At 72.1% G+C, this 56,181-nt stretch carries 54 protein-coding genes (2 of these 54 only partly in view); 23 read left to right on the top strand and 31 right to left on the bottom strand.

Annotated elements, in window-relative coordinates:
- The 5 genes from Q2K16_RS25700 to Q2K16_RS25680 form a co-directional block, all read right to left on the bottom strand.
- Positions 1 to 531, bottom strand: the 5' portion of a protein-coding gene (locus Q2K16_RS25700) for a rhomboid family intramembrane serine protease (RefSeq protein WP_302740733.1). It extends 123 nt beyond the left edge of the window; only the first 531 of its 654 coding nucleotides appear in the window; the start codon lies at positions 529 to 531; its stop codon lies beyond the left edge, outside the window.
- 116 nt (positions 532 to 647) lie between these two features.
- The gene (locus tag Q2K16_RS25695) at positions 648 to 1,343 is read right to left on the bottom strand and encodes an aggregation-promoting factor C-terminal-like domain-containing protein (protein ID WP_302740732.1); all 696 of its coding nucleotides are present in this window, start codon (positions 1,341 to 1,343) and stop codon (positions 648 to 650) included.
- Positions 1,344 to 1,631: 288 nt separating this feature from the next.
- The gene (phoH2, locus tag Q2K16_RS25690) at positions 1,632 to 3,047 is read right to left on the bottom strand and encodes an RNA 5'-3' helicase PhoH2 (protein ID WP_302740731.1); all 1,416 of its coding nucleotides are present in this window, start codon (positions 3,045 to 3,047) and stop codon (positions 1,632 to 1,634) included.
- 315 nt (positions 3,048 to 3,362) lie between these two features.
- Positions 3,363 to 3,704, bottom strand: coding sequence for a hypothetical protein (locus Q2K16_RS25685; protein WP_302740730.1), 342 nt, complete (start codon positions 3,702 to 3,704; stop codon positions 3,363 to 3,365).
- Positions 3,705 to 3,735: 31 nt separating this feature from the next.
- The gene (locus Q2K16_RS25680; RefSeq protein ID WP_088643976.1) at positions 3,736 to 4,080 is read right to left on the bottom strand and encodes a hypothetical protein; all 345 of its coding nucleotides are present in this window, start codon (positions 4,078 to 4,080) and stop codon (positions 3,736 to 3,738) included.
- Positions 4,081 to 4,345: 265 nt separating this feature from the next.
- Here Q2K16_RS25680 and Q2K16_RS25675 point away from each other — a divergent pair, with 265 nt between their 5' ends.
- From Q2K16_RS25675 to otsB, 3 genes are all read left to right on the top strand, one after another.
- Positions 4,346 to 4,786 (top strand): XRE family transcriptional regulator, encoded by a 441-nt coding sequence (locus tag Q2K16_RS25675; protein ID WP_088643975.1) that lies wholly within the window; start codon positions 4,346 to 4,348, stop codon positions 4,784 to 4,786.
- Positions 4,787 to 4,948: 162 nt separating this feature from the next.
- Positions 4,949 to 5,302 (top strand): hypothetical protein, encoded by a 354-nt coding sequence (locus Q2K16_RS25670; RefSeq protein WP_302740729.1) that lies wholly within the window; start codon positions 4,949 to 4,951, stop codon positions 5,300 to 5,302.
- Positions 5,303 to 5,391: 89 nt separating this feature from the next.
- Complete coding sequence (otsB, locus tag Q2K16_RS25665) at positions 5,392 to 6,216, top strand: trehalose-phosphatase (protein WP_302740728.1); 825 nt, start codon at positions 5,392 to 5,394, stop codon at positions 6,214 to 6,216.
- A 30-nt stretch (positions 6,217 to 6,246) separates the two neighbouring features.
- Here otsB and Q2K16_RS25660 read toward each other — a convergent pair whose 3' ends face one another.
- The 3 genes from Q2K16_RS25660 to Q2K16_RS25650 all read right to left on the bottom strand — a co-directional run bounded on the left by Q2K16_RS25660 (position 6,247) and on the right by Q2K16_RS25650 (position 9,901).
- Complete coding sequence (locus tag Q2K16_RS25660) at positions 6,247 to 7,017, bottom strand: isoprenyl transferase (RefSeq protein WP_302740727.1); 771 nt, start codon at positions 7,015 to 7,017, stop codon at positions 6,247 to 6,249.
- A 150-nt stretch (positions 7,018 to 7,167) separates the two neighbouring features.
- Positions 7,168 to 8,019: a hypothetical protein gene (locus Q2K16_RS25655; protein ID WP_302740726.1), complete on the bottom strand. Its 852-nt coding sequence runs from the start codon at positions 8,017 to 8,019 to the stop codon at positions 7,168 to 7,170.
- 40 nt (positions 8,020 to 8,059) lie between these two features.
- Positions 8,060 to 9,901 carry a phosphoenolpyruvate carboxykinase (GTP) gene (locus Q2K16_RS25650; RefSeq protein ID WP_302740725.1) on the bottom strand — a complete coding sequence of 614 codons (1,842 nt, stop codon included), beginning with the start codon at positions 9,899 to 9,901 and terminating at the stop codon, positions 8,060 to 8,062.
- A gap of 369 nt (positions 9,902 to 10,270) precedes the next feature.
- On the opposite strand from Q2K16_RS25650, the gene Q2K16_RS25645 reads away from it, so the two are divergent.
- Entirely contained in the window at positions 10,271 to 10,807 is a 537-nt protein-coding gene (locus tag Q2K16_RS25645) for a GtrA family protein (protein ID WP_368052579.1), read from the top strand.
- Positions 10,808 to 10,869: 62 nt separating this feature from the next.
- Positions 10,870 to 11,595 carry a GtrA family protein gene (locus tag Q2K16_RS25640; protein ID WP_302740723.1) on the top strand — a complete coding sequence of 242 codons (726 nt, stop codon included), beginning with the start codon at positions 10,870 to 10,872 and terminating at the stop codon, positions 11,593 to 11,595.
- 34 nt (positions 11,596 to 11,629) lie between these two features.
- On the opposite strand, the gene Q2K16_RS25635 is transcribed toward Q2K16_RS25640, so the two are convergent.
- Together Q2K16_RS25635 and Q2K16_RS25630 are read right to left on the bottom strand one after the other, a co-directional pair.
- Positions 11,630 to 12,202 (bottom strand): PH domain-containing protein, encoded by a 573-nt coding sequence (locus Q2K16_RS25635; RefSeq protein WP_145917904.1) that lies wholly within the window; start codon positions 12,200 to 12,202, stop codon positions 11,630 to 11,632.
- 116 nt (positions 12,203 to 12,318) lie between these two features.
- A complete protein-coding gene (locus Q2K16_RS25630) occupies positions 12,319 to 13,194 on the bottom strand; it encodes a biotin--[acetyl-CoA-carboxylase] ligase (RefSeq protein ID WP_302740722.1) in 876 nt (291 codons plus the stop codon).
- A 110-nt stretch (positions 13,195 to 13,304) separates the two neighbouring features.
- Here Q2K16_RS25630 and Q2K16_RS25625 point away from each other — a divergent pair, with 110 nt between their 5' ends.
- Entirely contained in the window at positions 13,305 to 14,885 is a 1,581-nt protein-coding gene (locus Q2K16_RS25625) for an acyl-CoA carboxylase subunit beta (RefSeq protein WP_302740721.1), read from the top strand.
- Between the two features lie 85 nt (positions 14,886 to 14,970).
- On the opposite strand, the gene Q2K16_RS25620 is transcribed toward Q2K16_RS25625, so the two are convergent.
- From Q2K16_RS25620 to Q2K16_RS25610, 3 genes are all read right to left on the bottom strand, one after another.
- Positions 14,971 to 15,885, bottom strand: coding sequence for a hypothetical protein (locus tag Q2K16_RS25620; RefSeq protein WP_302740720.1), 915 nt, complete (start codon positions 15,883 to 15,885; stop codon positions 14,971 to 14,973).
- Positions 15,882 to 16,379 (bottom strand): SigE family RNA polymerase sigma factor, encoded by a 498-nt coding sequence (locus tag Q2K16_RS25615; protein ID WP_145917901.1) that lies wholly within the window; start codon positions 16,377 to 16,379, stop codon positions 15,882 to 15,884. The genes Q2K16_RS25620 and Q2K16_RS25615 overlap by 4 nt, the downstream gene beginning before the upstream one ends.
- A gap of 360 nt (positions 16,380 to 16,739) precedes the next feature.
- Complete coding sequence (locus tag Q2K16_RS25610) at positions 16,740 to 17,483, bottom strand: M50 family metallopeptidase (protein WP_302740719.1); 744 nt, start codon at positions 17,481 to 17,483, stop codon at positions 16,740 to 16,742.
- A 370-nt stretch (positions 17,484 to 17,853) separates the two neighbouring features.
- Between Q2K16_RS25610 and Q2K16_RS25605 the strand changes: the two genes are divergently transcribed.
- Positions 17,854 to 18,606: a GH25 family lysozyme gene (locus Q2K16_RS25605; protein WP_302740718.1), complete on the top strand. Its 753-nt coding sequence runs from the start codon at positions 17,854 to 17,856 to the stop codon at positions 18,604 to 18,606.
- 98 nt (positions 18,607 to 18,704) lie between these two features.
- Here Q2K16_RS25605 and Q2K16_RS25600 read toward each other — a convergent pair whose 3' ends face one another.
- Both Q2K16_RS25600 and Q2K16_RS25595 read right to left on the bottom strand, forming a co-directional pair.
- Positions 18,705 to 18,938 (bottom strand): hypothetical protein, encoded by a 234-nt coding sequence (locus tag Q2K16_RS25600; protein WP_302740717.1) that lies wholly within the window; start codon positions 18,936 to 18,938, stop codon positions 18,705 to 18,707.
- A gap of 92 nt (positions 18,939 to 19,030) precedes the next feature.
- On the bottom strand, positions 19,031 to 21,160 hold the full coding sequence (locus Q2K16_RS25595) for a serine/threonine-protein kinase (RefSeq protein WP_368052510.1): 2,130 nt from the start codon (positions 21,158 to 21,160) through the stop codon (positions 19,031 to 19,033).
- Positions 21,161 to 21,251: 91 nt separating this feature from the next.
- On the opposite strand from Q2K16_RS25595, the gene Q2K16_RS25590 reads away from it, so the two are divergent.
- Together Q2K16_RS25590 and Q2K16_RS25585 are read left to right on the top strand one after the other, a co-directional pair.
- Complete coding sequence (locus Q2K16_RS25590) at positions 21,252 to 21,464, top strand: acyl-CoA carboxylase epsilon subunit (protein WP_302740716.1); 213 nt, start codon at positions 21,252 to 21,254, stop codon at positions 21,462 to 21,464.
- 149 nt (positions 21,465 to 21,613) lie between these two features.
- Complete coding sequence (locus Q2K16_RS25585; protein WP_302740715.1) at positions 21,614 to 22,084, top strand: hypothetical protein; 471 nt, start codon at positions 21,614 to 21,616, stop codon at positions 22,082 to 22,084.
- A 182-nt stretch (positions 22,085 to 22,266) separates the two neighbouring features.
- Here Q2K16_RS25585 and Q2K16_RS33125 read toward each other — a convergent pair whose 3' ends face one another.
- Positions 22,267 to 22,683, bottom strand: coding sequence for a hypothetical protein (locus Q2K16_RS33125; protein ID WP_368052509.1), 417 nt, complete (start codon positions 22,681 to 22,683; stop codon positions 22,267 to 22,269).
- 758 nt (positions 22,684 to 23,441) lie between these two features.
- Between Q2K16_RS33125 and mycP the strand changes: the two genes are divergently transcribed.
- Genes mycP through Q2K16_RS25565 form a run of 3 tightly spaced genes read left to right on the top strand, consistent with a single transcriptional unit; the run spans position 23,442 to position 25,899 of the window.
- Positions 23,442 to 24,569 carry a type VII secretion-associated serine protease mycosin gene (gene mycP / locus Q2K16_RS25575; RefSeq protein ID WP_489671936.1) on the top strand — a complete coding sequence of 376 codons (1,128 nt, stop codon included), beginning with the start codon at positions 23,442 to 23,444 and terminating at the stop codon, positions 24,567 to 24,569.
- Between the two features lie 10 nt (positions 24,570 to 24,579).
- The gene (locus Q2K16_RS25570; protein WP_302740713.1) at positions 24,580 to 25,236 is read left to right on the top strand and encodes a Maf family protein; all 657 of its coding nucleotides are present in this window, start codon (positions 24,580 to 24,582) and stop codon (positions 25,234 to 25,236) included.
- Between the two features lie 9 nt (positions 25,237 to 25,245).
- The gene (locus Q2K16_RS25565; protein ID WP_145917890.1) at positions 25,246 to 25,899 is read left to right on the top strand and encodes an O-methyltransferase; all 654 of its coding nucleotides are present in this window, start codon (positions 25,246 to 25,248) and stop codon (positions 25,897 to 25,899) included.
- Positions 25,900 to 26,023: 124 nt separating this feature from the next.
- On the opposite strand, the gene Q2K16_RS25560 is transcribed toward Q2K16_RS25565, so the two are convergent.
- The 3 genes from Q2K16_RS25560 to Q2K16_RS25550 form a co-directional block, all read right to left on the bottom strand.
- Positions 26,024 to 26,779, bottom strand: a complete 756-nt coding sequence (locus Q2K16_RS25560; protein ID WP_145917889.1) for an ABC transporter permease — start codon at positions 26,777 to 26,779, stop codon at positions 26,024 to 26,026.
- A 17-nt stretch (positions 26,780 to 26,796) separates the two neighbouring features.
- Entirely contained in the window at positions 26,797 to 27,756 is a 960-nt protein-coding gene (locus Q2K16_RS25555) for an ATP-binding cassette domain-containing protein (protein ID WP_302740712.1), read from the bottom strand.
- A gap of 116 nt (positions 27,757 to 27,872) precedes the next feature.
- On the bottom strand, positions 27,873 to 28,535 hold the full coding sequence (locus Q2K16_RS25550) for a PadR family transcriptional regulator (RefSeq protein ID WP_302740711.1): 663 nt from the start codon (positions 28,533 to 28,535) through the stop codon (positions 27,873 to 27,875).
- A gap of 131 nt (positions 28,536 to 28,666) precedes the next feature.
- Here Q2K16_RS25550 and Q2K16_RS25545 point away from each other — a divergent pair, with 131 nt between their 5' ends.
- Both Q2K16_RS25545 and Q2K16_RS25540 read left to right on the top strand, forming a co-directional pair.
- Positions 28,667 to 30,418 carry an acetyl/propionyl/methylcrotonyl-CoA carboxylase subunit alpha gene (locus Q2K16_RS25545; RefSeq protein ID WP_302740710.1) on the top strand — a complete coding sequence of 584 codons (1,752 nt, stop codon included), beginning with the start codon at positions 28,667 to 28,669 and terminating at the stop codon, positions 30,416 to 30,418.
- Between the two features lie 77 nt (positions 30,419 to 30,495).
- On the top strand, positions 30,496 to 31,935 hold the full coding sequence (locus tag Q2K16_RS25540; protein WP_302740709.1) for a GuaB1 family IMP dehydrogenase-related protein: 1,440 nt from the start codon (positions 30,496 to 30,498) through the stop codon (positions 31,933 to 31,935).
- A 329-nt stretch (positions 31,936 to 32,264) separates the two neighbouring features.
- On the opposite strand, the gene Q2K16_RS25535 is transcribed toward Q2K16_RS25540, so the two are convergent.
- Positions 32,265 to 32,834: a TetR/AcrR family transcriptional regulator gene (locus Q2K16_RS25535; protein WP_302740708.1), complete on the bottom strand. Its 570-nt coding sequence runs from the start codon at positions 32,832 to 32,834 to the stop codon at positions 32,265 to 32,267.
- 84 nt (positions 32,835 to 32,918) lie between these two features.
- Here Q2K16_RS25535 and Q2K16_RS25530 point away from each other — a divergent pair, with 84 nt between their 5' ends.
- From Q2K16_RS25530 to Q2K16_RS25515, 4 genes are read left to right on the top strand one after another with little or no spacing between them, the layout of a single operon-like run.
- Positions 32,919 to 33,365, top strand: a complete 447-nt coding sequence (locus tag Q2K16_RS25530) for a DoxX family protein (protein ID WP_302740707.1) — start codon at positions 32,919 to 32,921, stop codon at positions 33,363 to 33,365.
- A 25-nt stretch (positions 33,366 to 33,390) separates the two neighbouring features.
- Positions 33,391 to 33,921, top strand: a complete 531-nt coding sequence (locus Q2K16_RS25525; protein WP_302740706.1) for a MarR family winged helix-turn-helix transcriptional regulator — start codon at positions 33,391 to 33,393, stop codon at positions 33,919 to 33,921.
- The gene (locus Q2K16_RS25520; protein ID WP_302740705.1) at positions 33,915 to 35,648 is read left to right on the top strand and encodes an ABC transporter ATP-binding protein; all 1,734 of its coding nucleotides are present in this window, start codon (positions 33,915 to 33,917) and stop codon (positions 35,646 to 35,648) included. The genes Q2K16_RS25525 and Q2K16_RS25520 overlap by 7 nt, the downstream gene beginning before the upstream one ends.
- On the top strand, positions 35,645 to 37,672 hold the full coding sequence (locus tag Q2K16_RS25515) for an ABC transporter ATP-binding protein (RefSeq protein ID WP_302740704.1): 2,028 nt from the start codon (positions 35,645 to 35,647) through the stop codon (positions 37,670 to 37,672). Before Q2K16_RS25520 ends, Q2K16_RS25515 begins: the two co-directional genes overlap by 4 nt.
- 51 nt (positions 37,673 to 37,723) lie before the next feature.
- On the opposite strand, the gene thrS is transcribed toward Q2K16_RS25515, so the two are convergent.
- The 3 genes from thrS to Q2K16_RS25500 form a co-directional block, all read right to left on the bottom strand.
- The gene (thrS, locus tag Q2K16_RS25510) at positions 37,724 to 38,938 is read right to left on the bottom strand and encodes a threonine--tRNA ligase (RefSeq protein WP_302740703.1); all 1,215 of its coding nucleotides are present in this window, start codon (positions 38,936 to 38,938) and stop codon (positions 37,724 to 37,726) included.
- A 269-nt stretch (positions 38,939 to 39,207) separates the two neighbouring features.
- Complete coding sequence (locus Q2K16_RS25505) at positions 39,208 to 39,675, bottom strand: hypothetical protein (RefSeq protein ID WP_302740702.1); 468 nt, start codon at positions 39,673 to 39,675, stop codon at positions 39,208 to 39,210.
- A 406-nt stretch (positions 39,676 to 40,081) separates the two neighbouring features.
- On the bottom strand, positions 40,082 to 41,485 hold the full coding sequence (locus tag Q2K16_RS25500) for an NAD(P)H-quinone dehydrogenase (protein ID WP_302740701.1): 1,404 nt from the start codon (positions 41,483 to 41,485) through the stop codon (positions 40,082 to 40,084).
- Positions 41,486 to 41,591: 106 nt separating this feature from the next.
- On the opposite strand from Q2K16_RS25500, the gene Q2K16_RS25495 reads away from it, so the two are divergent.
- A complete protein-coding gene (locus tag Q2K16_RS25495; RefSeq protein ID WP_067304651.1) occupies positions 41,592 to 42,047 on the top strand; it encodes a gamma-glutamylcyclotransferase in 456 nt (151 codons plus the stop codon).
- Between the two features lie 123 nt (positions 42,048 to 42,170).
- Here Q2K16_RS25495 and Q2K16_RS25490 read toward each other — a convergent pair whose 3' ends face one another.
- From Q2K16_RS25490 to Q2K16_RS25475, 4 genes are all read right to left on the bottom strand, one after another.
- The gene (locus tag Q2K16_RS25490) at positions 42,171 to 43,127 is read right to left on the bottom strand and encodes a GNAT family N-acetyltransferase (protein WP_302740700.1); all 957 of its coding nucleotides are present in this window, start codon (positions 43,125 to 43,127) and stop codon (positions 42,171 to 42,173) included.
- 132 nt (positions 43,128 to 43,259) lie between these two features.
- Positions 43,260 to 44,009 carry an SCO6745 family protein gene (locus Q2K16_RS25485; protein ID WP_302740699.1) on the bottom strand — a complete coding sequence of 250 codons (750 nt, stop codon included), beginning with the start codon at positions 44,007 to 44,009 and terminating at the stop codon, positions 43,260 to 43,262.
- A gap of 31 nt (positions 44,010 to 44,040) precedes the next feature.
- Positions 44,041 to 45,021: a hypothetical protein gene (locus Q2K16_RS25480; protein ID WP_302740698.1), complete on the bottom strand. Its 981-nt coding sequence runs from the start codon at positions 45,019 to 45,021 to the stop codon at positions 44,041 to 44,043.
- A 3-nt stretch (positions 45,022 to 45,024) separates the two neighbouring features.
- Complete coding sequence (locus Q2K16_RS25475) at positions 45,025 to 45,654, bottom strand: MBL fold metallo-hydrolase (RefSeq protein ID WP_302740697.1); 630 nt, start codon at positions 45,652 to 45,654, stop codon at positions 45,025 to 45,027.
- A gap of 121 nt (positions 45,655 to 45,775) precedes the next feature.
- Here Q2K16_RS25475 and Q2K16_RS25470 point away from each other — a divergent pair, with 121 nt between their 5' ends.
- Positions 45,776 to 46,792 carry a DUF4349 domain-containing protein gene (locus Q2K16_RS25470; RefSeq protein ID WP_302740696.1) on the top strand — a complete coding sequence of 339 codons (1,017 nt, stop codon included), beginning with the start codon at positions 45,776 to 45,778 and terminating at the stop codon, positions 46,790 to 46,792.
- Here the strand turns inward: Q2K16_RS25470 and Q2K16_RS25465 are convergent.
- Positions 46,749 to 48,011 carry an amidohydrolase gene (locus Q2K16_RS25465; protein WP_302740695.1) on the bottom strand — a complete coding sequence of 421 codons (1,263 nt, stop codon included), beginning with the start codon at positions 48,009 to 48,011 and terminating at the stop codon, positions 46,749 to 46,751. The genes Q2K16_RS25470 and Q2K16_RS25465 overlap by 44 nt on opposite strands.
- A gap of 673 nt (positions 48,012 to 48,684) precedes the next feature.
- Complete coding sequence (locus tag Q2K16_RS25460; protein ID WP_302740694.1) at positions 48,685 to 50,268, bottom strand: acyl-CoA mutase large subunit family protein; 1,584 nt, start codon at positions 50,266 to 50,268, stop codon at positions 48,685 to 48,687.
- 230 nt (positions 50,269 to 50,498) lie between these two features.
- On the opposite strand from Q2K16_RS25460, the gene Q2K16_RS25455 reads away from it, so the two are divergent.
- Together Q2K16_RS25455 and Q2K16_RS25450 are read left to right on the top strand one after the other, a co-directional pair.
- Positions 50,499 to 52,661 (top strand): serine/threonine-protein kinase, encoded by a 2,163-nt coding sequence (locus tag Q2K16_RS25455; protein WP_302740693.1) that lies wholly within the window; start codon positions 50,499 to 50,501, stop codon positions 52,659 to 52,661.
- 92 nt (positions 52,662 to 52,753) lie between these two features.
- On the top strand, positions 52,754 to 54,430 hold the full coding sequence (locus Q2K16_RS25450; RefSeq protein WP_302740692.1) for a phospho-sugar mutase: 1,677 nt from the start codon (positions 52,754 to 52,756) through the stop codon (positions 54,428 to 54,430).
- Positions 54,431 to 54,526: 96 nt separating this feature from the next.
- Here Q2K16_RS25450 and Q2K16_RS25445 read toward each other — a convergent pair whose 3' ends face one another.
- Positions 54,527 to 55,210 (bottom strand): GOLPH3/VPS74 family protein, encoded by a 684-nt coding sequence (locus tag Q2K16_RS25445; protein WP_204927441.1) that lies wholly within the window; start codon positions 55,208 to 55,210, stop codon positions 54,527 to 54,529.
- A 145-nt stretch (positions 55,211 to 55,355) separates the two neighbouring features.
- Positions 55,356 to 55,988: a uracil phosphoribosyltransferase gene (gene upp, locus Q2K16_RS25440; protein ID WP_088643926.1), complete on the bottom strand. Its 633-nt coding sequence runs from the start codon at positions 55,986 to 55,988 to the stop codon at positions 55,356 to 55,358.
- 150 nt (positions 55,989 to 56,138) lie between these two features.
- Between upp and deoC the strand changes: the two genes are divergently transcribed.
- Positions 56,139 to 56,181, top strand: the 5' portion of a protein-coding gene (gene deoC, locus Q2K16_RS25435) for a deoxyribose-phosphate aldolase (RefSeq protein ID WP_302740691.1). The gene runs 947 nt beyond the window's last position; only the first 43 of its 990 coding nucleotides appear in the window; its start codon is at positions 56,139 to 56,141; the stop codon falls past the right edge of the window.

Here is a 56,181-nt window from a genome sequence, read left to right as displayed (position 1 = left end):
CCGCTCGTCGGTGGGGAGGATGCCGAGCAGTTGCCAGCCGTAGAGCAGGCCGACCAGCAGCACCACCCCGAAGTTCCACCAGCTCCGCTCGACGACACCCCGGGTGAACAGCAGGCCCAGGTAGCCGAAGATGACCCCGCTCGCCCCGACGACCACCGAGTTGGGCGAGCCGGTGAACCAGACGCCGAGCCCGCTGACCAGGATGATGACCAGGGTGGACCAGAGGAACCGGCGGGCGCCGGCGGCCAGCACGAAGGTGCCGAGCAGGATCAGCGGGATGCTGTTGCTGTAGAGGTGGTCGAAGCCGTGGTGCAGGAACGGCGAGAAGAACACCCCGTCGAGCCCCTGGATGCGCTGCGGGATGATCCCGGCCGCCACGTCGAGCCCGAAGCCGAGCCCCTGGTCGAGGGCCTCGATGAGGAAGAGGAACGGCACCACCGCGCACATGGCGACGAAGGCCCGGCCGAGCGACGCGTAGAACGCCTCGGTGCCGAACCGGTCGGGGTCGCCGCCCGTCGGGTGCAGGGTCACCCCACCATGGCTATCAGCATTCTTCGCCAACCGCCACCCCGGGTCCCGCGCCACCGGGGGTACGACGACGGCGGGGCGGGTGGTCGCCCACCCGCCCCGCCCGTCCCGGTCGTCGCTCAGTACCAGCCGGAACTCTGGCTCTTGGCCCAGGCGCCGCACGGGTTGTCGTACCGGCCCTCGATGTAGCCGAGCCCCCACTTGATCTGGGTGGCCGGGTTGGTCCGCCAGTCGCTGGCGACCGAGCTCATCTTGCTGCCCGGCACCGCCTGCGGGATGCCGTACGCGCCGGACGAGGAGTTGCTGGCCTTGGGGTTCCAGCCGCTCTCCTTGGTCCAGAGCTTGTCCAGGCAGGGCATCTGGTCGATCTTGAAGCCCTCCTTGAGGAGCATCGCGCAGCCGGTCTTGCGGTGTCCGCTGTACGAGTTACACGAGGCGGGGATCGGGCCGGCGAAGGGCTTGATCTTCCCGTCCTCCTCCTTGGCCTTGGCCTCGGCCTCGCGCTCCTTCTTCCGCGACGCGGCGGCAGCCTCGGCGGCCTTGGCCCGCTGGGCGGCTTCCTTGGCCGCCGCGGCGGCCCGCAGCTTCGCCTGGTACTCGGCGGCCCGCTGCTTGGCGGACTCCCGCCGGTGGTCGGCCTGCCGGTCACGCTGGTAGTCGTACTCGGCCTGGTCGACCTGGAGGCCGACCTGTGCGGTCAGGCCCTGTTGCTGGGTTTCCCGGTCTTCGCCCAGATAGAAACCGCCGGCAACGCCCACGGAGAGCAGTGCGACGGCGGCCGTACGGGCACCGAACCGGCTCCACAGCCGACTCACGAAGTGTCCCTTCGTCGGGGGCAAGGACGCGGCGCGGACCGGCCGTCGACGGCGCGGTCGTGCCACGAGCGCCCCGACCTGAGCCGGTCGCCACCGACGCACCGGCAGGGGGGTGACTGCCCGCCCCTGGAAGGGGACGAACGGTCACCAACACCCCCACCGGGACGTGGGCGCTCGTGGGACACCATCGCGCACGGTGAGGCTGATGGGAAACCCACCGGCAAATTTGTGACCTGCGCCACAAAGTGAATGCGGACGATGGGGGGCGGACCCCGGCCCCCGCGACGGTCAGCCTGGGATGTCCTCCAGCAGATCCGTCACCATCGCCGCGATCGGGGACCGCTCGGACCGGTTCAACGTGACGTGTGCGAAGAGCGGGTGACCCTTCAACGCCTCGATCACCGCCGTCACCCCGTCGTGCCGCCCGACCCGCAGGTTGTCCCGCTGGGCGACGTCATGGGTGAGCACCACCCGCGAGCCCTGCCCGATCCGGGACAGCACGGTGAGCAACACGCCCCGCTCCAACGACTGGGCCTCGTCGACGATGACGAACGCGTCGTGCAGGCTCCGGCCCCGGATGTGGGTCAGCGGGAGGACCTCCAGGATGCCCCGCGACGTGACCTCCTCCAGCACGTTCTCGTGCACCACCGCCCCGAGGGTGTCGAACACGGCCTGCGCCCAGGGCGACATCTTCTCCGACTCGGACCCGGGCAGGTAGCCCAACTCCTGCCCGCCGACGGCGTAGAGCGGGCGGAAGACCACCACCTTCTTGTGCCGGCGGCGCTCCATCACCGCCTCCAGCCCGGCGCACAGCGCCAGCGCCGACTTGCCGGTGCCGGCCCGGCCGCCCAGCGACACGATCCCGATCGACTCGTCGAGGAGCAGGTCCAGCGCGATCCGCTGCTCGGCCGAGCGGCCGTGCACGCCGAACGCCTCCCGGTCGCCCCGCACCAGCCGGACGGTCTTGTCGGGCAGCACCCGCCCCAGCGCCGACCCCCTGGTGGAGTGCAGCACCAGGCCGGTGTGGCAGGACAGGCCGGCGGCGGCGTCCAGGTCGAGGCAGTCCCCGGCGTAGAGCCGGCCGATCTCGTCCTCGCCCAGCTCCAGCTCGGCCATCCCGGTCCAGGTCGGGTCGCTGGCCTGGCCGTGCCGGTACTCGTCGGCCCGCAGCCCCACCGAGGCGGCCTTGACCCGCAGCGGCATGTCCTTGCTGACCAGCGTCACCTCCCGCCCCTCGGCGGCCAGGTTCAGCGCCACCGACAGGATGCGCGCGTCGTTGGACTCGTTGCGGAACCCGGGGGGCAGGACGCCGTCGTCCGAGTGGTTCAGCTCCACGGTGAGCGTGCCGCCGGACTCGTTGGCGGGCACCGGATGATCCAGTCGACCGTGCCGGACCCGCAACTCGTCGAGCATGCGCAGGGACTGGCGGGCGAACCAGCCCAGCTCCGGGTGGTGTCGTTTGCCCTCCAGCTCCGAGATCACCACGAGCGGCAGGACCACCTCGTGCTCGGCGAAGCGGTGGAAGGCCGCCGGGTCGGACAGGAGCACCGACGTGTCCAGAACGAACACCTGGCCGGCTGGGCCGGGCTCCTCGGGGCCGGGCGGGGCGGCGGCCGCCGGACGGCGGCTCCGGGTGGCTCGGCGGGTCGTGGCAGTCGCGGCCGGGATCTGGTCGACACCGGCGGGCGTACGGCGAGTCGTCACAGGCCTGCTCCGACGGACGGGCATCCGCCATCCGCGTTCCGCCTCCTCCGGTGCCCGGTGACACGGGGTCGGATGCGGAACCCCGTGCGCGAGGTCGCAGATCCGGACGGCCGGCTGACCCGGGAAAACCCCGGGTCATGCCTAGACGCTAGCGGCGCCGGGCCGCCTCGGCTAGAGGGCGACGAGGATCTCCCCCGCACCGGGTGCGACCCGTCCGGCGGGCGGCGCGGACCGGCCGGGATGCCGCCCCCTGCGCGCATCCCGGCCGGTGGAGCCGCGTCACCTGTCGAGGCGGCCGGTGTCGGCTCCGCGGGTTCAGCCGGGCCGGCGGACCAGGGTGCCGGTCGGGTGCCGACCGGCGACCGGGCCGGGCGGGCTGGCGAACGAGGAGCCGGTGTACGTGGTGCCCTGACGGACCGCGGGGGTGGGACGCCACGCGGCATTGGCCGGCACGGCCGGGGCGGTGAGCGCCGAGGCGAGCACGGCCTGGGCGTCGCGCCGCCTGCGGTTCCAGGCGCCCCGGTCCCCGTCGAAGTAGCCCTGCCGGTAACCGAAGCGGTACCCGATCCGGTAGCTGAGCTGACCGTGCAAGCGGCCGGCGGCGTAGCTGGCCGCCCCGAGGACGAGGACGAGGGACAGGGCGAGCAGGGGGCTCATCGGGCGGCTCCGGTGGGCCGCGTCGGCCGGGTCACCGGTCCTCCGGCTCGGCCGGGCTCGGGTCGACGACCAGGAGCCGTTCCAGGTCCTCGGTGCTGACCTCCTCGACCAGTTCGACGCTGATCCGGCAGCCGTCCAGGACGACCTCGGCCATCGAGGAGCGGCGGATCTCGCCGCCGGCGTCGTAGACCCGGACGCTCATCTCCGGACAGCCGAGATGGGTCCGCCAGGCGTTCCACTCGTCGCGGTCGCCGACACTCAGTGACAGGTAGCGGCAACCCCGGGCGAGGTAGAGCCGCCAGGGCGCGCTCAGGCCGGCGGCGACCCCCTCCGCGATCAGGCCGAAGGCCTGGGCACGGGTCGCGAGTTCGGTCACCGGCTCCCCCTCGCACCGGGAGCGTGACGCATGTGAGCACTGATCGTCTCAAGCACGTGACACACCGTAGATTGTCCCATGAGCGTGACAGTATCAGCTTTTCGTCCGGTTCCCGGCCGCCTCGCTCGGCGGTATTATGCCCAGGTGAGACCGCTTCGTGCCGACTCCTGAGCGGGCCCGGCCAGCACGGTGAACACGTCTCATGTGCGTGACAAAGATCCGCCCCGGGCAGCCCGGACGGGCGCTGCGGTCGTACGGTTTCGGGGTGACCGAGACCGCCCCCGCCCGGAAGATCGCATTCGCCACCTTCGTTCGTCGGGCGCTCGACGACGCCCGGGCGATGCGCGCCTGGACCGGCACCGAGGTCTCCCGCCGCACCGGCGTCTCCCGCCAGACGATCAACAGGTGGGTCCGCGGCGACTGGGCCAGCGACCCGGAGGCCGAACGGGTGGTGGCGTTCTGTGAGGGGCTGGGCCTCAACCCGGCCGCCGCCTTCGCCGCCCTCGGCTGGGACCGCGCCGCCACCCCCCGGGGCGCCCCCGGCGCTCCGCCGATGGACCCGGACGTCGAGGCGCTGCTGCGCCGGCTGGTCGACCCCGCCGTGTCGGACGCGGAGAAGTTCCACATCCGGGAAACCATTCGTTACCTCGCATACCGCCCCACTCTCCCGCTCGATGTCCGAAAGGGCGGAGAGCAGGCCGGGTAGTTCCTCAGATGGCGAAAGAACGCCTGAGCAGACCCGATCGTTTCGCTCCGGGGCGGCAACGGGCACGCTAGCGTCCCTATTCGTACTGCTTGGGCTCGTCGTCGGCGGGGGGACGGGACAAGGCCGAACTCAGCCCTGCGGGACAGAAGGAGGGGTCTGTCCATGGCCCTGAAGTGGTGGGCAGTCGTGGTCGCGGCGGTCTCCCTGACCGCGTGCGTGACCGCGAACCTGGTGGCCGGCGTGGGCGGGAGCGGGCAGATCCCGCTGGTGTTCAACCTCTTCGCCCTGACCGTCTCGGGCACCGCCGTCGTCCTGGCGGTGGTCGCCGAACTGCACGACCGGCTCGACGACCGGGTCAGCGCGCTCACCGAGTTCCTGGTGGCGCGGCTCAACGAGATCGAGACCCGCACCGGCGACCGGAACACCGGTTTCGTCGAGGGTTACCTGCTCAACCAGGGCCGGGAAGCCACAGTGGTGCCGTTGGGACGGCGGGGGCGGGGAGCCGCCGAACGCTGAGGAGCACCTACGACCACGCACCCCGGCGGTGTCAAGAAGCCACTCCGAAGCCACGAATCAGCCACCGCCCCCGGGGTACGCTGTCGCGCGTGCCGCCGTTGAATCTGGGTAACCAGCAGCCACCGACCCCGCTGGATGCTGAGCACGCCTGGCGTACCACCGCCGAGCGGGCCGCCGACACCGTCCTCTTCTTCGACTTCGACGGCACCCTCGCGCCGGTCGACGACGACCCCACCGCGGTGCGCCCCGCGCCCAAGGTGCTCACCGCACTGGAGGCGCTGGCCCCGGTGGTGCAGCGGGTGGCGATCGTCTCCGCCCGTCCCGTCGACTTCCTCCGTGACCACCTCGGCGGCCTCGCCGGGATCGACCTCTACGGACTGTACGGTCTGGAGCACAGCCACTCCGGCGGCGAGACCGTCACCGAACCCGCCGCGCTGCCCTGGGTGCCCACCATGGCCGAACTGGCCGACCGGGCCCGCGCCGAGCTGCCCGCCGGCGCGCTGGTGGAGTTCAAGCGGCTGAGCGTGGCCCTGCACTGGCGTACCGCGCAGCAGCTCGGCCCGGCGGTCGAGCAGTGGGGGCGGACGCAGGCCGAGCGGCTCGGGCTGCGGGTGCAGGCCGGCCGGATGGTGCTGGAACTCAAGCCTCCCGTCGACCGGGACAAGGGTCTGGTCATCGGCGAGGTGGTCCGGGACGCCGGCGGCGCGTGGTATTTCGGCGACGACGTCTCCGACATCAAGGCGTTCGCGGCGCTGCGCGCCCGGTCGGCCGCCGACCCGGGGTTCCTCGGCATCTGCGTGGCGGTGGCCAACCCGGAGACCGGCCGGGAGGTCGCCGAGGCCGCCGACCTCACCATCGACTCCCCCGCCGCGCTGGGCGACTTCCTCACCCGGGCGGTGCACCACCTGACCTGAGCGCGGGCGTCGGCCGGACGCGTCGGCGGGTCAGGTGCCGTAGCGGCGTTGCCGGGTGCCGTAGGAGCGTAGGGCGCGCAGGAAGTCGACCCGCCTGAAATCGGGCCAGTTCAGCTCGCAGAAGTAGAATTCCGAGTGCGCCGACTGCCAGAGCATGAAACCGGACAGGCGCTGTTCGCCGCTGGTCCGGATGATCAGATCCGGGTCGGGCAGGCCCCTGGTGTAGAGGTGCTCGGAGATGTGGTCGACGTCCAGCGTGCCGGCCAGTTCCTCGATGGTGCCGCCCTTGGCCGCGTGCTCCACCAGCAGCGACCGTACCGCGTCGGTGATCTCGCGCCGGCCGCCGTAGCCGACGGCGATGTTGACCTGCGCGCCGCCGGTGCGTTCCCGGGTGCGCTCCTCGGCGGCCTTGAGCGCCTGGGCGTGCTGGGTGGGCAGCACGTCGAGCGCGCCGACCATCCGCAGCCGCCAGGGGTTGCCCTCCTCGGCCAGCTCGGTGCTGAGATCCTCGATGATCTGCAGCAGCGGGTCCAGCTCCTCCGCCGGCCGGGACAGGTTGTCGGTGGAGAGCAGCCAGAGTGTGACGTGGCCGACGCCGGCCGCGTCGCACCAGCGCAGCAGCTCCTTGATCCGCTCGGCGCCCATCCGGTGCCCGTCGTTCGGATCGACGAAGCCCATCTCCCGCGCCCACCGGCGGTTGCCGTCGCACATCACGCCGACGTGCCGGGGCACCGGTCGACCCGCGAGCCTGGCCGTCAGCCGGCGCTCGTAGACGGAGTAGAGAAGTTTCCGCAGAGTCATCACCTTGCAGCGTAGCGACCCACACCGAACATCAGCGCCTCGGTGGCGCACTCCGTGCGTGATCAAGAGAAATACGTCGCCGACGGGCCGTCCACTGACCGGAACCTCTTGATCACCGGTGCGGCGAGGGGCGAGGGGCGGGGCGAGGGGTCACCGGGGCGGCGGGGGTGGGGCGCGGTGCAGGGCGTAGAGGGCCAGGGTGGCCGCCGCCACCAGGGGTGCGCCGTCGCGGATCAGGCCGTCCAGGCCGAGCAGCCACCAGCACAGCGGCAGGTTCACCGCGAGCACGCCGAGGGTGATCGTCACCAGCAGGCGGCGGGCCCACCGCCTGCCGCGCAGCAGGAACGCCGTACAGAACAGCACCAGGTAGCTGACCACGATGCCGGCGGCGAACCAGGCCAGCACCACCGGTACGACGGCGAGCCGACCGTCCAGCACCGCGCCGCCGGCCACCAGCGCCGGCACCAGCATCAGCGGGCTGTACGTGAAGGCGGCCACCCGGCTGGTCAGCAGCCAGCCGGTGACCTCGGGGCGTTTCGGGGCGACCTCCCGCCAGCCGATCGTGCCGCCCTCGACGACCAGGCCCCGGCGGTGGCGCACCAGGTGCCCGGCGACCGCGTCGCAACGGTAGAGCAGCACGACCACGGCGACGCAGAGCGCCGTCAGCACGGCGAAGCCGACCAGTCCGGGCAGCGGCGGGACACCCTGCCGGGGCACCACCAGCCGGCCGACCGCGAACACGGTGGTCACGGCGAGGATCAACCCGAACGGCTTCGCGCCGGCCCGTCCCCGGTTCACCTGCCCGATCAGCACCAGGAAACCCAGCGACCGCAGCATCGCCCAGCCGGTGCGTACCGCCAGGCCGAACTCCTGCTCCGGGGCGTACCACCAGTTGAGCAGCTCGACCGCGACGGTGGCGGCGGCGGTCGAGGCGAGCAGGGTGGTCAGCGCCCGGACGGCGGACGGCCGCCGGACCGGTGGGGTCACGGCGGCCGTCCTCATGGTTTCCGGTCTTGCCCGCTACGGGCGGGCGGCACACCTGCTACCGGGGCTGCTCCGCGTCGAGCCGGGCGCGCAGCGCGTCCAGCTCCGACCAGAGGACGGCCGGCAGCTTGTCACCGAACTTCTCGAACCACTCGGTGACCAGCGGCAGCTCGTCGCGCCACTCCTGCGGGTCGACCTTCAGGGCGATCCGGACGTCCTCCGGGGTCATGTCGAGCCCCTCGACGTCCAGCGCGTCGGCGGTCGGGACCATGCCGATCGGGGTCTCGACCGCGTCGGCGGTGCCCTCGATCCGCTCGACGACCCACTTGAGCACCCGCGAGTTCTCGCCGAAGCCGGGCCAGAGGAAGTTGCCCTCGGCGTCCTTGCGGAACCAGTTCACGTAATAGATCTTGGGCAGCTTGGCGGCGTCGCCGTCGACGCCCTTGCCCATCTCGATCCAGTGGTTGAAGTAGTCACCGGCGTGGTAGCCGATGAACGGCAGCATCGCCATCGGGTCGCGACGCACCACGCCGACCGCGCCGGAGGCGGCGGCGGTGGTCTCCGAGGACAGCGTCGCCCCCAGGTACACCCCGTGCACCCAGTCGCGGGCCTCGGTGACCAGCGGGATGGTGTCCCGGCGGCGGCCACCGAACAGGATCGCGTCGATCGGCACGCCGTTCGGGTCGAAGTAGTCGTCGGCCAGGATCGGGCACTGGGTGATCGGGGTGCAGAACCGGCTGTTCGCGTGGGAGGAGAGGTTCTCGCTCTCCGGCGTCCAGTCGTTACCCTTCCAGTCGATCAGGTGGGCCGGCGGCTCACCCATGCCCTCCCACCAGATGTCGCCGTCGTCGGTCAGGGCGACGTTGGTGAAGATCGAGTTGCCCCGGTCCAGCGTCCGCATCGCGTTGGCGTTGGTCTTCCAGTCGGTGCCCGGGGCGACGCCGAACAGGCCGTACTCCGGGTTGACCGCGTAGAGGCGGCCGTCCGGGCCGAACCGCATCCAGGCGATGTCGTCGCCGATCGTCTCGACCTTCCAGCCGGGGATGGTCGGCTCCAGCATGGCCAGGTTGGTCTTGCCACAGGCGGACGGGAACGCGCCCGCCACGTGGTAGACCTTCCCCTCCGGGGAAGTGATCTTGAGGATCAGCATGTGCTCGGCGAGCCAGCCCTCGTCGCGCCCCATGACGCTGGCGATCCGCAGCGAGTAGCACTTCTTGCCGAGCAGCGAGTTGCCGCCGTACCCGGAGCCGAAGGACCAGATCTCCCGGGTCTCCGGGAAGTGCGAGATGTACTTCGTCTCGTTGCACGGCCAGGCGACGTCGGACTGGCCGGGGGCGAGCGGGGCGCCGATGGAGTGCAGCGCGTGCACGAAGTCGGCGTCGTCACCCATCGCGTCGAGCACGCTCGCGCCCATCCGGGTCATGATCCGCATCGAGGCGACCACGTACGGGCTGTCGGTGATCTCGACACCGAACATCGGGTTCTCGGCCTCGACCGGGCCCATGCAGAAGGGGATGACGTACATCGTCCGGCCGCGCATCGCGCCCCGGTAGAGCTCGGTCATCGTCCGCTTCATCTCGGCCGGCGCCATCCAGTTGTTGGTGGGGCCGGCGTCCGCCTCGTCCACGGAACAGATGAAGGTGCGCTCCTCGACCCGGGCGACGTCCGTGGGGTCGGTGCGGGAGTAGAAGGAGTTCGGCTTCTTCTCCGGGTTCAACCGGACGAGGGTGCCGTTGTCGACGAGTTCGTCGGTGAGACGCCGCCACTCCTCGTCGGACCCGTCCACCCAGACCACCCGGTCGGGGGTGGTGAGTTCCGCGATCTCCCGGACCCAGGCGAGCAGCCTGGGGTGGGTCGTGGGGGCCTGATCGATCCCCCGCACAGTAGCCGGAGCAACCATGACTCATCTCCTTGTGGTCGACGCTGACCGATTTATGGGATGCACGAGTCTCGGCGGACGCGGGCCGCGTCGCCTTCGTGGAAACCTGGGATTGGCCTCAGCGTAAACCGGGCGGACCCGCGAGTCAGTGGGACTGGTTGTGAAGAACTGCACAAGGTACGGCCCGGCTGCGGTAACACGAGCTGATACCCGCTTTCACGCGCACTTTCACGCAAATCCTTCGACGAACTGTCGGTGGGCGCGGGAACGGCCCACGGACAACGAAGGAACGGGCGGCGGCCCGGGCCGGCCCACCGCGCGGCGGCGGGTCGCCGGTGGTGCCCCGTCCGCGACGCCGGTTACCGGTACGCTCGCGAGGTGGCCGCGACGATGACCGGGGACCAGCCGGGTGCCCCGCAGACCCGCCCGGGTCTGGTCCGTTCGTTGCTGGACCGGTTCGGCCACCTCCTGCGCGAGTTGAGCAAGTTCGCCACCGTGGGCGGGGTGGCCTTCCTGGTCGACTTCGCGCTGTTCAACTACCTCACGCTGGGGCGTGGTGTCGAACCGGTGACCGCGCGGGTCGTCTCCACGGTGATCGCGGCGACCGTCGCGTTCGTGGGCAACCGGTTCTGGACCTGGCGGCACCGGGTCCGTTCCAACCCGGCCCGCGAGTACGCGCTGTTCTTCTTCTTCAACGCGGTCGGCCTGGGCATCGCGGTGGCCTGCCTGGCGGGCAGCCGCTACGGGCTGGGCAGCATCTGGCCCGGCGTGTTCCGTACCCCGCTGGCCGACAACATCGCCAGCTACGTGGTGGGCACCGCGCTCGGCACGCTGTTCCGGTTCTGGTCGTACCGACGGTTCGTCTTCGTCGAAGCGGGAACTCCCGCCGTCACGGAGGCGACCAGCGACCCGTCGTCCGGGTCGTGACCGGTCGTCCACCCCGTCCAGCCGGAGTTCCCGGCACCGTCCTCAGCCCTAAGGTGTTGCGCATGCGTCTTGTCCGTCTGCTGCCCGAGCGCTGGCAGAAGTTCATCCGCGAGGCGCTCAAATTCGGCATCGTCGGGGGCGTCAACACCGTCATCAATTACGCGGTGTTCAACGCCCTGGCACTCACCGTTTTCGTCGACGGTCAACTGAAGGCGACGGTCATCGCCACCATCGTGGCGACCATCACGTCGTATCTGATGAATCGTCACTGGACGTACCGGGACCGGCCGAAAGCGGCGCTTCAGCGCGAATACGCCCTGTTTTTCCTGTTCAACGGTGCCGGTCTGATCATCGAACTCGGTGTCCTCGCCGCCGCCAAGTACGGCCTGGGGTTCAACAGCCTGCTCGCGCTCAACGTGGCCAAGACAGGCGGTGTGCTGCTCGCCACCCTGTTCCGGTTCTGGTCCTACCGGACGTTCGTCTTCCAGCCCGTCCCCAAGCACGCCGAGGAGACCTGGCACTCCATCAAGCGGGACGAGTGGGACACCATGGCCGAGCTGGACCCGGTCGCCGAACTTGCCGAATCGGTGAGCGAGCTGGAAGAGGCCCAGAGCCAGGCCGAGGACCGCACGACCCCGGTGGCCGGGACCCCGGCCCCGACCGTCGAACCGGTGTTCAAGCAGGGCCGGGGCGGCACCCTCGGCCCGGCCGTCGCCGGCGGCGACCTGGACGCGGAGCTGGCCGCCGAGCTGCACGCCGGCACCACCCCCCGCACGCCGCGCCCCTGACCGGCCCGGGGCCGGCGGCCGGTTCACGCGACGATCAGCCGCTGGTGTCCCGCAACGGCTTGCCCTCCCGCATGTCGGCCAGGATGTCGCGCATCTCCCCGTCGCCCAGCGTGTGCTTGTCGTGCTGCGCCTCCACCAGTTCGTAGAGGGTGGTCTGCACCCGGTCGACCCGGGGCACGTCGACGAGCACCGACTGCCCCCGCTCGCCGGCCGACTCGATGGTGAGCGTGCCGCAACCCAGCAGCCGTTCGGTGAACCGCTGGGTCATCGAGTGGTCGTTGATCCGGGCCAGCGGCAGGTCCCGCCGGTGCCGGGAGAAGACACCCTCCTGGAGCAGCACCCGCTCGTTGGTGAACAGGTAGTGCGTGCTGCGCCAGACCAGGAACGGCCACAACCCCAGCCAGAGCACCGCGATCAGGAACAGACCGGCGACCACGGCGAGCACGAGCGCGCCACCGTCGCCGTCGGGCAGCAGGAGCCAGCCCGCCACCACCGCCGCGACACCGAGGACCAGCACCAGGATCGGCCGTAGCAGCGCCTTCCAGTGCGGGTGCAGGTGCAGGACGACGTGCTCGTCCTCGGTGAGCACGTCTTCGGGGAACGCCACGGGAACCTCCTCGGCGACAATCGGACGCGCTGACCGTAACCGGTCGGGGCGACCCACCGGATCAGCCGGGCGGGCGGCAGTGCACCCCGCGCACGAACCGACCGCGGGCCGCCCGGTCACCGCAGGTGCAGCACGTCCCCGGCCGCCAGCCGACGCTCACCGGCGGCGGTGTCGACGAGCAGGTGCCCGTCGGGGTCCACCCCGGTGGCGAGCCCGGTCAGGTCGGTGCCGTCGGGCAGCAGCACCCGCACCCGGCGGCCCACCGTGACGCAGGAGGCCAGGTACGCCGCCCGCAGGCCGCACGCGTCGGCGTCCCCGCCGGCCAGCCGCCACCTGTCGTACCAGTCGGCGAGGGCGCGCAGCAGGGCCCGCAGCAGCGGGTCCCGGTCGGTGGCGGTGGCACCGGCCAGTTGCAGCGACGTCGCCGGCAGCCCGGTCGGGTTCGCCGGCAGCTCGTCGGCGCGCAACGTCACGTTCAGCCCGATGCCGAGCACGATCGCGGGTGGCTCCGCCGCGCCGCCGGCCGGCACCGCCTCGGCCAGGATGCCTGCGCACTTGGCGTCCCCGATCAGCAGATCGTTGGGCCACTTCAGACCGGCGTCCAGTTCGGCCAGCCGGGAGACCGCCTCGACCAGCGCGACACCGGCGAGCAGCGGCAGCCAGCCGTACCCGGTGGGGGCGGCCGGCGGCCAGTCGCGGTCGGTGACGGCCTCGCCGGGCCGCAGCAGCACGCTCGTCGCGAGACCCGCCCGGGGCGGTGACTGCCAGGCCCGACCACGTCGGCCCCGGCCGGCGGTCTGCCGCTCGGCCACCACGACCAGACCCTCCGGCTCACCGGCCCGCGCGGCGTCGGCCGCGTCGGCGTTGGTCGAGCCGGTCTCCGGCCGCAGGTCCAGCCGCCGCCAGGGGCCCAGCGGCGCGGTCAACGCCCGGGACAACCGCGCCGCCGACAGCGGCGGTCGGTCCAGATCGGTGTACGGCGAACCCGGCATCCCGCCAGCCTACGGGCCGGCCCGACACCGCCGCCCGGCCCGCCTCCGGCGCAGGCCACTGAGGCGTACTGCACAGCGGCGTCGGCCTGAACCATCGTTATATTCCCAGGGTGACTACCGAGACCGGGACCAACATCCACAGCACCGCGGGCAAGCTGGCGGACCTGGAGCGCCGGGTCGACGAGGCGGTGCACGCGGGTGCACGCGGCGTCGAGAAGCAGCACGCGCGGGGCAAGAAGACCGCCCGGGAGCGGATCGACATGCTCCTCGACGAGGGCTCCTTCGTCGAGTTGGACGAGTTCGCCAGGCACCGGTCCACCAACTTCGGGCTGGACCGCACCCGCCCGTACGGCGACGGGGTGGTCACCGGCTACGGCACCGTCGACGGCCGGCAGGTCTGTGTCTTCGCGCAGGACTTCACGGTCTTCGGCGGCTCCCTCGGCGAGGTCTTCGGCGAGAAGATCGTCAAGGTGATGGACCTGGCCATGAAGATCGGCTGCCCGGTGGTCGGGATCAACGACTCCGGCGGGGCACGCATCCAGGAGGGCGTCGTCTCGCTCGGCCTCTACGGCGAGATCTTCTTCCGCAACGTCCGGGCCAGCGGGGTCATCCCGCAGATCTCCCTGATCATGGGCCCGTGCGCGGGGGGCGCGGTCTACTCCCCGGCGGTCACCGACTTCACCGTGATGGTCGACCGCACCTCGCACATGTTCATCACCGGGCCGGACGTCATCAAGACGGTCACCGGCGAGGACGTGGCGATGGAGGAACTGGGCGGCGCGCGTACCCACAACACCCGCAGCGGCAACGCGCACTACCTCGCCACCGACGAGGACGACGCCGTCGACTACGTCAAGGCGCTGCTGTCCTACCTGCCGTCGAACAACCTCGACGAGCCGGTGGTCCTCGACGCGCCGGCCGACCTCGACGTCACCGACGCCGACCGGGAACTCGACACGCTGATCCCCGACTCGGCCAACCAGCCGTACGACATGCACCGGGTCATCGCGCACGTCCTCGACGACGGCGAGTTCCTGGAGGTGCAGCCGCTCTACGCGCAGAACATCGTGGTCGGCTACGGCCGGGTCGAGGGCCGCCCCGTCGGGGTGGTCGCCAACCAGCCGATGCACTTCGCCGGCACCCTGGACCTCGCCGCCTCCGAGAAGGCCGCCCGGTTCGTGCGCACCTGCGACGCGTTCAACATCCCGGTGCTGACCTTCGTGGACGTTCCCGGGTTCCTGCCCGGCACCGGCCAGGAGTGGGACGGCATCATCCGCCGGGGCGCGAAGCTCATCTACGCGTACGCCGAGGCCACCGTCCCGAAGGTCACCGTGATCACCCGCAAGGCGTACGGCGGCGCGTACGACGTGATGGGCTCCAAGCACCTCGGGGCGGACCTGAACTTCGCCTGGCCGACGGCACAGATCGCGGTGATGGGCGCGCAGGGCGCGGTGAACGTCCTCTACCGGCAGGAACTGGCCGCCGCCGAGGATCCGGCCGCCGTCCGCGCCGAGCGGATCGCCGAGTACGAGGACACCCTGGCCAACCCGTACGTCGCCGCCGAACGCGGGTACGTCGACGCGGTGATCCCGCCGCACCAGACCCGGACCCAGATCGTCCGGGCGCTGCGGGTGCTGCGGACCAAGCGGGAGACGTTGCCGCCGAAGAAGCACGGCAACATCCCGCTGTAGCCGCACCGGCGCGGCCCGCCCGCCGCGGCGGTGGCGTGCCGGATGGCGAGCCCCGGCGGGGCCGGCCGGGGTCCACCCAGACCGGTCAGCAGGGGACGTCGGTGGCCGGGCAGAGACGCTTCGCGGCGGTCCCGCCCAGCGCGAGCAGGTCGGCCTGGCTCATCCCCGGCCCGGTGCCGTCGGCCCGGTCAGCGACCGTGTCCGGGGCGGGCACCACCACGGTGACCAGGTCGCCGACCCGCACCACCAGGGTGGTCTCGATGCTCGCCGCCGCGCCGACCGGTTTCCCACCGGTCTGCGCCAGGGGCTGCGACGCGACGTGCCGCAGCAGCACCGCCTGGTCACCGGCGAAGTCCCGAGCCGCCGGCTCCCAGCGGTGCTCCTGCTCGGTGGCCACCGGCTGCCGGTCGCCGGTGAGGGTGGACGCGTCGAGGGTCCACTCGGCGCAGGCGTTGAGCAGCCTGTCGATCTCGCCGAACAGCCACCGCCCCCGGGACAGCTCGATGCGGTAGACGTCCTGGCTGAGCACGGGCGTGGCCGGCTGGCCGGTCCGGGTCGTCGGGCGGAGCAGGGTCTGCGACCGGGAGGCGCGGGACACCGACAGTTGGGCGTCGACGTCGCGTTCCCGCCCGCACGATTCGAGTAGCGGATCGACCCGGACGGTCTCCCCGAGGCCGGTGTCGCCGAGCCGCTCGCCGGTCTTCGTGGGCAGGTCGGCGGGGGTCAGCAGGGCGTCGAGGGGGATCTCCGTCCGAACCGGGGCCGACGCGGGAGCGGACCCGGGTGCCGCGACCGGGGCGGTGGGCGTCGCCGGCCCGGTGGGCCGTTCCCGTGCCGCCACGGCGGCACCGGCCAGCACGACGAGCACCGTCACCGTCGACAGCACGGCCGTACGACGGCTGCGACGGCGGGCGCGGGCCCGCAGCTCCGCCGGCTCGGGCCAGCGGACCTCGCGCAGGTCCCGGTGCAGCCGGTCGACGAAGGTCAGCTCCTCACTCATCGGACCTCCTCCAGGTCGCCACCGGCGAGCAGCCCGGCGAGCGCGGCACGCCCCCGGGAGAGCCGGGCCTTGACCGTGCCCACCGGGGCCGCGGTCTCCCGGGCCACCTCGGCCACGGGCATGCCGAGCAGGTAGTAGAGGGCGAGCGCGGTGCGCTGCTCCTCGGGTAGTTGCCGCAGGGCGGCGACCACCTCCAAGGTTTCGGTGCCGGGGCCGGGCACGCTCTCGGTGGTCACCCCGTGCCGCAGGTAGGCGCGGGCCCGGCTACGCAGGCTGCGCCACCTGCTCACCGCGATCCGGGAGGCCACCACGCGTACCCAGGCTTCCGGGTCGTCGTAGCCGCTCACCGTCGACCAGCGTTGCCAGGCCCGGATGTACGCCTCCTGCACGGCGTCCTGCGCCTCGGCCAGGTTGCCGGTGAGCGCGTAGACGAAGCCGAGCAGGCGTTGCCGGCTGCCCCGGTAGAACTCGTCGAAGCCGTCGACGTCCGGCACCTGGTTACCTCCCCCGTGGCGGTCGCCTGTGACACGCGCGGCGCGCCCCGGTGGGTTGCGTGCTCAGCCGATCATTCCGCCCGGTCGAGCAGGTCGGCACCGCCCGGGTGACGGCCCACGTGCAACATCCCCGGGTACGGGTGGCCGCTGGCGATCACCACGCCCGGGTCGAGGTGGGTGGCCGGCCTCCCCCAGCAGTGCGCCGATGGTGCCGCCGACCGCGCCCGCCCCGATGACCGGGTATCGCATCCGGCCGATTCTGCCCGCATCCGCCCAGGTAGGCGACCCGACGTCGGGGTGCCACCGGTCACCCCGGGCCTGGCCCGCCCGCCCCGGTCCGAGCGGGATGCCCGTCGCGGGTCAGAGCGGGATGCCGGCCTCGGCGAGCAACGGGCCGACGAGCAGGACCGCGCCGACGGCGAGGGCGAGCAGGTTGACGACCCCGAAGAGGAGCACCCAGAGCAGCGCCGGGAGGGGCGTCAGGTGGGCCAACTGGTCCGCGTCGGACTCGGGCATCCGGCCCCGGCTGCGCAGCCGTTGCAGCTCGAAGACCGGCCGGACGCCGCCGAACAGCAGGAACCAGACCGAGGTCCAGGCGAACACGGCCTGCACCTGCGCGGTGGCGTACCAGGAGACGACGAGCACCACCCCGCCGGTGACCAGTAGGGACAGCACCCCGAAGACGTTGCGGACGAGCAGCAGCATGGCGAGCAGCAGCGCGACCGCGACCCAGAGCAGCAGGGTGATCCGGTTGCCGCCGAGCAGCCAGGCGCCGCCCAGGCCGACCAGGGACGGCGCGACGTACCCGGCGAGCAGGGTGAGGATCATGCCGGGGCCGGTGGGGTGGCCGGCGCTGAGGGTGAGGCCGGAGGTGTCCGAGTGCAGCCGGATGCCATGCAGCCGCCGTCCGGTCAGCAGCGCCGCCAGGGCGTGACCGCCCTCGTGGGCGATGGTCACCGCGTTGCGGGCGACCCGCCAGGACGACCGGACCGCGACGACCACCAGCGCGGCCACGGCGGTGAGCACCACCAGCAGGGGCGGCGGGTCGGGTTGGGCGCTGAACAGCCGGTCCCAGAGGTCGCCCAGCCCGTCGATCGACACCATGGCCGGGGAGCCTACCCGGCCGGATCGTGTCGCTCGACGGTCGTCGCCTCGTATCCCGTGAGACTGACCGGGCGGCGAGGGCACGGTGGTCGAGGCCGGTGCGGTCGCGCTGGGTCTGCGAGATCGTCCACTTGGGCCGAAGGCCGGCGAGACGCCGACCCTGGCCGAACCGTTCCGGTGGCAGCTCGACCCGGCCGCGCTGCGTGAGCCGGCCCGCTGCGTGGTACCGCCTCCGGCCTGCCCTGACCGGTTCGGATCACCGTACGCCGACTCGACCGTTGTCGGTGAAAGTTTCCTTAAGCCCCCTTGCGATCAAGGGCAGGAATCTCCAAAGATTGGCGTCAATCGATTGGCGTCCCTGGAGGAATCCATGACCCGTACCAGAGTGTCGTTGCGCCGGCTGTTCGCCGCCGGTCTCACCGTGGCCGCCACCGCGGCCGCGGCCCTCGTCGTCACGGCCGGACCCGCGGCCGCCGCCACCACCGCCGGCGTCGACGTCTCCCACTACCAGGGCTCCATCAACTGGACCAGTGTCCGCAACGCCGGGATCGAGTTCGCCTACATCAAGGCCACCGAGGGTTCGAGCTACAAGGACCCGAACTTCAACGCCAACTACGTCAACGCGTACAACGCCGGGGTGATCCGGGGCGCCTACCACTTCGCCCGGCCGAACATCTCCTCCGGTGCCACCCAGGCCGGCTACCTCGCCAGCAACGGCGGGGCCTGGTCGGCGGACAGCCGCACCCTCCCGGCCGCGCTCGACGTCGAAGCCAACCCGTACAGCGGCGGCACCTGCTACGGGCTGTCCACCACCGGGATGCGCAACTGGATCCAGGACTTCCTCAACACCTACCGCTCCCGCACCGGCCGGTACGCGGTCATCTACACCACCACGAGTTGGTGGAACCAGTGCACCGGCAGTTGGACCGGCCCGTGGGCCAACCACCCGCTCTGGCTGGCCCGCTGGGCGAGCGCGCCGGGCACCCTGCCCGCAGGCGCCCCGGTCTGGAGCTTCTGGCAGTACACCAGCAGCGGCAGCGTCTCCGGGATCAGCGGCAACGTCGACCGCAACTACTGGAACGGCGACCGCTCCCGGCTGATCGCGCTGGCGAACAACACCTGATCACCCCCGGACACGGCTCGGCGGCAGCGGGACCGGTCATCACCGTACGGTCGATGGCTGGTCCGGCTGCCGCCGTCGCGCTCGACGACCCCGCCGGGTCAGGCGCTCTTCCGGCTGGTCAACGGCATGGCCACGGCATCCGTGGCGGTGGGCGTCACGGTCCGGCGGCTCAGCCGCCAGGCGGCGACCCCGGCGGCTGCGACCGTCACGACGGCGATCGACACGACCAGCGCGGCCACGCCGACGCTGAGCAGCAGCAGGACGACATCGCCGAGGGCGACGAGCATCCACAGTGCCAGTCTCGGCCGGGCGTCCCTGCGTCGGTAACTCATCTCGCTACCTCCTTCCGTCGTCCCGGGAGAGATACCCCGTACGACGCAAGGTCATGCGAAACGATTTCATCCCCGGCGGGAATCCCCCGGGATCAGTCCTTCCGGTCCGGCACGAACCTGCTGGTGATCAGGGCGAAGTTGTCCAGGTTGGCGTTCCAGTCCTTCGCCGCGACCTCCCACCGGATCGCGTAGCCCCGGTTGGTGGCGGTGACGAAGCCCCGGTTGCGGACGTGGATGCGGGTGTTGTCCCGGGTTTCCAGCCAGTCCCAGTCGGCGCAGGTGCGGTAGCCGCCGCACGCCTTGATGTCGAGGTACTGGTAGTTGCTGACATAGTTGCGGCGACTCGGTTCCTGGGCCTTCCAGTCGGCGACCGCGTCCTTCTTCGGACTGGACGTCCACTGGATGAACAGCTCCCGCACCCCGTTCGGCTCGGTGATGACGACCGCATCGGAACGGACGCTGCGCCGCCAACCCTTCGGCACCGGGACTTTGAACGTCGGCCCCTGGTACATCTCCCAACCCTCAGGCAGCGCGTTCGGGTCGGTGGAGGGGGTGGCCGACGGCGTCGGGCTGGGCGCGGCGCTGGTCGGGGGCGGGGGTGCCGGAGCCGACGTGGGGGCGGCGGAGGACGCGGCGGCGCTCGTCGGGTCGGTGGCCTGCGGGATACCGCCGTTTTCCGGGTCGTCGGAGCGGGTGAGCAGCGGGACGGCCAGCGCCAACCCCACCAGCAGCACCGCGACCAGCGCGCCGATCAGCAGGTTACGACGCTTGTGGTCCGGCGGCGTCCCGTCGTACACCGGGACGGAGGCGACCCCGGCGGACCCGGCGGGCGGGCTGACCGGCGCATCCAGCACGGCGGTGGGGTTGGCCGGCGGGGGCGGGTCGGCCCGGCCGGCGCGGACCGGCGGGGTGATCTTGCTGGTCGGTGCGGCGGCCGCTGCGACCGCCTCGCCTGTCGACACGGCGTCCTTGGCGGTCGGCGGATCGGCGGCCGGATCGGCCGGGCCGTTCGGTGCGGCGTCGGCCCCGGCCGGCGGGGTGACCTTCGTGGTGGGCCCGGCGTCCACCCCTGCCGGCACCGTCGCGGTGGCGTCCGCACCCACGGCCGACGCCCCGGTGACGACGGTCGGCTCCGCTGCGCCACCCGTCGCGGTGGCACCGCCCGCCGTGGCCCGCGCGGCGGCGCTGTCGGTCGCGGCGACGCTGTCCGACGCCGTCTTCGCGGCTGCCGCCTGCGCCGCTGCGGTGCCGGCTCCCGCTGCGGCGGCCAGCGACGACGAGGTCCTCGCGCCGGTTGCGCCCTGCGCCGGGCGAGGTGCCGGCACCACCGGGGTACGCGGCTCACGGGGACCGTTCGGCCCCGGCCGGCGTACCCCGTCGAGCAGGGAGATGCCCCTGGCCCGCTTGCCGGCGGCCCGACGCAGCATGCGCTCGGCGACGTCGGCGGTGATCCGCTCGGCCGGGTCCTTGCGGAGCAGGCCGGTCAGCACCGGCTTCAACGGGCCGGCATTCTTGGCCGGCGGCAGCGGCTCGGTGGCCAGCGCGGCCAGGGTGCCGATCGCCGACGGCCGGGCGTACGGGGACTTACCCTCCACCGCCGCGTAGAGCGTCGCCCCCAACGACCAGAGGTCCGCCTCCGGCCCGGCGGTGCCGTCCCGGGCCCGCTCCGGCGCGATGTACGCGGGCGAACCGAGCACCATGCCGGTGCGGGTGACGTTCGGGTCGCCGGGGATGGTGGCCAGTCCGAAATCGGTCAGCACCACCCGGCCGTCGGTGCCGAGCAGCACGTTGCCCGGTTTGACGTCCCGGTGCATGACACCGGCCTTGTGGGCGGCCTTCAACGCGCCCAGCACGCCCAGGCCGATCTCCACCGCGCGGGCCGGCGGCACCGGGCCGTCCTCGGCGAGGGTGTCCTGCAACGACTTCGACGCCACGTACTCCATGACGATCCACGGGTCGCCGTCAGTGCGCAGCACGTCGAAGATGCGGACCACGTTGACGTGGTTGAGCCGGGCGATCGCCCGCGCCTCACGCAGCGACCGCTCCCGCATCTCGCGGCGCTCGTCGTCGGTCAGGCTGGGCGGCGGGACGAGTTCCTTGATGGCGACGTCCCGGTGCAGCACCTCGTCACGGGCCTTCCAGACCCGGCCCATGCCGCCCTGACCGAGCGGCGAGAGTAGCCGGTACCGGTCAGCGACGAGTTGGGAAGGTACGTCAGACATCGGTGAGACGGTACCCGGCCGCACCAACGCGTACACCGCCGGCACGCCACTGTGCGACATGGGTCAACTTGTCGGCGCGTACCCTGGCGTCATGTCTGCCGAAGAGCCGCTGTTCCGGGTCGTCCGGGGGGTCCCGACCGCCGAGGAACTAGCCGCGCTGGTGGGTGCGATCGCGCTCCGTTCCCGGCCGGCCGACCCGCCCCCGCCGGTGGCGGCGTCCGCGTGGGCCCGCAGCGCCCGCCCGGTAGGCGCGACCCCCGCGCCCGGTCGCGACGCCTGGCGCGCCTCCGGCCTGCCCCGCTGACGCTCTATCCCCTGCGGGTACGCGCAGCCGCCCCCGCTGCTCGGCTCCGGTGCGCACAGTCGGCCCCCGAGTCGCTCGGGGCTGCCGAGATCGACGCCTTGCCACTAATCTCACTCTGGGAGACGGCGTCGTGACAGTCGGGAGGACCAGTGATCCCAGAGGAGGGCCGCCCAGCTTCCGGGGTGGGTGACTACGGCGGCATCGAGGCCGACATCCGACAGCTGCGGGAGTTCGCCGACCGGCTCCAGAACGAGGTCGAACGGAACTACACGCCGCACCTGCGTCACATCGCCGACGACATGACCGCCGCCGTGCCCAACCCGTGCGACGCCTTCGTCGAGCTGGTGCACTTCCTCCAGGCACACTGGGAGACCCAGCAGGCCACCTCCGACCTGGTGCACGGGCTCGCCGGCAACACCGGCCGGCTGGCCGCCGCCGCACACCGGATCGCCACCGACTACCAGGGGTCCGACGCGTTCGCCGACGCCCGGGTGGCCGACGTCGAACGCGCCCTGCACGACCCGCAGATCGCCGCGTCCACCCCGCTCACCGATCGTTCCTCGTGGACGGCCCCCGAACCCAACAGCCCGGAGAACCCGGGCCCGGTGGTGCTGCCGTGATCGAACGGGGCAGCGGTCGGACGTCCGGCCTCACCGACTGGCAACTGATGGACGTGCTCAGCATGTGGGCGTGCCTCCAGGACCAGGAGACGCCGGGGCACTGGAAGCACGTCGCGGGATGGCGCAAGGTCTGTGAACTCGCCCAGAACCACCTGCGGCAACTCCGGCAGTACCGCGCCGGCCTAGCCGAGGCGTGGCCGCCGGCCACGAACGCCGCCGCCAGGACGTACCTCGGAGAACTGGACGAGCTGATCAGCAAGGTGCAACGCACGCACGACACGGCAGCCGCCAACCACGACGCCCTCGCCGCCGTCGCCCGCGCCATCGACAGCACCAGACCTGAACTCAAGCGGATACGTGACGACTACGCCGAGAAGCTCGCCCGCAAGCGCGGGTACGAGGCGACGCTGGCCGACCCCAGGGCGGCGGCCGGCAGTCGCGTGGTGGACCCGCCGGTGACCGACGCGGACCTGGAACGGCTCAATGTACGGGCACGGGGGTTGATGTTCGGGCTCAGCGGCGAACTCCAACAAGCCCAAGCCATGCTCCAAAAACCCCCCGTTGCTCGACCTGTTCGAAAGGTTGACGATGAAGTACACGCGAGTAGCCTAGATGGCCAATCGGGACCCCTCATTCCTCCGATCATTCCCGCACCCATCAACCCTACAACAGAGGCTGATCGTTTATCATCAAGCAGGCGACCCACTCCCCCTTTGGCAACACCCAGCGCTGGACCAATCCTGGGTGGGGCCGGCGTAACAAGCAGCTCTCAATTGAGCAATACAGTCCTACCCGGCGCCAGCTCGACAGCGCCATCTATCAGCAACATGGGCCCTCAAATAAGTGGACCCTCCATGCTGCCCCCACAACCCCCACCTCAGATTCGCGGACCCGGAATACCCACAATCTCCCACCCAAAAGGAAGGCTGCCTTCCGCACTTCCTCAACCGACAATGCCCAACGGATTGATCGGCACTCCCCCTAGCATCAATTCAGGGCCACCGGGTAGTGCAGCCGCAACTAGACGCGTGAATCCGATCGGCGGCGTGATCGGGGGAGGGTCTGCCGGCACCGCCCCAACCGGTGCAGCCGGCACTAGGCCCGGCATCGGCCGCACCGCTCAATCGAGCGGACTCCACGGCCTACCGCCATTCGGAGGGGCACCCAATTTTGGAACGCATGCCGGTCCGGGCACCCACGAAAGCCGACCCGATCGACATAGCCCCAGCGAAGCGCGGTCACGGAACTGGGATAAGGACAATCCATGGGAGACCGATGAGGGGGTTGACCCGATCGTACTACCACCCGAAGACGAGGGGCCGATCGACCCTGGACCAGTAATCGGCTTCAGTCGATGATGCGAAAAGCTCACTATCTCGCGGTAACCTTCACAGCAATTGCGGGATTAGCCACTCCACCGCAAAGCTACACAGCCGCCGATCACCATCGCAAGGAACAATGGCACCTTTCATATCTAAAAACTGCCACGGCACAAGAAATAAGTCAGGGCTCCGGAGTCGTGGTCGCAGTTCCAGATAGCGGTGTTGATCGTCACCCCGACCTCGCCAGGAATATTCTGCCCGGGATGGATATAATTCCCGGCGGTAGCGGCGACGGGAGGAGCGACCGGGATGGCCATGGCACGGGAATGGCGGGCCTGATAGCCGCTCACGGCCGCGATAACAGCCACGGCATCATTGGAATCGCACCGAAAGCGAAGATACTCCCGATATTCTACTCACCACCCCACAAGGACGGAGACATCGATAATCTAGCCGCAGCAATCGAGTATGCGACGGCGAAGCACGCGGACATCATTAGCATCTCCGGCGTGGCGTCGATAAGCGCCCGCCTCCAACAGGCCGTTAGGGCTGCGCTCGACGCAGACATCATCGTCGTTGCCGCTGCGGGAAATCAGCCCAATTCATCAGCGGTTGAGTACCCAGCCAGCGAACGCCGAGTTTTGGCAGTCGGGGGAATTGGGCGCGACGGTAAGCATGCACCAATTTCTGTGAGTGGGCCGGAGATTGATGTTGTCGCTCCGGCGGTGGACATCTACAGCACCAGCATCAACGGCAAGTACCGCAAGGGCACTGGGACGTCCGATGCCACCGCCATCGTGGCTGGGGCGGCGGCGCTGGTCCGCTCGAAGTTCCCCTACCTCCCCGCCGCCGAGGTCGTCCACCGGCTCACCGCGACCGCTGTCGACAAGGGGCCACCCGGCCGGGACGACCAGTACGGCTATGGCGTCATCGACCTGGTGGCCGCGCTCACCGCCGACGTACCCCCGCTTGGTTTCGAGGGTGCGACGGCGACCCCGCCGGGCGGCGCGACGAGTGCCGCCGCCCAGCCTGCCGACGACGACGGCGGTGTAACCGTGCGGGGGTGGGTCACGTTGGGGGTGATCGTGGCGGCCGGCGGTGGGTTCGTGGTGTGGCGTCGGCGTCGACGTGCCGACGACCCGCCGCCGAGAATCAGCCGGTAGCGTCGGCCCCGTGTCGAACTCTCTGCCGCTCCGTCTCGTGCTCGCCTCGCAGAGCCCCGCCCGCCGCAAGTTGCTCCAGGCTGCCGGGATCGAACCCGACGTGCTGGTCAGCGGTGTCGACGAATCCCTGGTGGTTGCGGAACGGGCCGAGGATCTGTGCCTGGAGTTGGCCCGGCGCAAGTCGCGGGCCGTCGCCGACCGGCTGCGTTCCACTCCGGACGAGCGGACGCTCGTGTTGGGCTGTGACTCGGTGCTCGCGTTCGACGGTGAGATCCTCGGCAAGCCGGCGGACGCCGCCGACGCGACCCGCCGTTGGGAGCGGATGCGCGGACGCAGCGGGGTGCTGCACACCGGCCACTACCTGGTCGACGTGGGGCACGAATCGCGGGTCGGGGCGGTGGCCTCGACGGTCGTGCACTTCGCCGACGTCACCGATGCGGAGATCGCGGCGTACGTGGCCACGGGCGAGCCGTTGGCGGTGGCCGGCGCGTTCACCATCGACGGGTTGGGTGGGGCGTTCCTGACCGGGATCGAGGGTGATCCGGGCACGGTGGTCGGGTTGTCGTTGCCGCTGCTCCGTCGGCTCCTGCACGATCTGGGGCTGAGCATCACGGACCTGTGGACGAAGGTCGCGCCGGGAGCCCAGGAGGTCGAGTCGCTCGGCTAACGTCCGGTCATGACCACGAAGCCGTTGCCGCTGACGCCGGAACTACAGGCCTACATCGTCGCCCACGGTTCTCCGCCTGACGAGATCATCCGTGACCTGGCGGAGGAGACCCGGGCGGTGCTGCCGGCGCACGCCGAGATGCAGGTGGCGCCGGAGCAGGCGGCCTTCCTCACCTTCCTGACCCGGTTGCTGGGCGTACGGCAGGCTGTCGAGGTGGGCACGTTCACCGGGCTGTCGTCGCTGGCGATCGCCCGGGGGCTGCCCGAGGACGGCCGGTTGACCTGCTTCGACATCTCGGAGGAGTTCACCGGCATCGCGCGGTCGTACTGGCAGCGGGCGGGGGTGGCCGACCGGATCGAGTTGCGGATCGGCCCGGCCGCCGAGACGCTGCGGGAGCTGCCGCACGAGCGTCACCTGGACTTCGCCTTCATCGACGCCGACAAGGTCGGCTATCCGGTGTACTGGGCGGAGCTGGTGCCCCGGATGCGGGCCGGCGGGGTGATCGCGGTCGACAACACGCTGCGCGCCGGCCGGGTGCTCGCCCCGCGCGACGAGGCCGACCGGGCGATCGCCGCCTTCAACGACGAGGTGCTTGCCGACGTACGCGTCGACGCGGTGCTGCTGCCTCTCGCCGACGGCGTCACCCTCGCCCGGGTGCGCTGACGGGCACCGACGCCAAGGTCACCTCAAGTGCGCCGATGTAGCGGTGTCGGCGAGCGTCGACACCGCTACATCGGCGACTATTGAGCCGAGCCGGTTGCCGTGGCGACCGCCCCTCAGCGGGCGATCAGCGGACGCTGCGGGCGAACTGGCGGGCCGCCCAGAAGACGCCCGCGGCGGCGAGCACCGCGATGATGGCCAGCCCCTGCCACACCTTGTCGTTGGCGAGGTCGCCGGCGAACAGCGCCCGGGTGCCGTCGACCGCCCAGGAGAACGGGTTCCACTCGGCGACCCCCTGGAGCCAGCCGGGGGCGAAGGTGAGCGGCAGCAGGATGCCGGAGAGCAGCAGCACGGGCTGGGCCACGGTGTTCATCAGCGGGGCGAGCGCGTCCTCGCTCTTGACCTTGAGTGCGACGCCGTACGAGACGGCCGAGGTCATCAGTGCGATCAGGGCCAGCATCAGGTACGCCAGGAGCAGGTCCCCGATGAAGACCCGCAGGTCGAACAGGAGCGCCAGCAGGGTGATGATGACCGCCTGCACGATCAGCGAGACGACGTCGCGCAGGGAGCGGCCGAGCAGCAGGGCGAGCCGGCTGATCGGGGTGACCCGGGATCGCTCGATGACCCCGGCGCGCAGCTCGGCGATCAGGCCGAAGCCCTGGAACAGCCCGCCGAAGATGGCAAGCAGCACCAGCAGACCGGGTACGAAGATCTTGTACGCGGCGGCCTGGGTGGGCGCGTTCAGCGCCGGCTTGAGCAGCGGGGCGAAGAGCAGCAGGTACATCACCGGCTGGAAGACGCCGACGAAGACCCAGACCGGATTGCGCAGCAGCAGTTGGAGTTGGCGTTGGAAGATCAGCCAGGTGTCGCGGGCGAATTTCATCCGTGGTCTCCGGTGTCTCAGGACTCGCGCAGCGAGCGGCCGGTCTTGGTGAGGAAGACGTCGTCGAGGCTGGGACGGTGCAGCTCGATGGAACTCATGACCAGCCCGGCGTGGTCGAGCCGGCGCAGGATCTGCGGGATGGCGGTGGCGCCCTCGTCGACGTAGAGGCGCAACCCGCCCTCGTCGACGGTCTCCAGCTTGTTGAGGTACTCCTCGCCGTCGAGCAGCTGGGCGGCCTGCGGGGAGCTCGCCACGTCCAGGCCGACCAGCACGACGTCGCCGGAGATCTCCCGCTTCAGCTCGGCCGGGGTGCCCTCGGCGACCACCTCGCCGTGGTCCATGATCGCGATCCGGTCGCAGAGCGCGTCGGCCTCGTCGAGGTAGTGGGTGGTGATGAAGACCGTCATCCCCTCGGTACGCAGCCGGCGGATCTCGTCCCACATGTGCGCGCGGCTCTGCGGGTCGAGGCCGGTGGTCGGCTCGTCCAGGAAGACGATCTTCGGCTCGTGGATGATGCCGAGGGCGATCTCCACCCGTCGCCGCTGGCCGCCGGAGTAGGTCTTGCACTTGCGGTCGGCGTACTCGGTGAGCTGGAAGGCCTCCAGGGCGCGGACGGCGCGACGGTGCGCGTCGGCCTTGCCGATGCCGTACATCCGGGCGTGCAGGACGAGTTCCTCGCGGGCGGTGCACTCGTCCCAGGTGCTGCCGCCCTGGGCGACGTAGCCGATCCGGCGGCGCACCTCGGCCGGGTCCTTGCGCAGGTCGGCGCCGGCGATGGTGGCCTCACCGCCGTCCGGCTCGATGAGCGTGGCGAGCATCCGCAGGGTGGTGGTCTTGCCGGCGCCGTTGGGGCCGAGGAAGCCGAAGATCTCTCCCGCCGGGACCTGGAGGTTCACCCCCCGGACGGCGTCGACCGTTTTCGTCTCCCGACCCTGCCGGGAGCGGAACGACTTCCGCAGCCCCCTGGTCTCGATCATCTCTGCTCCTGGTCGTCCGGGCCGGGTGGTGCCGGCCGTCGTCTGCCCCCGTGACGCCATGTGGCGCGCTCCCGCCAACGGGCCGGAAGCAGGCTAACGCGATATAGCTCTTTTAGTCAACTTTGATTATTGCTTTTCTTGTCACGCGGCGGACCGCCGTCGGCCGTGCCGCGCGGCCGACCGCCATCGGTCCAGCCGGACCAGCCCTCCGTCCCCGTCACCCCAGCAGGCAGGTACGACACCCCCGCCTCGATCCGCTCGGCGATCCGTCCGCACCACGCCATCTCCGCCTCGGCCCGGGCCAGCCACAGCTCGAACATCCAGGTCACGTGCACCGGCCTGCTGTTGCGCATCCAGTCGGAGTCCAACGAGGCACGCATCGACTCGACACCGGCGCGCAGCAGGTTCGCCCGGTTGCGCAGCGCCGCCGCCGCCTCCTCGCGGGGCATCGCCGGCAGGAACGAGAAGGCCGCCGTGAACGGGTCGGGCACCTCGTGCAGCTGCCACCACTGCGCCCGCAGCAACGTCTCGAACTCCTCGTCCCCCTTGGGCGTCACCTCGTACGTGGTGCGCGCCGGACGGGCACCCACCTGCTCGGTGGCGACCGTCCGTAACAGTCCCTCCTCGGTCAGCTTGCGCAACGCGTGATAGATCGAGCCGGGCTGCACGTTCGCCCACTTGTCGGCACTCCAGCTCAACAGCTCGCGGCGTACGTCGTAGCCGTGCACGGGCTGCATCCACCGGACCAGCCCCAGGATCATCAACCGAGTCGCAGACACGGCACAAGCGTAATAACCAAGTTTGACTAGTCGACCGGGCCCACAGTGCGACATCCCACACTGAGTGATCGTTAGGGGGTCTCCGGGCTGCCGATACACTCCCCAGGCAACGACCCCGGGAGGAGCACCAGGTGCGCAAGGTACTCATCGCGAACCGTGGCGAGATCGCCGTCCGTGTCGTCCGGGCCTGTCGCGACGCGGGTCTGGGCAGCGTCGCCGTCTACGCCGACTCCGACCGGGACGCCCTGCACGCCACCCTCGCCGACGAGGCGTACGCCCTCGGTGGTGACACCGCCGCCGACAGCTACCTGCGGATCGACAAGCTGATCGAGGTGGCCCGGCGGGCCGGCGCGGACGCCGTACACCCCGGTTACGGCTTCCTCTCCGAGAACGCCGACTTCGCCCAGGCCGTGCTGGACGCGGGCCTGACCTGGATCGGCCCGACCCCGCAGGCGATTCGCGACCTCGGTGACAAGGTCACCGCCCGGCACATCGCCCAGCGGGCCGGCGCGCCCCTGGTCCCCGGCACCGCCGATCCGGTCGCCGACGCCGACGAGGTGACCGCCTTCGCCGTCGAACACGGCCTGCCGGTCGCCATCAAGGCCGCCTTCGGCGGCGGCGGGCGGGGCCTCAAGGTGGCCCGCGCCCTGGAGGAGATCCCGCACCTGTTCGAGTCGGCCACCCGGGAGGCGGTCGCCGCGTTCGGTCGCGGCGAGTGCTTCGTCGAGCGCTACCTCGACCAGCCCCGGCACGTCGAGGCACAGGTCCTGGCCGACCGGCACGGCAACGTCATCGTCGTCGGCACCAGGGACTGCTCCCTGCAACGACGGCACCAGAAGCTGGTGGAGGAGGCCCCCGCGCCGTTCCTCACCGACGCCCAGCGCCGCCAGATCCACGACAGCGCCAAGGCGATCTGCCGGGAGGCCGGCTACCACGGCGCGGGCACGGTGGAATACCTGGTCGGCGCGGACGGCACCATCTCCTTCCTGGAGGTCAACACCCGGCTCCAGGTGGAGCACCCGGTCACCGAGGAGACCGCCGGCGTCGACCTGGTCCGCGAGCAGTTCCGGATCGCCGACGGCGAGAAACTGCGGTTCACCGGGGACCCGACCCCGCGCGGGCACGCCATCGAGTTCCGGATCAACGGCGAGGACCCCGGCCGCAACTTCCTCCCCGCCCCCGGCACCATCACCGCGCTGCGCCTGCCCACCGGCCCCGGCGTCCGGGTCGACACCGGGGTGAGCGCGGGCGACGTGATCGGCGGCAACTTCGACTCGCTGCTGGCCAAGGTGATCGTCACCGGCGAGACCCGCGCCGAGGCGATCGAGCGGGCCCGCCGGGTGCTCGACGAGATGGTCGTCGAAGGGATGGCCACCGCGCTGCCGTTCCACCGCCTCGTCGTACGGGACCCGGCGTTCACCACCGAGCCGTTCACCGTGCACACCCGGTGGATCGAGACCGAGTTCGACAACACCGTCCCGGCGTTCACCCCGACCGCCGGCCCCGCCGAGGAGTCTGCGGCGCGCGAGACCGTCGTGGTCGAGGTGGGCGGCAAGCGGCTGGAGGTCACCCTCCCCGCCGGCCTCACCAGGGGTACGACCACCGCCGCCCCCGCCGCCCGCAGGCCGGCCCGTCGCGGCGGCGGCACCGGCACGGCTACGGCGGTCAGCGGCGACGCGCTCACCTCCCCCATGCAGGGCACCATCGTCAAGATCGCCGTCGCGGACGGGGACACCGTCGCCGAGGGGGACCTGGTCGTCGTCCTGGAGGCGATGAAGATGGAGCAGCCGTTGCACGCCCACCGGGCGGGCACGGTCGCCGGGCTGGCCGCCGAGGTCGGCGCGGTGCTCACCGCCGGCGCGACGATCTGCACCATCTCCTGAGCCGTACGCCCGCAGGGGCAGGGTGGTGTGAGCCACCGACTACGGCGGGACGGGCCGGAAGCGGGAATGATGACCGGGTGAGGTTCCTTCATGGCGCGGTGCCCGCGCACGACCTGACCTACAACGACGTCTTCATGGCCCCGGCCCGGTCCGAGGTGGGTTCGCGGCTCGACGTCGACCTGTCCACCGGTGACGGCACCGGCACCACCATCCCGCTGGTGGTGGCGAACATGACGGCGGTGGCCGGCCGCCGGATGGCCGAGACGGTGGCCCGGCGCGGAGCGATCGCGGTCATCCCGCAGGACATCCCGATCGAGGTGGTCGCCACCGTGGTCGAATGGGTCAAGCAGCGGCACCTGGTGCACGACACCCCGATCACGCTGGGCCCCACCGACACCGTCGGCGACGCCATCCACCTGCTGCCCAAGAAGTCGCACGGCGCGGTGGTGGTGGTCGACGAGGCCGGCCGCCCGGTGGGGGTGGTCACCGAGGCGGACACCCACGAGGTGGACCGGTTCGCCCAGCTCCAACACGTGATGTCGACCGAACTGCACACCGTGCCGGCCGACGCCGACCCGCGTACCGGATTCGAGCGGCTCAACGCGGGACGGCGGCGACTGGCCCCGGTGGTCGACGGCGACGGCCGCCTGGTCGGGGTGCTCACCCGGCAGGGCGCGCTGCGCGCCACCCTCTACAAGCCGGCCGTCGACGACCGGGGACGGCTACGTATCGCGGCGGCCGTCGGTATCAACGGTGACGTCACCGGCAAGGCCGAGGCGCTGCTCGCGGCGGGGGTGGACACCCTGGTGGTGGACACCGCGCACGGGCACCAGGAACGGATGATGTCCGCGCTGCGGGCGGTCCGCAAGCTCGACCCCCCGGTCCCGGTGGCGGCCGGCAACGTGGTCACCGCCGAGGGGGTACGCGACCTGGTCGAGGCGGGCGCGGACATCGTCAAGGTCGGGGTGGGTCCGGGGGCGATGTGCACCACCCGGATGATGACCGGGGTCGGCCGGCCGCAGTTCTCCGCCGTGCTGGACTGCGCGGCGGCGGCCCGGGCCCTCGGCCGGCACGTCTGGGCCGACGGCGGGGTACGCCACCCCCGGGACGTGGCGCTGGCGCTGGCCGCCGGGGCGTCCAACGTGATGGTGGGCTCCTGGTTCGCCGGCACCTACGAGTCGCCGGGCGACCTCTACACCGAGCCGGACGGGCGACGCTACAAGGAGAGCTTCGGGATGGCCTCGTCGCGGGCGGTCAGCGCCCGGACCGCCGAGGACAGCGCCTTCGACCGGGCCCGCAAGGCGATCTTCGAGGAGGGCATCTCCACCGCCCGGATGTACCTGGACCCGGCCCGCCCCGGCGTCGAGGATCTGATCGACGAGATCGTCTCCGGCGTACGCAGCGCCTGCACCTACGCCGGCGCCCGCACCCTGGACGAGTTCCACGAGCGCGCCCTCGTCGGGGTCCAGAGTCACGCCGGCTACACCGAAGGCATGCCCCTCCCCACCAGCTGGTAACTCCTCCCTCTGTCCGCCTTCCCTGCGCCCGCCCCGCCCCCGTGCCCTGCCTCTGTCCCCATCCCTGCCCCCGCCCCGCCTCGGTGATCAAGAGGTTTACGTCATCCGCGCCCCGCCAGCTGACCTTTCCTCTTGATCACCGCCGTAGCCAGCCCGGGGACGTCGGTGATCAAGAGGTTCGCGTCAGATCACCGCTCTGATCTGACGCGAACCTCTTGATCACCGGGGCGAGGCGGGGAGCAGGCGAGGCGGAGAGCGAGGCGAGGCGAGGCGAGGGGCGGGGGCGAGACGCGGAGGGGGAGGGAGGTGGGCGGGAAGATCGGTGGGGGTCAGAGTCGGGGGAAGAGGCGGCGGATGACGGTGCGGGCGGCGGTGCGGGGGTCGGACTCGACGTCGGGGGGTAGCGCGCCGGAGAGCCAGAGGGTGGCGAAGCCGTGCACGATCGACCAGGCGGCCAGCGCGTCCGTGCGCGCCTCGCCCGGCTCGGCCCGGTCCGGCGGTAGCGTCGCCACGCCGCTGTGCAGCGCCGCGCCGGCCCGTTCCCGGGCGGCCCGGACCTCGGGGGCGTCGGCCCGGTAGAGGTCGGGTCGGAACATCACCTCGAAGTGCGCCCGGTGGCGGACGGCGAAGTCCACGTACGCCACGCCCACGTCGAGCAGGTCGTCGCCGGCTGCGGTCAGGGCGGCGGCGAGCAGGTCGAACCCCTCGACGGCGAGCGCGGTGAGCAGCCCCGCCTTGTCGCCGAAGTGGTGGGTCGGGGCGGCGTGGGAGACGCCGGTACGGCGGGCGAGGTCGCGCAGGCTCAGGGCCGCCGGCCCGGCTTCCTCGATCGCCGTCACCGCCGCCGCGAGCAGGACGCGGGGCAGGTCGCCGTGGTGGTAGGGCCGGGTGACGGTCATGACACCAGGATAACTTTGCATTGACAAGAAGACCATCGGCGATCAAATCTTGTCAGGATAAAGATTTGCGCCGAGGAGGTATTCGTGGTTCCGTTTATCGCCCTGATCGTCGGCACCGCCGTCGCACGCCTGGCCGGACTGGCCGGCGTGGACGCGCTCGACGGCTGGCACCCCGCACTCCGCGTCGGGCTGGCACTACTGTTCATCATGACCGGTTCAGCCCATTTCGTCCCACCCCGTCGGGAGGACCTGATCGCCATGGTCCCGCCCCGACTGCCCCGCCCCGGCACGCTGGTCACGGTCACCGGGGTGTTGGAGTTGGCCGGCGCGGCCGGGTTGCTGATCCCGGCCACCGCCCGTCCGACCGCCGCCGGGCTGGCGCTGCTGCTGGTGGCGATGTTCCCCGCGAACGTCTCGGCGGCCCGGCGACGCCTGACCCTGGCGGGCCGCCCGGTCACCCCGCTCGGCACGCGTACGGCGATGCAGATCGTGTACGTCGGCACCGCCCTGACCGTTCTGTTTGGCCCCTGACGGTTTGGGGGCTAACATACTCAGCGTGCAGAGGGAACCACTTGTCGTCTTTCCCGCCGTGCTCCGTGACGTGCCGCTCGGGCGGCTGCTGTCGGTCGCCGGCCACCTCGTCGACCAGCACTGGGGTCGTTACCTTGCCGAACACCACGGCCTGACCCCGGCCGGGATGCGGGTGCTGTTCACCCTGAACCACCTCGACGACGCCACCCACCGGGACGTCGCCGACCGCTGCTTCGTCCGGCCGGCCACCCTCACCGGGATCGTCGACACCCTCGAACGGGACGGCTTCGTCGAGCGTCGCCGCGACGACGCCGACCGGCGCAGCGTACGACTGGCGCTGACCGACAAGGGACGGGAACACACCCGCACCCTGGTCGACCGGATGCGCACCGACACCCCGCTCACCTCCGTCGACGCCGACCCGGCCCGACGCGAGGTGATCCGGGATTTCCTGATCGAGGTCATCACGACCATGTCCGACGGGGAGGACAAGAGGTTGTCAACACAGCGCCAGGAAACGACCGACCACCCGAGGCCCGGGAGCCATCCGTGCTGATCAGCCTGCTGCGCCGCTACCTGCGGCCCTACCACCGGCCGCTGGGCGCGGTGGTGCTGCTCCAGTTCGTCGGCACGATGGCCTCGCTCTACCTGCCGAGCCTCAACGCCGACATCATCGACCTAGGGGTGGCCCGGGGCGACACCGACTACATCATCCGTACCGGCGGTTGGATGCTGCTGGTCAGCCTGGTCCAGATCGCCTGCGCGGTGACGGCTGTCTACTTCGGCGCACGGACCGCGATGGCCTTCGGCCGGGACGTCCGCGCGGCGATCTTCGGGCAGGTCAACCGGTTCTCCGCCCGCGAGGTGGCCCGCTTCGGCGCGCCCTCGCTGATCACCCGCAACACCAACGACGTGCAACAGGTGCAGATGCTCGTGCTGATGAGCTGCACCATGCTGGTCGCCGCGCCGATCATGAGCGTCGGCGGGGTGGTGATGGCGCTGCGGGAGGACATCGGCCTGTCCTGGCTGATGCTGGTCAGCGTGCCGGTGCTCGCCGTCGCGCTCGGCCTGGTCATCCGCCAGATGGTGCCCGGGTTCCGGCTCATGCAGACCCGCATCGACACGGTCAACCGGGTGCTCCGCGAGCAGATCACCGGCATCCGGGTGGTCCGGGCGTTCGTCCGCGAGCCGTACGAGACGCAGCGGTTCGGGGTGGCCAACGCCGACCTGACCGCCACCGCCCTGCGGGTCGGCCGGCTGATGGCGCTGATCTTCCCGGTGGTGATGCTGGTGCTCAACGTCTCCAGCGTCGCCGTGCTGTGGTTCGGCGCCCAACGGGTCGACTCCGGGCAGATCCAGATCGGCGCGCTGACCGCCTTCCTGGCGTACCTGATGCAGATCCTGATGGCCGTCATGATGGCCACCTTCATGCTGATGATGGTGCCGCGCGCGGCGGTCTGCGCCGAACGCGTCACCGAGGTGCTGGACACCGAGTCCTCGGTGGTCCCGGCAGCCAACCCGGTCACCCGGGTCGACGGCCACGGGGAGCTGGAACTGCGCGGCGTCGCCTTCCAGTACCCGGGGGCCAGCGCGCCGGTGCTGCACGACATCTCTTTCCGGGCCACCCCGGGGCGGACCACCGCCGTGATCGGGTCGACCGGCGCCGGCAAGACCACCCTGCTGACCCTGATCCCCCGGCTGGTCGACCCGACCGCCGGCACGGTGCTGGTCGACGGGGTCGACGTCCGCGAGCTGGCCCCGGAGGAGCTGTGGCGGCGGATCGGCCTGGTGCCGCAGAAGCCGTACCTGTTCACCGGCACGGTGGCGAGCAACCTGCGCTACGGCAACCCCGACGCCACCGACGAGGAACTGTGGACGGCGTTGGAGATCGCCCAGGCCCGCGACTTCGTGGCCCAGATGCCCGGCGGCCTGGACGCGGCGATCGCGCAGGGCGGCACGAACGTCTCCGGTGGGCAGCGGCAACGCCTCGCCATCGCGCGGGCGCTCGTCCGTAAGCCGGAGATCTACCTGTTCGACGACTCGTTCTCGGCGCTCGACCTGGGCACCGACGCCCGGTTGCGAGCCGCGCTGCGGCCGGTCACCGCCGACGCGGCCGTGGTGATCGTGGCCCAGCGGGTCTCCACGATCGTCGACGCCGACCAGATCATCGTGTTGGAGGACGGAGGCGTGGTCGGGATGGGCCGACACGACGAGCTGCTCGACAGCTGCCCGACGTACGCCGAGATCGTGGCGTCGCAGCAGACGGCGGGGGTGCCGGCATGACCGCCGTACCCGAGCAGAAGAAGGCCCCGGAGGCGACCACGCCGGAGCGGCTGCCGGCGGCCGGCCGGCGCGGTGGTGGGCCGCCGTGGATGAGCGCCGGCATGCCGGCGGAGAAGTCGATGAACTTCGGGCCGTCGGCCCGCCGGCTGCTCGGCCGGCTGCGACCGCACCGGGTGACGTTGACCGGCATCATCGCCCTGGCGGTGACCAGCGTCGGGTTCAGCGTGATCGGGCCGAAGATCCTCGGCCACGCCACCGACATCATCTTCGCCGGGGTGATCGGCCGGCAGCTTCCCCCAGGTGCCACCGTCGACCAGGCGGTGTCCGGGATGCGGGCCGCCGGCAACGACAACCTCGCCGATATGGTCGCCCGGATGGACGTGGTCCCCGGGGTGGGCATCGACTTCGACGCCCTCGGCCGGACGCTGCTGTTCGCCCTCGGCCTGTACGTGGCCGCCAGCCTGCTGATGTGGTGGCAGGGCTGGCTGCTCAACGGGGTCGTACAGGCCACCGTGCTGCGGCTGCGTGCCGAGGTGGAGGAGAAACTCAACCGGCTGCCGCTGCCCTACTTCGACCGACAGCCGCGCGGTGAGCTGCTCAGCCGGGTCACCAACGACATCGACAACATCTCGCAGACCCTGTCGCAGACGCTGAGCCAACTGCTCACCTCGCTGCTGACCGTGGTCGGCGTGCTGGCGATGATGTTCTGGATCTCGCCGCTGCTGGCGCTGGTCGCGCTCGTCGCGGTGCCGCTGTCGGTGATCGTGACGCAGCAGATCGCCAAGCGGTCGCAGCAGAAGTTCATCGCCCAGTGGACCCACACCGGTGAGCTGAACGGCCAGATCGAGGAGGCGTTCACCGGCCACGAACTGGTCAAGGTCTTCGGTCGCTCGCCGGAGGTGGAGGCCACCTTCCACGCCAAGAACGAGCAACTGTTCCGGGCCAGCTTCGGTGCCCAGTTCATCTCCGGGATCATCATGCCGGCGATGATGTTCGTCGGGAACCTCAGCTACGTGGCGATCGCGGTGGTCGGTGGACTGCGGGTGGCCTCCGGGGCGATGAGCCTCGGTGACGTGCAGGCATTCATCCAGTACTCGCGGCAGTTCACCCAGCCGCTGACCCAGGTCGCCTCGATGGCGAACCTGCTCCAGTCCGGGGTGGCCTCCGCCGAGCGGGTGTTCGCCGTGCTCGACGCCGACGAGCAGAGCCCCGACCCGGCCACCCCGGCCCGGGTCGACGTACCGCACGGCCGGGTCGAGTTCGAGAACATCTCCTTCCGGTACGACCCGGACACCCCGCTGATCGACGACCTGTCCCTGGTCGCCGAACCCGGTCACACCGTGGCCATCGTCGGCCCGACCGGCGCCGGCAAGACCACACTGGTCAACCTGGTGATGCGCTTCTACGAGCTGGACTCCGGGCGGATCACCCTCGACGGGGTGGACATCACCACGCTGCGCCGCGACGACCTGCGCGGCCGGATCGGCATGGTGCTCCAGGACACCTGGCTGTTCGGCGGCACCATCCGGGACAACATCGCCTACGGCCGGCCGGACGCCACCGAGGAGGAGATCCTCGCCGCCGCGCGGGCCACCTTCGTGGACCGGTTCGTCCGTAGCCTCCCCGACGGGTACGACACCGTCATCGACGAGGAGGGCAGCAACGTCAGCGCCGGTGAGAAGCAGCTCATCACCATCGCGCGGGCGTTCCTGGCGGAGCCGTCGCTGCTGATCCTCGACGAGGCGACCAGCTCGGTGGACACCCGTACCGAGGTGCTGCTGCAACGGGCGATGGCGGCGCTGCGGTCGGACCGGACCAGCTTCGTCATCGCCCACCGGCTGTCCACCATCCGCGACGCCCACCTCATCCTGATGATGGAGAACGGGCGGATCGTCGAGCAGGGCACCCACCAGCAACTGCTCGCCGCGCGGGGCGCGTACCACCGGCTCTACCAGGCACAGTTCGCCGCGGCGGTGGTCGACGACGAGGTCGCGCCGGCAGCGGCGGCACCGGCCCGGGGCTGAGTGACGGACCGGTGCGGGGGCCGGGGGCATCGTCCCCCGGCCCTCGCACCGTCAGTCGGCCGGGAGCAGCTCCGCCGAGCGGGCCGCCACCACCGCGCCGATCAGCCGCACCGCGTCCGCCGCCGGCATCGGGTCGAGGCTGCGGCCGTCGCGCAGCCGCAGGGCGACCGTGTCGTCGGCCGCCTCCCGGGCCCCGACCACCCCGACGTACGGCACCCGGCGGTGGGTCGCGTCGCGGACCCGGGAACCCAGCGAACCGCCCGCGTCCACCGCCACCCGCAGGCCGGCGTCGACCGCCCGCCGGGCCAACCGGTCCACCGCGTCGGCCTGCCCGGCGTCGACCGGCAGGAGCAGCAGCTGCACCGGGGCGTACCAGGGCGGGAAGGCACCCTGGTGCGCCTCGATCAGGTAGGCGAACAGCCGCTCCATGCTCCCGACCAGGCTGCGGTGCACCAGCACCGGCCGTTGCTGGGCACCTGCCGCATCGGTGTACGACAGGTCGAACTTCTCCGGCTTGTCGAAGTCGAGCTGCACGGTGGAGATGGTGGACTCCCGGCCGGCCGCGTCGACCACCTGGATGTCGATCTTCGGGCCGTAGAACGCGGCCTCGCCGGGGGCCTCCACGTGGTCCACGCCGTCGAGGGCGGCCCGGAGCAGCTCCTCGGCGCGCGCCCAGGACGCGTCGTCCCCGACGTACCTCGCGCCCGGCCCGCGCAGCGACAACCGGAACCCGGCCGGGCGGACGCCGAGCGCGGCGTGCGCCTGGCGGATCAGCCGCAGGATCTCCCGAACCTCGTCGCCGACCTGGTCGAGGGTGCAGAAGTTGTGCGCGTCGTTGAGCGAGATCGCCCGCACCCGGGCCAGGCCGCCGAGCACCCCGGACCGCTCCGCCCGGTACATTCCGCCCAGCTCGCCGACCCGTAGCGGCAGCTCCCGGTAGGAGCGGCCCCGGGCCCGGTAGACCAGCGCGTGGTGCGGGCAGAGCGCCGGCCGGAGCAGCAACTCGTCGTCGCCCAGCCGCATCGGCGGGAACATCTCGTCGGCGAAGTGACCGAGGTGCCCGGACAGGGCGAACAGCTCGCGCCTGCCCAGCGGTGGCGAGTACACGTGCTGGTAGCCGGCCCGACGCTCCAACTCGCGGACGTACTCCTCGACGGCGTGCCGGGCCGCCGCGCCGGCCGGCAGCCAGATCGGCAGCCCGGCGCCCGCCAGCGGGTCGGAGACGAACAGGTCCAGTTCGCGGCCGAGCCTACGGTGGTCGATCATGTCGCGCTCCTTGATCGGGTACGAGCCGGAGGCGACCGTGCCCGGAACGCCACGAGGCCCCGGGCGGATCGCCCGGGGCCTCGTCGACGGAAGACGTCAGTGCGGCACGCCGGGATCTCCCGGCGTCGTGGTCACCACGGCACTGCGCATGCCGTCACCGTACGACCTCCGCTACGCCGGGGCGACCGCATTTTCTCCGGCCGGCGCCGACCAAGCAGCAAGCGGCCGCGCTCTCCCTGGTGGAGGGCGGGGCCGCGGTGCGTCCGGGGTCAGGTCACGCCGAGGCTGATGGGCTTCCCCAGGTCGACCTCGTCGAACTGGACCTTGTCACGACGGGACACCTGCACCCCGTAGATGCCCTTGCCGCTGGGCACTCCAGAGATCGTGAAGGGGAACAGGCAGGAGGTGGCCCGGGTAGCGTCGGTCGGGTCGATGACGGGCTGCCCGACGTCCAGCTTGCCGACGGCGAGGTGCACACCGGCAGCGTCGGTGATGATGACCCGGGTGCCGCGCGCGATGTCGTCGTGGCCGCCCACGCCCGCACAGATTCGGTTCTTCTCGGACCAGGTGAAGGTCGACTGCTCCAGGGTGAAGGTGCCGCGCACGAGCAGGGGCGGGGGCAGCGGGGCACGGCTGGTCGCGGCAGGCGTGGGTGCGGCGGTCGGCTCGGGGTCGCCGCCGCAGCCGGCCAGCAGGAGCACGGCGGCGGTGAGCGCGGTGAGGTGGCGGGGGGTCATGCCGGGCACCGTATCGGCGGCCGGCAACGGGGCAGGGTGATCGTCGGGGAGTCTGACGGTGGGGGCCGGGTGGCCGGCCCTCGTTCCGGTCAGCTGACAAGGGGGAGGGTCGCCGGCACGGGACCTGCCGGCGACCCTCGGCGGCCCACTCGTCAGGAACGGGGGACCTGACGGTGTGGGGGCCGCGCGTACCCAACGGTACGCCGACGCCCTCCGCTTCGCCGACCCCCTCCCGCCGGCCGCGCTGGGCGGCAGCCGCCGTGCGGCGGGCGGCGCACCACCCTGGTATGCGCAGCCACGCGGTCACCGACGGTGGCTGTGTCACCGCTTCAGCGGCATCCCGCCATTCCGATACCGCTACATCGGCCCATGTGGGCCACGACCGGCGTCCGACCCGGGCCAGGGGTCATTCGAGTTCGTGGAGCATGAGCTGGCGGGCGGCCTCGGTGATCGAACCGGACAGGCTCGGGTAGATCGTGATGGTCTGGGCCAGTTCGTTGACGGTGAGGTTGTTCTCGATCGCCATGGTGATCGGCAGGATCAGCTCACTGGCCTTGGGGGCCACCACCACGCCGCCGACCACCTGGCCGGTGGACGGGCGGCAGAACAACTTGACGAACCCGTCGGCCAGGTCGTCCATCTTGGCGCGGGCGTTGCCGGTCAGCGGCAGCATCACCTGACGGGCCAGGGTACGGCCGGCGTCCGCCTCGTCCTGGGAGACGCCGACGGTGGCCAACTCCGGATCGGTGAAGACGTTCGCGGCGACGGTACGCAGCCGCAGTGGCCGGACCGCCTCGCCGAGGGCGTGCCACATCGCGATCCGGCCCTGCATGGCGGCCACGCTGGCCAGCGGCAGGACCCCGGTGCAGTCGCCGGCGGCGTAGATGCCGGGGACGTTGGTACGCGACACCCGGTCGACGGTGACGTAACCGCCCTTGGCCAGCTCGACGCCGTACTCGGCGAGGCCGAGGTCGGCGGTGTTCGGGATGGAGCCGACGGCGATCAGGGCGTGCGAACCGGTCACCACCCGACCGTCGGAGAGGACCACCTCGACGCCGTCGCCGACGCGTCGGACCGCGTCCGCCCGGGAGTTGTTGAGGATGGTCATGCCCCGGCTGCGGAAGACGTGCTCGATGGCCATCGCCGCGTCGGCGTCCTCGTGCGGCATCACCCGGTCCCGGCTGGACACCAGGGTCACCTCGACCCCCATCGCCAGGTAGGCGCTGGCGAACTCGGCCCCGGTGACGCCGGAACCCACCACGATCAGGTGGGCGGGCAGCTCGGGCAGGTCGTACACCTGCCGCCAGGTGAGGATGCGCTCCCCGTCGGGCAGCGCGGTGGGGAGCTGACGCGGGGTGGCACCGGTGGCCACCAGCACGGTGGAGGCATCGATCGTGTACTCCCCGCCACCGTCGGCGGGGGTGACGACGACCCGATGGGTGTGACCGAGAGTGTCCTCGCCGATCCGGGCGGTACCCGCGACGAAGGTCACACCCGCCTTGATCAGTTTGGTGTGGATGTCGGCGGACTGGGCCAGGGCGAGCCGCTTCACCCGCGCGTGCACGGCCCGCGCGTCGACCGTGACCGCCTCCAGCCCGTCGGAGTGGATGCCGAACTCCTCGGTGTCCCGGTAGCCGGTCACCACCTCCGAGCTGGCGATGAAGGTCTTCGACGGGACGCAGTCGGAGAGCACGCAGGCCCCCCCGGCGCCCTCGGCCTCCACCACGGTGACGTCGGCGTCCAGCTGGGCGGCGACCAGGGCCGCCTCGTAGCCGGCCGGCCCCCCGCCGATGATCACGATGTGGCTCACAGCCCTCGCCCTTCCTCGGTGCTCACAGTGACTTTCTTCTCCCGAACCCGTCCGACACGCACTGTCGTATTCTCCCCCACCCGTCCGCCGGGCTATCGTCATCGCCGTGCGTCACTACGCGGCCTACGGCTCAAACCTGGACCCCGCCCGGATGCGGGCCTACTGCCCGCATTCGCCCATGGTGGGCGTCGGCTGGCTGGAGGGGTGGCGGCTGACCTTCGCCGGTGAGGACGTGATCGGCTGGGAGGGGTCCGTCAGCACCGTGGTCGAGTCCCCGGGCGACCGGGTCTTCGTGGCGCTGTACGACATCGACCCGTACGACGCCGCCCAGCTCGACGAGTTGGAGGGCGTCACCGCCGGCACGTACCGCAAGCTCACCGTGCGGGTCTCGACGCTGGACGGGGACGTGACCGCCTGGGTGTACGTCTTCGACGGCTACGAGGGTGGCCTGCCGACCGCCTGGTACCTGTCGGAGATCGCCAACGCCGCCGAGAAGGCGGGCGCGCCCGACGACTACGTCTCCGAGCTGCGGTCCCGCCCCACCGGCACCGCCTCGGCGTAACGCGTATCGCACCGGTCCAGTGTGCTCCCGGCGGCGGGGCCACCCGACGGCGACCCCGGCGGGCGTCACCCTGCACACACCGGGCCGGCCGACGGCAGCCGCCCCGCACCGGGGGCGGTCCGCTCAGGCGGCGGGCACGCTCCGCTCGTACAGGTCGATCCAGCGGGTCTCGCGCAGCCCGACCGCGCGGTAGAGGGTGACCGGGGTGGTCGGGTTGGCCAGGTCGAAGCCGAGCCCGGCGTGGCCCCGACCCTTGGCCGCGTACACCGCGAACGCCCGCCGCAGCAGCGCCGCCCCCACCCCGCGCCGCCGGTACGCGGGCAGCACCGACAGCGTGCGCACCCAGCCCATGTCCTGGTCCAGTGCCTGGTCCGACGAGTTGAGCGCGCCGGCCGGCTCGCCGTCGACCTCGGCGAGGAACCACTCGTCCCAGACCCGCCCACCGTCGGTGAGCCGGTCCCGCCAGCCCTCGAACCCGGCCGGCTCGTAGTCCGGGGTGTCCCGGAAGGCGGTGTCGTGGATGTGGTGGAACAGCCGCAGGTCGGCCTCGTCACCGGCCCGCAGTGGCCGGACGGTCACCCCGGGCGGGGGTGGCGGCTCGGCGGGCAGGTCGGCCAGCGACCGGCTCATCCGCACGTACCGTTTGGCCCGGGTGAACCCGGCGGCGGTCAGCTCGCCGGCCCAGCGGGTCTCCGGCGCGCAGACGGCGGCGCGGACGGTCAGCGCGGGCCGGCCCCGCTCGGTGGCACGTTCGGCGACCCGGTGCAGCATCCGGTCGAGCAGCACGGCACGCAGCTCCGTCGCGCGGTCCGGGTCGACGAAGACGTCGACGTGTTCGCGGCCCACCCCGGTCGGGTTGTCGACCAGGCTCCAGCCGACCACCTGCCGGCCAGGATCGGTCAGCAGCCAGGAGTCGCGCTGCGGGTCGAAGAACGGCGCGGTCAGCGCGGCCCGGACGTCGTCGGCGTCGAAGTCGGGGTGGCCGATGGCGAACGTGTCGGCGGCGTGCACCACGGCGAGCAGCGCGGGCACGTCGTCGAGGGTGGGACGGCGGGCGGTCCAGCCGGCGGGGAGCGTCACGCCGCAGATCCTGGCAGCCCGCCCGCCGCCCCGCCGCCGATTTTCCGGGCCACCGGCCCGGTCACGCCGGTCCGGGACCGGGCGCCGGCTCAGCGCGCCGGCGGGCCCCTCGGACCGGGCCCGGTGGGCGGGTCAGCCGTCCGCGTCGGCGCGCAGCCGGGCCCGCACGTCGGTGAGCAACTCGATCAGCTCCCGGCCCTCGGCCGGGCGCAGCGCCCGGAAGCCGGCCGAGACCAACCGGTCGGTCACCGCCTCGGCCCAGAGTCGACGCCGCACCAGTGGCCCGACCGGCGGGTACGGCGGGGACCACCCGCACGCCGCCGCCCCGGCCTCCCCCTCCGGCCCGGCCAGCACCGCCTCCAGCGGGGTCATCCCGGCGGCCCGCACGGCGAGCAGGTAGGCCCCGGTGAAGTGTTCCCGCAGCAGCAGGAGGGCCACGGCGGCCCGGGCGCCCTCGGCGTGCGCGGGCAGCGGCATCGCCCGCCAGGCGGCGAACAGCGGCATGCCCGTCGCGTCGGCCGCGGCCACCACCCGTTCCAGCAGGGCGGTCAGCCGGGGTGTGCCGGGCAGGTCGTCGAGATGCTGGGCGCCCCACCGGCAGCACTCGGTCAGGTGGGCGGTGGCCACCTCCAGCGGCCGGACCACCCGGACGGCGGTGTCCCATCCGTCGGCGACCGCCTCCGGGGCGAGGAAGCCGAGCGCCGCCACCACCGTCTCGGCCCGGATGTCGCCCAGCGCGCCGGCCCGCCCGGTGACATAGAACGCCCAGCCCGGGATGCCCATCGTCCTGGCCCGGCGCAGGGTCCCCGGGCAACGGCTGAACAACTCCCCCAGCTCCAGCACGGCGGGTTTGCTCCCGGCGGCCACCTGTTCCGGCGTCATCCCGCACGCCCGCGACACGCATTCATCGCGTTCAGTCTGCCTCCTCACCGCCCGCCGTGGGGTCCGCCTCCTCGGCGTCCACCGCCTCGATCGCGCCCTCGACCTCACCGGTGCGGCGACGGGCCGCGGTGAGCGTCCGCTCGGCCGCCCGGCGGGCCAGTTTCGCCCGGCTCAGCTCCTGTTCGGCGACGGCCCGACGGCGCTCCAGTTCGGCCAGTTCACCCTCGATCCGGTCGAGCGCCGCGGCGCTGTCCCGCTCGGCCGTCGTCGTGCCGTCCAGGTCCCGTTCGGCCCGCCGCTGGGCGGCCCGCGCCGCCGCCAGTTCCCGGTCCAGGGCCCGGCGGTGCTTGGCCTGTTCGGCCCGGGCGGCCCGCGCCGCCACCTGCGCGTCCCGGGCCCGGCGCGCCCCGCCCCGGTCGGCCTCCCGCTGCGGTACGCCGCCCGCCGCCCGGGCACCGGCACGCTCCGCCCCGCCGCCGGCAGCCGCCTCCCCGCCGCCGGTGACCAGTCGGAGCTGTGGGCGGGGCACCTCGCCGAAGCCGGAGTGGTGCACCGCCTTCAGCAGCCGTCCGGTGCGGACCTGCTCGGCGACCGCAGTGTCGGCGAGCGCCGCGTGCAGGGTGGCCTCGACCTCGGCCAGCGGGAGCCGGGCGGCGGGCGGCGCGTCGGGAAGGTCAGCGGCGATCCGGCGTACCTCGGTGACCAGGGCGGCGACCAGTTCCCGCCGCTGGGCGGAGAGTTCCCGCAGCCGGGGGCCCCTGAGGTCACGCTGGGCGGTGCGCAGCGCCTCGGCCAGCGGCCCGAGATCGGCGACCAGGTCGGGACGGTCCAGGGCGAGGAGGTTCACCAGCCAGGCCGCCACCGTGGGCCGTTTCCAGCCGGCGATCCGCCGGGCGGTGGCCGGGTCACCGGCTTGGCGGGCCTCGGCGACGGCGGCGTCCCGGGCGGCGACGAACCGGTCGGGCGGGGTGCGGTAGAGCTGCCGGGCCAGCTCGGACTCGTCGACGGCCACGGGTCAGGCGTCGATCCGGCTGCCCGGCTCCAGCCGCTGGTAGTCGGTCCGGGACAGCGCCGTGTACTGCCTGTCGAGCACGCCGTAGCCGTTGTCGTTGAGCAGCGCGTCGTGCAGGGCGTACGCCCGGCGCGGGGCGACCGCCCGGATGAAGTCGACCACCTCGGAGAACTTCGACCAGGGCGCGTGGATCGGGGCGAAGAGCGTCTGCACCTCGACGTCGGTGGGGACGTGCAGCGCGTCGCCGGGGTGGTAGACCGTGCCGTCGAACAGGTAACCGACGTTCTCCACCACCGGGATGTCGGGGTGGATGACGGCGTGCCGGCCGCCGACGGCGCGGACCGGGATGCCGGCGACGGTGAACGTGTCGCCCGGGGCGACCGGGGTGAGCGCCTGCGCCGCGTCGCCGAGGACCGCGCCGAGGGCGGCCGGCCCGTACACCGGGAGCGGTTCCCGGTCCAGCCGGCGGGTGAGCGCGGCCACGTCGAGGTGGTCGGGATGTTCGTGGGTGACCAGCACCGCGTCCGCCCCGTCCAGCGCCGCCGCCTCGCTGAACACGCCGGGGTCGACGACCAGCACCGCCCCGTCGCGTTCGATGCGGAGGCAGGAGTGCGTGTACTTGGTGAGCCGCATCGTGACTCCTCGAATATCGAATCGTGATGTCCTCAGCGCAGTCTGCCGGAACCGGGGCGGCCGTGCGCCGCGTCCGAGCTATCGCCCCGGAACCGGGGGACGGACGACGACGGGAGCGGGGATGACACTGAGGACGGCGAGAGCCGGGGCGCGGGCCCTGGCGGCGATGGGGTTGGCGGCGCTGCTGCTGGCCGGGTGCGGGGCGAACGACCGGGGCGGCGATTCGGCCGGCTCGGCGCCGGCCGAGAAGGCACCGGTCCAGGGGGCACCGGGCGGCGCGGCACCGGACCGGGACGCGGCGGCGGGGCAGGCCGGCACGGGCGCCCCTGACCTACGGGTCGACCAGCGGGCGATCATCTACACCGGAACGATGCGGGTGCAGGTGGACGACGTCGAGGCGGCGGCCCGGCGGGCGGTGGAGGCGGTCACCGCCAGCGGCGGGTTCGTCGGTGGGGACCAGCGGCGCAGCGTCTCGGCGTCCGCGCAGGCGGAACTGGAGCTGCGGGTGCCGGCGGCGAAGTTCACCGCGCTCGTCGACGAGCTGGCCACCTACGGGCGGCAGCAGCGCCGCGAGATCCGTACCCAGGACGTCACCGAGGAGACGGTCGACCTGGACGCCCGGATCATCACCCAGCGGGCCCGGGTGGACAGTGCCCGCCGGCTGCTGGCGCGGGCCGACACGGTGCCCGAGCTGGTCTCCCTGGAGAACGAGGTGAGCCGCCGGGAGGCGGATCTGGCCTCGCTGGAGGCGAAGAAGCGTCGGCTGGCCGACCTGACCGCGCTCTCCACGGTCACGGTGACCTTCGTCGGCCGGGACGCCTCGACGGCCGACGACGAGCAGGAGGAGGACCGGACCGGTTTCATGGTGGGCCTGCGCGGCGGCTGGACCGTCTTCCTCGCCTCGATGGGCGTGCTGCTCACCGTGCTGGGGGCGTTGCTGCCCTGGCTGCTGCTCATCGGGCTGCCCGTGACGGTGGCCGTGGTGCTGCTGCGTCGGCGACGCCGCCAGCGGCGGCCCGCGCCGCCGACGGGACCGGTCGGCGGGGGCCACCCGCCGGTGGGACCGGGCGGCGGCGGGGGCCACCCGCCGGTGCCTAGCGGACCGCCGCCAGTGCCCGCAACGCGGTCTGCACCATGAGCCGCACCCCGACCGGGATGGCCCGCTCGTCGACGTCGAACGACGCGCGGTGCAGGTCGACGGTGGGGCCACCGACCCGGCCGACGCCGAGCCGGGCCAGCGCGCCGGGGACGTGTTCGAGATACCAGGAGAAGTCCTCGCCGCCCATGCTCTGCGGGGTCTCCGCGATCCCCTCCGGGCCGAGCGCGGCGGCGGTGGCGGCGGTGAGGATGCCGATGGCGCGGGCGTCGTTGCTGACCGGCGGCCGGCCGCGCAGGTATTCCAGGTCGACGGTGGCGCCGGTGGGCGCGAGGACGTCCCGGACGACCTGAGCGACGATCTGGGGGGCCCGCTCCCAGGTGTCGCGGTCCATCACCCGCAGGGTGCCGGCCGCACACGCCTCGGACGGGATGACGTTGTACCGGGTGCCGGCCGAGGCGTGGCCGAACACCAGCAGCAGCCCGCTGTTGGCCGGCACCCGGCGGTTGACCAGGGACGGAACCTCGGTGACCAGGCGGCCGAGCGCGTCGACCAGGTCGACGGTCAGGTGCGGGCGGGCGGTGTGCCCGCCGGGCCCGGTGAGTTTCACGGTGACGTTGTCGGCCGCCGCGGTGATCGGGCCGACCCGCAGCCCCACCTTCCCCACCGGCTGGTTGGGGTCGCAGTGCAGGGCGAAGATCTGGACGACGTCCTCCAGCCCACCGGCCTCGATGACCTCCAGCGAGCCGCAGGGCAGGATCTCCTCGGCCGGCTGGAAGATGAGCCGGACCCGGCCGTCGAGCTGGCCGGCGTCGGCGAGCTGGGCCAGCATCATGCCGACGCCGAGCAGCACCGCGGTGTGCACGTCGTGGCCGCAGGCGTGGCAGACCCCCTCCACGGTGGACCGGTAGGGGACGTCCTTGGGGTCGGTCAGCGGCAACGCGTCGATGTCGGCGCGGAGCGCGACGACCGGGCCGTCCGGCCGCCCGTCGATGTCGCAGATCACCCCGTTGCCCTTGGGCAGCAGTCGGGGGTGCAACCCGGCGAGGGTGAGTTCCCGGGCGATCAGCGCCGCCGTCTCGAACTCCTCCCCGGACAGTTCCGGGTGGGAGTGGAGGTGGCGGCGGGTGGCGATCAGACCGGGTACCCGCAGCGCGAGCAGGTGATCCAGATCGTGGGGCAGGGGCTGGGACCCGGACGGCGCCTCCGGCCAGGACGACGCCAGCTGGCTGCCGTTCGGCAGCGTCAACGCACTCGTCACGTCGAATTCTCGATCACTAGAAATGGATGGATCTTCGGGGAGGACAGCAGACAGCCTAGACCTCCGATGGTGACGCTGCGCAACCTCGTTATGGTAGCGATCAGAGCGCACAGCGTCACGTAAGCCCTGGTGGGAGGGCTCGAATATCTGCGGGACAGCAGGTAGATCGCGGTCGGACGCCGTCATCTGCCCCCCACCTCCTACAACGCGTAACCGATTGGGCGGTCGCGAAATCGGCGTCGATCCGGGGCCGTCGTATCCGAATTGTCGCATTGGTCGCACCGGTTGGCCGCCCGTCCGACAATTAGCCGACGCCCCTGGGTGAGCAGCCGATCCCCGACGGTGACACGCCGCCTCCGGGCACGCCCGGACATGCTGTCCGTCCCGTTCACCCCTTCGGGTTTACCCAGGAACCACGCATCGCACGCCCCGACCACGCGGACCGCCCGCGATCCGGGCGATCCGACCGGCACACCACCGCCAGGTTGTCACCGACGGTAGCCCCACCCACCTCGCCCGGCGACCCCTAGCGGCCCCGACCGGACGACGACGGCGCCCCCTGCCGGCAGCGGACCACCGGCGGAGGTCGCCGTCCGGGTCAGCGTCGGGGGTCGGACCGTCCGCCGGGCCACGGGCAGCGCACCGACCGGGACCGCAGCAGTCGGCCCGAAGATCAGAAGCGGTCGCTCGGACGGTACGTCCCCCAGACCTGGCGCAGCGTGCCGCAGACCTCGCCCACCGTGGCGCGGGCCCGCAGCGCCTCCTTCATCGGGTAGAGCACGTTCTCGTCGCCCTCGGCGGCGGCCCGCAGCTCGGCCAGGGCCCGTTCGACCGTCGCGCCGTCCCGCTCGGCCCGTAGCCGGGCCAGCCGCTCCGCCTGGGTCGCCTCGATCGTCGGGTCCACCCGCAGCGGCTCGTACGGCTCCTCGGTGTCGATCTGGAAGCGGTTCAGCCCGACCACGACCCGCTCCCCCGCGTCGATCTGCTGGGCGAACCGGTACGCCGACTGCTCGATCTCCCGCTTCTGGAACCCGGCCTCGATCGCGTCCACCGCCGAACCGTGGTCGAAGACCCGGTCCATCAGGTCGTTGACCGCCGCCTCGATCTCGGCGGTCATCGCCTCCACCACGTACGACCCGGCGAACGGGTCGACGGTGGCGGTCAGGTCCGTCTCGTACGCCAGCACCTGCTGGGTGCGCAGCGCCAGCCGGGCGGCCTTCTCGGTGGGCAGCGCGATCGCCTCGTCGAAGCTGTTGGTGTGCAGCGACTGGGTGCCGCCGAGCACCGCGGCGAGCCCCTGGACCGCCACCCGGACCAGGTTCACCTCGGGCTGCTGGGCGGTGAGCTGCACCCCCGCCGTCTGGGTGTGGAACCGCAGCATCATCGACTTCGGGTCCTTCGCGCCGAAGTCGTCGCGCAGCAGCCGGGCCCAGATCCGCCTGGCGGCCCGGAACTTCGCGACCTCCTCCAGCAGGGTGGTGCGGGCCACGAAGAAGAACGACAGCCGGGGGGCGAAGTCGTCCACCGCCAGCCCGGCGGCCAGTGCGGCCCGGACGTACTCCACCCCGTTGGCCAGGGTGAACGCGATCTCCTGCGCGGGCGTCGCACCGGCCTCCGCCATGTGGTAGCCGGAGATGGAGATGGTGTTCCACTTCGGCACCTCCTTGCGGCAGTACGCGAAGGTGTCGGCGACCAGCCGCAGCGACGGTTTCGGCGGGAAGATGTACGTCCCCCGGGCGATGTACTCCTTGAGGATGTCGTTCTGGATGGTGCCGTTGAGCGCCGAGCCGGACAGGCCGTTCTCCTCGGCGACGAGCTGGTAGAGCAGCAGCAGCACCGAGCCGGGCGCGTTGATGGTCATCGAGGTGGAGACCTTGTCCAGCGGGATGCCGTCGAAGAGCAGCCGCATGTCCTCGATGGAGTCGATCGCCACCCCGACCTTGCCCACCTCGCCGTGCGCGATGGCGTCGTCGGAGTCGTACCCCATCTGGGTGGGCAGGTCGAAGGCGACCGACAGGCCCATGGTGCCGGCCTTCAGCAGCTGGTGGTAGCGCGCGTTGGACTCCGTGGCGGTGCCGAAGCCGGCGTACTGCCGCATCGTCCACGGCCGGGAGGTGTACATCGTCGGGTAGACCCCCCGGGCGTACGGGTAACGACCCGGCTCGCCCAGGCGGGAGTCCAGCTCCGGGGGGAGGTCCGTGGCCGTGTACACACCCTTGATGGGGAACCCCGACTCGCTCGCCCGCGCTTCACTCATCCACGGATGGTAGGACGCGGGGGCCCGTCGGTGGGGTGAGGGATGGCGCACATCTCGGTTCGGCATCGGTCGACGGGAGGTGAACGGCCAGGTACACACCGTTCGGCCCGGCGGTGGGTACGGTCGGATAGCACAAAGGTCCGCCGCGTCGGGTTTCGCATCGGGCGTCGGAACCAGCAAGATAGAGAGGTTGTGTCCCAGCCCCCTCGACTTTCCCGGTGGCTTTTCCTGTGACTCAGATCCCGACGTGGAGCGGCGGACCAGTGAGTCCCCCCAACGGACGCGCAGCACCCGGCACCACCATCGGCGGCCGGTACGAGTTGCGCTCCTCGGTGGGCAACGGCGGCATGGGCACGGTCTGGCGCGCGACAGACACCCTGCTGCGACGTGACGTGGCGGTCAAGGAGGTCGTCCTGCCGCCGGGGCTGGCCCCCAGCGACCGGGACGCGATGTACGAACGCACCCTGCGCGAGGCCCGCGCCGCCGCCGCGATCCAGCACCCGGCCGTGGTCCAGGTGTACGACGTGGTCACCGAGGGTGGCCGGCCGTGGATCGTGATGGAGCTGCTGGACGCCCGCAGCCTCGCCGACATGGTGATCGAGGACGGCCCGGTGGCCGGGCGCGCGGTCGCCAAGATCGGCATCGCGCTGCTCGGCGCGCTGGAGGTGGCGCACGCCAACGGGGTGCTGCACCGCGACGTCAAGCCGGCGAACGTGCTGATCTGCACCGACGGCCGCTGCGTGCTGACCGACTTCGGGGTGGCCCGGATGCCCACCGACGTCCAGCTCACCACCCCCGGGATGGTGCTCGGCTCGCCGCACTTCATCTCCCCCGAGCGCGCCATGGGGCAGGATTTCGGCCCGCCCAGCGACCTGTTCTCGCTCGGCGTGACCCTCTACACGGCGGTCGAGGGGCGTCCCCCCTTCGACAAGGGCGACCCGATCGAGACCATGCACGCGGTGGTCGAGGACCCGCCGGCCACCCCGCAGCGCAGCGGCCCGCTGACCCGGGTGCTGATGGGCCTGCTGGAGAAGGACCCGGCCCGCCGGCTCGACGTGCACACCGCGCGGGCGATGCTGCGCGAACTCCTCGCCGGCCCGCTGACCAGCACGGCGACGGCGGTCAACTCGATCACCGACCCGTACTCGGTGGTGCCGGTGCAGCGTCCGTCGGGGCCGCCGGCCATCGCCGCACCGCCGGCCGAGCCGAAGCCGAGCGGGCAGATCGGCGGCCGGGCGATGCTGGCCGCCGGTGAGTCGCTGACCGACCGGCTGGCGAAGCTGCGCCGGGGCGAACGCCCCGAGCCGGTTGTGGCCTCCTCCGCCGCTCTCGACGACACCAGCGCCGACGCGCTCGCCGGCCCGCTGCACACCCCGACCGGCGCGATGCCCCCGCCGACCGGGCCCACCGCCGGCGCGTTGCCGACCGGCCCGACCGCCGGGACGTACGGCAGGGCCGAGGCCACCCAGCGGATCACCCCGGACGCCACCCAACGGATCGGCACGGGCGCTCCGGAGGCCACCCAGCGCATCGGTGGCGGCACCGCCGACGCGACCCAGCGGATCGGCACGGGCACCCCGGCCGGCCGGTCCGGCTACGGGGCGGCGGAGCCGACCCAGGCCATCTACGGCGGCGGCGGGAACGCCGAGCCGACCCAGGCGGTGTACGGCGGGCAGTGGTCCATCCCCGGCACCGGCCAGTCGTGGACGTCGCCGCCCCCGCCGCCGGGCGGGGCCGACGGTGGCGCGCTCGGCCGGGCGAAGGGTGCGGGCGGTCGCCTGGTCGGCACGGTGAAGGGCTGGCCGCGCAAGCTCCAGCTCGCGGCGGCCGGCGGCCTGGCCGTGGTGCTGCTGATCGGCGCGGTGGCGCTGTTCAGCAGCGGCGACCCGGAGTCGACCCCACCCCCGCAGGCCGGCCCGAGCACACCGGCTGCCGGTGGTGGCGAGCTGCCGCCGATGCAGGAGCACAGCGCCCGGGGCATCCGGGTGAACGTGCCGAAGGGCTGGCAGCGGGCGACCGGCGGGGTCTACATCGACTACGTCGACCCGCAGGACAAGGGCCGCAAGGTGCGCATCCTCACCGAGAAGTTCGGCGGCTCGTCGAGCCGGTGGGCCGAGGTGGCGGAGAACGGGCTGCGGAACCGGACGAGTTCCTGTGCCAAGCCCTACGAGCAGTTGGCGATGGGCGAGAAGGACCTGGCGGGCAAGTCGGCCGCCGAGTTCGAGTACACCTGCGGGGACGGCGGCGACAAGCGGCACGGGGTGTGGCGCGGGGTGGTGCACGAGGGAAAGGTCTACTCGTTCTACCTCACCGCCAACGACGCCAGGTTCGCCGAGAGCAAGCCGATCTTCGACGAGATGGTCAAGTCGTTCCAGCTCACCGGGTCGAGCTGAGCCGGGTCGCGGGGCGGGCCGGTCCGGCCCGCCCGGCGGGGTGATCCGGGTCGACCGGACCCGGTGATCCGCCGCCGTGCTATCAAGGTGCGATGGCGGCGGAAACCATTGACCTCGACCGGATTCGCGACCAGGCTCGACGCTGGCTCGACGACGACCCCGACCCGGCCAGCCGGGACGAGCTGCGGGCCGTGCTCGACCGGCTGCCGGCCAGCGCGCCGGAGCTGGCCGACCGGTTCGCCGGCCCGCTGACCTTCGGCACGGCCGGGCTGCGCGGCCCGCTGCGCGCCGGGCCGAACGGCATGAACCTCGCGGTGGTCACCCGGGCGGCGGCCGGGCTGGTCGGCTGGCTCGCCGCCGAGGGCGGCGAGGGTCCGCTGGTCATCGGGTACGACGCCCGGCACGGTTCCCGCGAGTTCGCCGAGCGCACCGCCCAGGTCGCCACCGGCGCGGGCCGGCCGGCGCTGCTGCTGCCCCGGCCGCTGCCCACCCCCGTGCTGGCGTACGCGGTGCGCAAGCTCGGCGGGGTGGCCGGGGTGATGGTGACGGCCAGCCACAACCCGCCGCAGGACAACGGCTACAAGGTCTACCTGGGTGCCCAGCTCGGTGGGGCGCTCGGCGCGGGGGCGCAGATCGTGCCGCCGGCCGACGCTGGCATCGAGGCGGCCATCCGGGCGGTCGGCCCGCTGGCGCAGGTGCCGCTGGGCCCACCCGGCCAGGTGCTCGGCGACGACCTGGTCGCCGCGTACGTGGAGCGGGCCGTCGCGGTGATCGCCCCGGGCGGGCCGCGTGACCTGCGGGTGGCGTACACCCCGCTGCACGGGGTGGGGGCGGCGGTGCTGACCGCGGCCTTCGCCCGGGCGGGTTTCCCGACCCCGGGGGTGGTGCCCGACCAGGCAGAACCGGACCCGGCCTTCCCCACCGTCAGTTTCCCCAACCCCGAGGAGCCCGGCGCGGTGGACCGGTTGGTCGCCCTCGCCGACGCCACCGACGCCGACCTGGCGATCGCCAACGACCCGGACGCCGACCGCTGCGCGGTGGTGGTCCGCGAGCCGGCCGGCACCGGGACGGGGTGGCGGATGTTGCGCGGGGACGAGGTGGGGGTGCTGCTCGCCGACCACCTGATGCGGCGCGGCGTCGACGGCCTGTACGCGACCACGATCGTGTCGTCGTCCCTGCTCCGGGCGATGTGCACGGCCCGGGGCCGGGCGTACGACGAGACGTTGACCGGGTTCAAGTGGATCGTCCGGGCGGGGGGCGGGACGCCGCCGCTGGCGTACGGCTACGAGGAGGCGCTCGGCTACTGCGTGGCCCCCGACCACGTACGCGACAAGGACGGCATCACCGCCGCGCTGACCGTCGCCGAGCTGGCCGCCGGGCTGAAGGCGCAGGGGCGCACCCTGACCGACCGGCTGGACGAGTTGGCCGCCGAGTTCGGCGTGCACCACACCGACCAGTTGTCGGTCCGGGTGGACGACCTGCGGATCATCGCCGACGCGATGACCCGGGTCCGGGCGGCCACCCCGACCACGCTGCTCGGTGCGCCGGTCACCGGGGCGCAGGATCTGCTGCCCGACGCCGACGTGGTGATCCTGCGGACCGCCGCCGCCCGGGTGGTCATCCGTCCCTCGGGCACCGAGCCGAAGCTCAAGGCGTACCTGGAGGTGGTGGAGCCGGTCGCGGAGGGCGACGTGCCGGCGGCCCGGACCCGCGCGGCGGCGGCGCTGACCACGCTGCGCGCCGAGGTCGCCACCGCCCTCGGCATCTGACCTCACTGTGCAATGTCGCTGATGTGGCGGTATCCCCGGCCTCGGATACCGCCACATCAGCGACATTGCTACCCCACCCGCCGAGGGCGGGCCGGGTCAGCCCACGGCGCGCTTGCCGAGCGCCTGGTCGACGGCCTGCCCGAGGGCGGTGACCACCAGGGCCACCGACGGGCGGACCACCGACTCCTCCAGGCTGATCGTGCCGGAGAACCCGGCCCCGCCCGCGATCTCCTCCAGCCGACGCCTGGCGTCCTGCGCGGCGCTGCCGGTCAGGCCGAGCGCCGGTTCCATCCGCAGCACCGCCACCAGGGTGGCCAGCGCCGCCGTCCGCTCGTCGGGAAGCTGCTCGCCGGCCAGCGCCTCGGCCAGCCGCCGCCGGCTGTCCTGCTCCACCGACGGGTCGGTGGTCGGGTAGCGGTGCACCACGATGAAGTCCAGCTCGGTCTCCTCGACGTCGCGCACCACGCCCCGCTCGACGAGGTCGCCGAGGATGCGGTCACGCAGGCCGTGCCGCAGCCGCTGCACCCAGGATGAGGGGCTGTGCGGGGTGTCGGCGGCCATCCGGCCCAGCACCCCGTCCAGGATCGGTTCGCCGACCGGCGTCGGATCGGTCACCGCCAGGTTCCCATCGACGTACGCGATCCGGCCGGCAAGGGCCAGCTCGACCAGGACGGCGGCGGCCATCCCCAGGTCGAGGCTGATCCGGGGCATGGTCGCCTTGCCGGTCTCATCGTCATACGCGAGGAGCAACAACTCCTCCGCCAGCGCAACACCAGTCATGGCCCGAGACGGTAGCGCCTGAACGCACCCCGCGCTCACCGACTCGCTCTGGGTGGGAAGGCAACCCCGCCGGCCGGTCCGACCGCTCGCCCGTGACCTGCCGGCCGCCCACCTGCCCACGCCGACCGTAGCGGCGGTGGGCAGGTCAGAAGCGGGGCATTCCGCCGAACTGGCGGTCACCGGCGTCGCCGAGACCGGGAACGATGAACATGTTGTCGTTCAGCCCCTCGTCGATCGACGCGGTGACCAGCCGCAGCGGCAGCCCCGACCGCTCCAGCCGAGCGATGCCGACCGGCGCGGCGAGCACGCAGAGCACGGTGATGTCGGTGCAGCCCCGGTCGGCGAGCAGCCGGCAGCAGTGCTCCAGCGAACCGCCGGTGGCCAGCATCGGGTCGAGCACCAGCACCGGCAGGCCGGCCAGCTCCCGGGGCAGCGACTCCATGTACGCACGCGGCTCGTACGTCTCCTCGTCGCGGGCCAGGCCGACGAAGCCCATCGACGACTCCGGCAGCAGCCCGAGCGCCGCGTCGGCCATCCCGAGGCCGGCCCGCAGCACCGGCACCAGCAGCGGCGGGTTCGCCAGCCGGGTCCCCTCGGCACCGGTGACCGGGGTCTGCACCGGGTACTTCTCGACGGGGAAGGTGCGCGCGGCCTCGTACACCAGCATGGTGGTGAGTTCGTGCAGCGCGGCCCGGAACGACGACGAGTCGGTCCGGGCGTCCCGCATGGCGGTCAGCCGGGACTGGGCGAGCGGGTGGTCAATGACGTGTACGTCCACGATCGCTCAACCTACCGGTCCCGGTCGGCCGGCAGTACGGGGTGCGCGGCGGGCGGCGACGTCGCTCACCCCCGGCCCGGCGGGCCGGGCCGGTCACCCGGGACACTGTGACCCGGATCACCCGACTCGCGGCTGCGTAGTATTCGGGTCATGACGGCGACAACGACGTCGGCCCGGTCGGACCTGTCCGAGC

Source organism: Micromonospora cynarisoli, from assembly GCF_030518815.1.
In the GTDB taxonomy this organism is placed as follows: Bacteria; Actinomycetota; Actinomycetes; order Mycobacteriales; family Micromonosporaceae; genus Micromonospora; species Micromonospora wenchangensis.
Note: the sequence above shows the minus strand (reverse complement) of the source record. Positions and strands in the feature narration are given on the sequence as shown.

Excerpts from the sequence above, each read along its gene's own strand:
- Q2K16_RS25655 (WP_302740726.1), bottom strand. The coding sequence starts at position 8,019 with ATGAGGACGGCCGCCGTGACCCCACCGGTCCGGCGGCCGTCCGCCGTC.
- Q2K16_RS25445 (WP_204927441.1), bottom strand. The coding sequence starts at position 55,210 with ATGACTGGTGTTGCGCTGGCGGAGGAGTTGTTGCTCCTCGCGTATGAC.
- thrS (WP_302740703.1), bottom strand. The coding sequence starts at position 38,938 with ATGATCGACCACCGTAGGCTCGGCCGCGAACTGGACCTGTTCGTCTCC.
- Q2K16_RS25470 (WP_302740696.1), top strand. The coding sequence starts at position 45,776 with ATGACACTGAGGACGGCGAGAGCCGGGGCGCGGGCCCTGGCGGCGATG.
- Q2K16_RS25645 (WP_368052579.1), top strand. The coding sequence starts at position 10,271 with ATGACCGGGGACCAGCCGGGTGCCCCGCAGACCCGCCCGGGTCTGGTC.
- Q2K16_RS25485 (WP_302740699.1), bottom strand. The coding sequence starts at position 44,009 with ATGACGCCGGAACAGGTGGCCGCCGGGAGCAAACCCGCCGTGCTGGAG.
- Q2K16_RS25610 (WP_302740719.1), bottom strand. The coding sequence starts at position 17,483 with ATGGTGTCGATCGACGGGCTGGGCGACCTCTGGGACCGGCTGTTCAGC.
- Q2K16_RS25685 (WP_302740730.1), bottom strand. The coding sequence starts at position 3,704 with ATGAGCCCCCTGCTCGCCCTGTCCCTCGTCCTCGTCCTCGGGGCGGCC.
- Q2K16_RS25595 (WP_368052510.1), bottom strand. The coding sequence starts at position 21,160 with ATGTCTGACGTACCTTCCCAACTCGTCGCTGACCGGTACCGGCTACTC.
- Q2K16_RS25600 (WP_302740717.1), bottom strand. The coding sequence starts at position 18,938 with ATGAGTTACCGACGCAGGGACGCCCGGCCGAGACTGGCACTGTGGATG.
- Q2K16_RS25620 (WP_302740720.1), bottom strand. The coding sequence starts at position 15,885 with ATGAGTGAGGAGCTGACCTTCGTCGACCGGCTGCACCGGGACCTGCGC.
- Q2K16_RS25590 (WP_302740716.1), top strand. The coding sequence starts at position 21,252 with ATGTCTGCCGAAGAGCCGCTGTTCCGGGTCGTCCGGGGGGTCCCGACC.
- Q2K16_RS25650 (WP_302740725.1), bottom strand. The coding sequence starts at position 9,901 with ATGGTTGCTCCGGCTACTGTGCGGGGGATCGATCAGGCCCCCACGACC.
- Q2K16_RS25505 (WP_302740702.1), bottom strand. The coding sequence starts at position 39,675 with ATGACCCCCCGCCACCTCACCGCGCTCACCGCCGCCGTGCTCCTGCTG.
- Q2K16_RS25475 (WP_302740697.1), bottom strand. The coding sequence starts at position 45,654 with ATGCGGCTCACCAAGTACACGCACTCCTGCCTCCGCATCGAACGCGAC.
- Q2K16_RS25560 (WP_145917889.1), bottom strand. The coding sequence starts at position 26,779 with ATGAAATTCGCCCGCGACACCTGGCTGATCTTCCAACGCCAACTCCAA.
- mycP (WP_489671936.1), top strand. The coding sequence starts at position 23,442 with ATGCGAAAAGCTCACTATCTCGCGGTAACCTTCACAGCAATTGCGGGA.
- Q2K16_RS25630 (WP_302740722.1), bottom strand. The coding sequence starts at position 13,194 with ATGCCGGGTTCGCCGTACACCGATCTGGACCGACCGCCGCTGTCGGCG.
- Q2K16_RS25450 (WP_302740692.1), top strand. The coding sequence starts at position 52,754 with ATGGCGGCGGAAACCATTGACCTCGACCGGATTCGCGACCAGGCTCGA.
- Q2K16_RS25565 (WP_145917890.1), top strand. The coding sequence starts at position 25,246 with ATGACCACGAAGCCGTTGCCGCTGACGCCGGAACTACAGGCCTACATC.
- Q2K16_RS25660 (WP_302740727.1), bottom strand. The coding sequence starts at position 7,017 with ATGACTCTGCGGAAACTTCTCTACTCCGTCTACGAGCGCCGGCTGACG.
- Q2K16_RS25515 (WP_302740704.1), top strand. The coding sequence starts at position 35,645 with ATGACCGCCGTACCCGAGCAGAAGAAGGCCCCGGAGGCGACCACGCCG.
- Q2K16_RS25535 (WP_302740708.1), bottom strand. The coding sequence starts at position 32,834 with ATGACCGTCACCCGGCCCTACCACCACGGCGACCTGCCCCGCGTCCTG.
- Q2K16_RS25605 (WP_302740718.1), top strand. The coding sequence starts at position 17,854 with ATGACCCGTACCAGAGTGTCGTTGCGCCGGCTGTTCGCCGCCGGTCTC.
- Q2K16_RS25640 (WP_302740723.1), top strand. The coding sequence starts at position 10,870 with ATGCGTCTTGTCCGTCTGCTGCCCGAGCGCTGGCAGAAGTTCATCCGC.
- Q2K16_RS25555 (WP_302740712.1), bottom strand. The coding sequence starts at position 27,756 with ATGATCGAGACCAGGGGGCTGCGGAAGTCGTTCCGCTCCCGGCAGGGT.
- Q2K16_RS25460 (WP_302740694.1), bottom strand. The coding sequence starts at position 50,268 with ATGAGTGAAGCGCGGGCGAGCGAGTCGGGGTTCCCCATCAAGGGTGTG.
- Q2K16_RS25670 (WP_302740729.1), top strand. The coding sequence starts at position 4,949 with ATGGCCCTGAAGTGGTGGGCAGTCGTGGTCGCGGCGGTCTCCCTGACC.